This window comes from Acinetobacter sp. YH01005 (assembly GCF_013420465.1).
Taxonomy (GTDB): domain Bacteria; phylum Pseudomonadota; class Gammaproteobacteria; order Pseudomonadales; family Moraxellaceae; genus Acinetobacter; species Acinetobacter amyesii.
Genome location: NZ_VOYA01000015.1, coordinates 1 through 57,671, shown reverse-complemented (window position 1 = coordinate 57,671; position 57,671 = coordinate 1). Strand labels below are relative to the sequence as shown.

Annotated in this window: 49 protein-coding genes, 3 tRNA genes and 5 pseudogenes; 25 read left to right on the top strand and 32 right to left on the bottom strand. The window is 40.6% G+C overall.

Annotated features, from left to right (window positions below; genetic code table 11):
- Positions 1–34: 34 nt before the first annotated feature.
- Positions 35–874: a metal ABC transporter solute-binding protein, Zn/Mn family gene (locus tag FTT72_RS11525; RefSeq protein ID WP_180035138.1), complete on the bottom strand. Its 840-nt coding sequence runs from the start codon at positions 872–874 to the stop codon at positions 35–37.
- A 139-nt stretch (positions 875–1,013) separates the two neighbouring features.
- Here FTT72_RS11525 and FTT72_RS11520 point away from each other — a divergent pair, with 139 nt between their 5' ends.
- Genes FTT72_RS11520 through znuB form a run of 3 tightly spaced genes read left to right on the top strand, consistent with a single transcriptional unit; the run spans position 1,014 to position 3,079 of the window.
- Positions 1,014–1,511, top strand: a complete 498-nt coding sequence (locus FTT72_RS11520; protein WP_078191481.1) for a transcriptional repressor — start codon at positions 1,014–1,016, stop codon at positions 1,509–1,511.
- A 2-nt stretch (positions 1,512–1,513) separates the two neighbouring features.
- Positions 1,514–2,275 (top strand): zinc ABC transporter ATP-binding protein ZnuC, encoded by a 762-nt coding sequence (gene znuC, locus FTT72_RS11515; RefSeq protein ID WP_373683469.1) that lies wholly within the window; start codon positions 1,514–1,516, stop codon positions 2,273–2,275.
- 3 nt (positions 2,276–2,278) lie between these two features.
- Positions 2,279–3,079: a zinc ABC transporter permease subunit ZnuB gene (znuB, locus tag FTT72_RS11510; RefSeq protein WP_078191483.1), complete on the top strand. Its 801-nt coding sequence runs from the start codon at positions 2,279–2,281 to the stop codon at positions 3,077–3,079.
- A gap of 106 nt (positions 3,080–3,185) precedes the next feature.
- On the opposite strand, the gene FTT72_RS11505 is transcribed toward znuB, so the two are convergent.
- A complete protein-coding gene (locus tag FTT72_RS11505; RefSeq protein ID WP_180178408.1) occupies positions 3,186–3,806 on the bottom strand; it encodes a LysE family transporter in 621 nt (206 codons plus the stop codon).
- A 159-nt stretch (positions 3,807–3,965) separates the two neighbouring features.
- Here FTT72_RS11505 and FTT72_RS11500 point away from each other — a divergent pair, with 159 nt between their 5' ends.
- Positions 3,966–4,886 carry a Dyp-type peroxidase gene (locus tag FTT72_RS11500; RefSeq protein ID WP_180178407.1) on the top strand — a complete coding sequence of 307 codons (921 nt, stop codon included), beginning with the start codon at positions 3,966–3,968 and terminating at the stop codon, positions 4,884–4,886.
- Between the two features lie 42 nt (positions 4,887–4,928).
- Here the strand turns inward: FTT72_RS11500 and FTT72_RS11495 are convergent, their stop codons facing one another.
- The 4 genes from FTT72_RS11495 to FTT72_RS11480 are packed head-to-tail and all read right to left on the bottom strand — an operon-like array spanning position 4,929 to position 11,779.
- Positions 4,929–5,579, bottom strand: coding sequence for a hypothetical protein (locus FTT72_RS11495; RefSeq protein ID WP_180005344.1), 651 nt, complete (start codon positions 5,577–5,579; stop codon positions 4,929–4,931).
- Complete coding sequence (locus tag FTT72_RS11490) at positions 5,576–7,888, bottom strand: hypothetical protein (protein WP_180178406.1); 2,313 nt, start codon at positions 7,886–7,888, stop codon at positions 5,576–5,578. The genes FTT72_RS11495 and FTT72_RS11490 overlap by 4 nt, the downstream gene beginning before the upstream one ends.
- Entirely contained in the window at positions 7,872–8,453 is a 582-nt protein-coding gene (locus FTT72_RS11485) for a hypothetical protein (RefSeq protein ID WP_180178405.1), read from the bottom strand. Before FTT72_RS11485 ends, FTT72_RS11490 begins: the two co-directional genes overlap by 17 nt.
- 11 nt (positions 8,454–8,464) lie before the next feature.
- Positions 8,465–11,779 carry a type VI secretion system Vgr family protein gene (locus FTT72_RS11480; protein WP_180178404.1) on the bottom strand — a complete coding sequence of 1,105 codons (3,315 nt, stop codon included), beginning with the start codon at positions 11,777–11,779 and terminating at the stop codon, positions 8,465–8,467.
- A 231-nt stretch (positions 11,780–12,010) separates the two neighbouring features.
- Here FTT72_RS11480 and FTT72_RS11475 point away from each other — a divergent pair, with 231 nt between their 5' ends.
- From FTT72_RS11475 to FTT72_RS11465, 3 genes are all read left to right on the top strand, one after another.
- Positions 12,011–13,165, top strand: a complete 1,155-nt coding sequence (locus tag FTT72_RS11475; protein WP_180178403.1) for a methionine aminotransferase — start codon at positions 12,011–12,013, stop codon at positions 13,163–13,165.
- Between the two features lie 147 nt (positions 13,166–13,312).
- The gene (locus FTT72_RS11470) at positions 13,313–14,680 is read left to right on the top strand and encodes an MATE family efflux transporter (protein WP_078191490.1); all 1,368 of its coding nucleotides are present in this window, start codon (positions 13,313–13,315) and stop codon (positions 14,678–14,680) included.
- A gap of 252 nt (positions 14,681–14,932) precedes the next feature.
- Complete coding sequence (locus tag FTT72_RS11465) at positions 14,933–16,300, top strand: LLM class flavin-dependent oxidoreductase (RefSeq protein WP_180178402.1); 1,368 nt, start codon at positions 14,933–14,935, stop codon at positions 16,298–16,300.
- A gap of 163 nt (positions 16,301–16,463) precedes the next feature.
- On the opposite strand, the gene FTT72_RS11460 is transcribed toward FTT72_RS11465, so the two are convergent.
- Together FTT72_RS11460 and FTT72_RS11455 are read right to left on the bottom strand one after the other, a co-directional pair.
- Positions 16,464–17,288: an ABC transporter ATP-binding protein gene (locus FTT72_RS11460; RefSeq protein ID WP_078191493.1), complete on the bottom strand. Its 825-nt coding sequence runs from the start codon at positions 17,286–17,288 to the stop codon at positions 16,464–16,466.
- Positions 17,289–17,333: 45 nt separating this feature from the next.
- Complete coding sequence (locus FTT72_RS11455) at positions 17,334–17,549, bottom strand: molybdopterin-binding protein (RefSeq protein WP_067765474.1); 216 nt, start codon at positions 17,547–17,549, stop codon at positions 17,334–17,336.
- A gap of 230 nt (positions 17,550–17,779) precedes the next feature.
- Between FTT72_RS11455 and FTT72_RS11450 the strand changes: the two genes are divergently transcribed.
- A complete protein-coding gene (locus tag FTT72_RS11450) occupies positions 17,780–18,874 on the top strand; it encodes a sigma-54-dependent Fis family transcriptional regulator (protein WP_180178401.1) in 1,095 nt (364 codons plus the stop codon).
- A 171-nt stretch (positions 18,875–19,045) separates the two neighbouring features.
- Here FTT72_RS11450 and FTT72_RS11445 read toward each other — a convergent pair whose 3' ends face one another.
- The 9 genes from FTT72_RS11445 to FTT72_RS11405 form a co-directional block, all read right to left on the bottom strand.
- Positions 19,046–19,876: an ABC transporter permease gene (locus FTT72_RS11445; protein WP_078194039.1), complete on the bottom strand. Its 831-nt coding sequence runs from the start codon at positions 19,874–19,876 to the stop codon at positions 19,046–19,048.
- Between the two features lie 21 nt (positions 19,877–19,897).
- Positions 19,898–20,731, bottom strand: a complete 834-nt coding sequence (locus tag FTT72_RS11440; RefSeq protein ID WP_078191496.1) for an ABC transporter ATP-binding protein — start codon at positions 20,729–20,731, stop codon at positions 19,898–19,900.
- A 2-nt stretch (positions 20,732–20,733) separates the two neighbouring features.
- Entirely contained in the window at positions 20,734–21,789 is a 1,056-nt protein-coding gene (locus FTT72_RS11435) for an ABC transporter substrate-binding protein (RefSeq protein WP_257233422.1), read from the bottom strand.
- A 12-nt stretch (positions 21,790–21,801) separates the two neighbouring features.
- Positions 21,802–22,596, bottom strand: coding sequence for an ABC transporter permease (locus FTT72_RS11430; protein ID WP_180178400.1), 795 nt, complete (start codon positions 22,594–22,596; stop codon positions 21,802–21,804).
- Positions 22,593–23,441: an ABC transporter permease gene (locus FTT72_RS11425; protein WP_111885793.1), complete on the bottom strand. Its 849-nt coding sequence runs from the start codon at positions 23,439–23,441 to the stop codon at positions 22,593–22,595. Before FTT72_RS11425 ends, FTT72_RS11430 begins: the two co-directional genes overlap by 4 nt.
- Positions 23,438–24,691, bottom strand: coding sequence for an MFS transporter (locus FTT72_RS11420; protein WP_180039784.1), 1,254 nt, complete (start codon positions 24,689–24,691; stop codon positions 23,438–23,440). The genes FTT72_RS11425 and FTT72_RS11420 overlap by 4 nt, the downstream gene beginning before the upstream one ends.
- Positions 24,692–24,700: 9 nt before the next feature.
- Positions 24,701–25,756, bottom strand: coding sequence for an ABC transporter substrate-binding protein (locus FTT72_RS11415; protein ID WP_180178399.1), 1,056 nt, complete (start codon positions 25,754–25,756; stop codon positions 24,701–24,703).
- A gap of 33 nt (positions 25,757–25,789) precedes the next feature.
- Positions 25,790–27,271: a carbohydrate porin gene (locus FTT72_RS11410; protein WP_180178398.1), complete on the bottom strand. Its 1,482-nt coding sequence runs from the start codon at positions 27,269–27,271 to the stop codon at positions 25,790–25,792.
- A gap of 880 nt (positions 27,272–28,151) precedes the next feature.
- Complete coding sequence (locus FTT72_RS11405) at positions 28,152–28,982, bottom strand: SDR family oxidoreductase (RefSeq protein WP_078194047.1); 831 nt, start codon at positions 28,980–28,982, stop codon at positions 28,152–28,154.
- A gap of 224 nt (positions 28,983–29,206) precedes the next feature.
- Here FTT72_RS11405 and FTT72_RS11400 point away from each other — a divergent pair, with 224 nt between their 5' ends.
- The 3 genes from FTT72_RS11400 to phoR all read left to right on the top strand — a co-directional run bounded on the left by FTT72_RS11400 (position 29,207) and on the right by phoR (position 32,214).
- Positions 29,207–29,890 (top strand): TetR/AcrR family transcriptional regulator, encoded by a 684-nt coding sequence (locus FTT72_RS11400; RefSeq protein ID WP_180055687.1) that lies wholly within the window; start codon positions 29,207–29,209, stop codon positions 29,888–29,890.
- Positions 29,891–30,121: 231 nt separating this feature from the next.
- A complete protein-coding gene (phoB, locus tag FTT72_RS11395) occupies positions 30,122–30,832 on the top strand; it encodes a phosphate regulon transcriptional regulator PhoB (RefSeq protein ID WP_078191504.1) in 711 nt (236 codons plus the stop codon).
- A gap of 23 nt (positions 30,833–30,855) precedes the next feature.
- Positions 30,856–32,214 (top strand): phosphate regulon sensor histidine kinase PhoR, encoded by a 1,359-nt coding sequence (gene phoR / locus FTT72_RS11390; RefSeq protein ID WP_180107659.1) that lies wholly within the window; start codon positions 30,856–30,858, stop codon positions 32,212–32,214.
- On the opposite strand, the gene FTT72_RS11385 is transcribed toward phoR, so the two are convergent.
- The 3 genes from FTT72_RS11385 to FTT72_RS11375 all read right to left on the bottom strand — a co-directional run bounded on the left by FTT72_RS11385 (position 32,211) and on the right by FTT72_RS11375 (position 34,454).
- Positions 32,211–32,888: a glutathione S-transferase family protein gene (locus tag FTT72_RS11385; protein WP_180024720.1), complete on the bottom strand. Its 678-nt coding sequence runs from the start codon at positions 32,886–32,888 to the stop codon at positions 32,211–32,213. The two genes, phoR and FTT72_RS11385, sit on opposite strands and share 4 nt — an antisense overlap.
- A 151-nt stretch (positions 32,889–33,039) precedes the next feature.
- A complete protein-coding gene (locus FTT72_RS11380; RefSeq protein WP_078191507.1) occupies positions 33,040–33,438 on the bottom strand; it encodes an OsmC family protein in 399 nt (132 codons plus the stop codon).
- Between the two features lie 68 nt (positions 33,439–33,506).
- Entirely contained in the window at positions 33,507–34,454 is a 948-nt protein-coding gene (locus tag FTT72_RS11375) for a pirin family protein (RefSeq protein WP_180135614.1), read from the bottom strand.
- Positions 34,455–34,846: 392 nt separating this feature from the next.
- Here FTT72_RS11375 and FTT72_RS11370 point away from each other — a divergent pair, with 392 nt between their 5' ends.
- From FTT72_RS11370 to FTT72_RS11360, 3 genes are all read left to right on the top strand, one after another.
- Positions 34,847–35,506 carry a hypothetical protein gene (locus FTT72_RS11370; RefSeq protein WP_180178397.1) on the top strand — a complete coding sequence of 220 codons (660 nt, stop codon included), beginning with the start codon at positions 34,847–34,849 and terminating at the stop codon, positions 35,504–35,506.
- Positions 35,476–36,033, top strand: a complete 558-nt coding sequence (locus tag FTT72_RS11365; RefSeq protein ID WP_180178396.1) for a GGDEF domain-containing protein — start codon at positions 35,476–35,478, stop codon at positions 36,031–36,033. The genes FTT72_RS11370 and FTT72_RS11365 overlap by 31 nt, the downstream gene beginning before the upstream one ends.
- Before the next feature lie 144 nt (positions 36,034–36,177).
- Positions 36,178–37,512 (top strand): GGDEF domain-containing protein, encoded by a 1,335-nt coding sequence (locus FTT72_RS11360; protein ID WP_180178420.1) that lies wholly within the window; start codon positions 36,178–36,180, stop codon positions 37,510–37,512.
- A gap of 45 nt (positions 37,513–37,557) precedes the next feature.
- Here the strand turns inward: FTT72_RS11360 and FTT72_RS11355 are convergent, their stop codons facing one another.
- From FTT72_RS11355 to FTT72_RS11345, 3 genes are all read right to left on the bottom strand, one after another.
- Positions 37,558–38,493, bottom strand: coding sequence for a restriction endonuclease (locus FTT72_RS11355; RefSeq protein ID WP_168378829.1), 936 nt, complete (start codon positions 38,491–38,493; stop codon positions 37,558–37,560).
- Positions 38,494–38,652: 159 nt separating this feature from the next.
- Positions 38,653–40,221, bottom strand: coding sequence for a glutamine-hydrolyzing GMP synthase (gene guaA / locus FTT72_RS11350; RefSeq protein WP_078194056.1), 1,569 nt, complete (start codon positions 40,219–40,221; stop codon positions 38,653–38,655).
- Positions 40,222–40,433: 212 nt separating this feature from the next.
- Positions 40,434–40,856, bottom strand: a complete 423-nt coding sequence (locus FTT72_RS11345) for a DoxX family protein (RefSeq protein ID WP_180178395.1) — start codon at positions 40,854–40,856, stop codon at positions 40,434–40,436.
- A 194-nt stretch (positions 40,857–41,050) separates the two neighbouring features.
- Between FTT72_RS11345 and FTT72_RS11340 the strand changes: the two genes are divergently transcribed.
- A complete protein-coding gene (locus FTT72_RS11340; protein ID WP_078191514.1) occupies positions 41,051–41,677 on the top strand; it encodes a DedA family protein in 627 nt (208 codons plus the stop codon).
- A gap of 19 nt (positions 41,678–41,696) precedes the next feature.
- Here FTT72_RS11340 and FTT72_RS11335 read toward each other — a convergent pair whose 3' ends face one another.
- The 5 genes from FTT72_RS11335 to FTT72_RS11315 form a co-directional block, all read right to left on the bottom strand.
- Positions 41,697–42,290, bottom strand: a complete 594-nt coding sequence (locus FTT72_RS11335) for a LysE family translocator (protein WP_168378830.1) — start codon at positions 42,288–42,290, stop codon at positions 41,697–41,699.
- 307 nt (positions 42,291–42,597) lie between these two features.
- Positions 42,598–43,002, bottom strand: coding sequence for a hypothetical protein (locus tag FTT72_RS11330; RefSeq protein WP_078191516.1), 405 nt, complete (start codon positions 43,000–43,002; stop codon positions 42,598–42,600).
- A gap of 13 nt (positions 43,003–43,015) precedes the next feature.
- Positions 43,016–43,852: a ParA family protein gene (locus FTT72_RS11325; protein WP_180178394.1), complete on the bottom strand. Its 837-nt coding sequence runs from the start codon at positions 43,850–43,852 to the stop codon at positions 43,016–43,018.
- 63 nt (positions 43,853–43,915) lie between these two features.
- On the bottom strand, positions 43,916–44,308 hold the full coding sequence (locus tag FTT72_RS11320; protein ID WP_168378832.1) for a SirB2 family protein: 393 nt from the start codon (positions 44,306–44,308) through the stop codon (positions 43,916–43,918).
- An 8-nt stretch (positions 44,309–44,316) separates the two neighbouring features.
- Positions 44,317–44,628: a BolA family transcriptional regulator gene (locus FTT72_RS11315; RefSeq protein ID WP_078191519.1), complete on the bottom strand. Its 312-nt coding sequence runs from the start codon at positions 44,626–44,628 to the stop codon at positions 44,317–44,319.
- 242 nt (positions 44,629–44,870) lie between these two features.
- Between FTT72_RS11315 and FTT72_RS11310 the strand changes: the two genes are divergently transcribed.
- The 5 genes from FTT72_RS11310 (at position 44,871) to FTT72_RS11290 (ending at position 47,141) form a co-directional block, all read left to right on the top strand.
- Positions 44,871–44,943, top strand: a tRNA-Gly gene (locus tag FTT72_RS11310).
- Positions 44,944–44,990: 47 nt separating this feature from the next.
- Positions 44,991–45,066, top strand: a tRNA-Gly gene (locus tag FTT72_RS11305).
- Positions 45,067–45,112: 46 nt separating this feature from the next.
- Positions 45,113–45,188: transfer RNA gene (locus FTT72_RS11300), tRNA-Gly, on the top strand.
- Positions 45,189–45,537: 349 nt separating this feature from the next.
- On the top strand, positions 45,538–45,855 hold the full coding sequence (locus tag FTT72_RS11295; RefSeq protein WP_180002657.1) for a helix-turn-helix domain-containing protein: 318 nt from the start codon (positions 45,538–45,540) through the stop codon (positions 45,853–45,855).
- Positions 45,852–47,141 (top strand): type II toxin-antitoxin system HipA family toxin, encoded by a 1,290-nt coding sequence (locus tag FTT72_RS11290; RefSeq protein ID WP_180178393.1) that lies wholly within the window; start codon positions 45,852–45,854, stop codon positions 47,139–47,141. Before FTT72_RS11295 ends, FTT72_RS11290 begins: the two co-directional genes overlap by 4 nt.
- Positions 47,142–47,158: 17 nt before the next feature.
- On the opposite strand, the gene FTT72_RS11285 is transcribed toward FTT72_RS11290, so the two are convergent.
- Positions 47,159–50,506, bottom strand: a complete 3,348-nt coding sequence (locus tag FTT72_RS11285; protein ID WP_180178392.1) for a DEAD/DEAH box helicase — start codon at positions 50,504–50,506, stop codon at positions 47,159–47,161.
- A gap of 247 nt (positions 50,507–50,753) precedes the next feature.
- Here FTT72_RS11285 and FTT72_RS11280 point away from each other — a divergent pair.
- Positions 50,754–50,990 (top strand): annotated as a pseudogene (locus FTT72_RS11280) (hypothetical protein); the annotation flags it as partial.
- Between the two features lie 29 nt (positions 50,991–51,019).
- Here FTT72_RS11280 and FTT72_RS11275 read toward each other — a convergent pair.
- Positions 51,020–52,369 (bottom strand): annotated as a pseudogene (locus FTT72_RS11275) (fructose-specific PTS transporter subunit EIIC); the annotation flags it as partial.
- A gap of 12 nt (positions 52,370–52,381) precedes the next feature.
- On the opposite strand from FTT72_RS11275, the pseudogene FTT72_RS11270 reads away from it, so the two are divergent.
- Positions 52,382–52,525 (top strand): annotated as a pseudogene (locus FTT72_RS11270) (IS4 family transposase); the annotation flags it as partial.
- 420 nt (positions 52,526–52,945) lie between these two features.
- Here FTT72_RS11270 and FTT72_RS11265 read toward each other — a convergent pair.
- Positions 52,946–54,565 carry an oleate hydratase gene (locus tag FTT72_RS11265; protein WP_180164537.1) on the bottom strand — a complete coding sequence of 540 codons (1,620 nt, stop codon included), beginning with the start codon at positions 54,563–54,565 and terminating at the stop codon, positions 52,946–52,948.
- 383 nt (positions 54,566–54,948) lie between these two features.
- Here FTT72_RS11265 and FTT72_RS11260 point away from each other — a divergent pair.
- Together FTT72_RS11260 and FTT72_RS11255 are read left to right on the top strand one after the other, a co-directional pair.
- A pseudogene (locus FTT72_RS11260) lies at positions 54,949–56,039 on the top strand (IS4-like element ISAba33 family transposase).
- A 119-nt stretch (positions 56,040–56,158) separates the two neighbouring features.
- Positions 56,159–56,293 (top strand): annotated as a pseudogene (locus FTT72_RS11255) (IS3 family transposase); the annotation flags it as partial.
- 108 nt (positions 56,294–56,401) lie between these two features.
- Here the strand turns inward: FTT72_RS11255 and FTT72_RS11250 are convergent.
- Entirely contained in the window at positions 56,402–56,938 is a 537-nt protein-coding gene (locus FTT72_RS11250) for a hypothetical protein (RefSeq protein ID WP_180166167.1), read from the bottom strand.
- Positions 56,939–57,081: 143 nt separating this feature from the next.
- Between FTT72_RS11250 and FTT72_RS11245 the strand changes: the two genes are divergently transcribed.
- Positions 57,082–57,339 carry a helix-turn-helix domain-containing protein gene (locus FTT72_RS11245; protein ID WP_120368469.1) on the top strand — a complete coding sequence of 86 codons (258 nt, stop codon included), beginning with the start codon at positions 57,082–57,084 and terminating at the stop codon, positions 57,337–57,339.
- The last annotated feature ends 332 nt before the right edge of the window (positions 57,340–57,671 follow it).

Genomic DNA, 57,671 nt, shown 5'->3' with positions numbered 1-57,671 from the left:
TTTCAAACTAATCAATAGTTGTTTATTTTTTACTTTACTTTCGTGCATTTAGTGTGCATTTCAGTGTTTCATCAGCCAACATCTTCCATGCTGTTACAAAATCCCCTGCCCCACTCATCGTTTCGTCAACCGGTTGAAAGACGATGCCACCGAGCTTTTGATACTGATTTTGACTGGCATGTGCTTCTGCAAGTAAGCATACTTTTGGCTGCGCGCGATGGTCTTTCAGGTACTTGATTTGTGCCAATGTCGGTGCGACATGTGGATCATCTGTCAACGCACCGGTAAATTTCAAATTCAGTGAGCGCTCAAGATATTGATAGGCATCGTGGTAAGACCAGTAAGGTTGAGCACGGCTCGACACATCGGTTTTTTGTGCAGTAACCAAGAGTTTCTGCGCAAATGCACGTGCATTGGCCCAATATTTTTCACGATGTTCTGGAAACTGTTGTGAACGTAACGCGGCTATAAAAAAGCCGATTCGAACTGCATTGTTTGGTTCAAGCCAGACATGCGTATCGATTGTGCCTTTTAATGCATTGCCACGGACATCACGTAATGGCAAAGCACTGATAATACCTGAGTCTAAAATAGCGATACTTTTGCCACTTTCACCCAACATTTTTGCCAATGGTGCTTCGTGCGCGTGACCTAACCATAAAACGAGATTGGCATCTTGCACGGTTTTACGGTGTGCAGGCGTCAAGCTCACATCATGTCCAGATTGATGGTCAAGCAGTAATTTCGGTTGCTCTACACCCTTGAGTACATCCTTTGCGATTAGATAAATCGGTTGTGTAGAAACAACGAGACCTTGCGCCCAGCTCATCACACTGAATAAAGCCAAACTACAAAAAAGAATTACACGGGACATGGGGAGAGAGCACCATAAAATGAATAGTGTTATAATATAACAAAATCGTAAAAAAACCTACGTCTGTTCGTAAGTCCTTACGCTTCATGTTAAGATTTAAAGTCTTTTTCTTTATACAGTTTCGTACTCGAGGTTGGCTATGAGCGCATGTTCACACGAACATCATAATGCTTTGCATGGTGTACACGATCATCATAATGTCGAACAGCGCCTTGCTGAAGCTGAGAGTCTCTGTAGCGCGACGGGTGCTCGACTTACGCCCTTGCGTAAAGAAGTATTGGAACTGATCTTGAACGCAACGGGACCAATGGGTGCTTATGACCTTTTGGCTAAAATCAAAAGTGAGTCTGACCGACCTGCAGCGCCACCGACGGTATACCGTACGCTGGATTTTCTGCTTGAAAAAGGTTTGATTCACCGTCTAACGTCGATTAATGCTTACATCCCGTGTTGTCATCCGCGCGAAGGACATCAAGCCGCATTCCTGATTTGCACCGATTGTAAAATAGTCAAAGAAGCATCTGCTCAAGGCTTGATGGCGCAACTCGATGAATTGTCTGCATCCGATGGCTTTACTGCACATCACAGTATTATTGAAATTTCAGGGATCTGTCAGCAGTGCCGCAGCAAACACTAAATATGAAGCCCATTGTGGCTTTAGAGCATGTTCATGTCCGAATCGATGAACGTGACATTTTAAAAAATGTAGATTTCGCCTTACACGAAAAAGAAATTGTCACCTTGATTGGTCCTAACGGTGCAGGCAAATCCACGCTCATCAAAGTGTTATTGGGTATTGTAAAACCTGTATCTGGTAAAGTGATCAGCATACAAAAATTAAAATTCTCATATGTGCCACAAAAATTTAATCCATCACACAGCTTACCGCTACGTGTGTGTGATTTATTGGCATTAGAAAAATGTGATGCCAGCATTAAGCAAGAAATTATTCGTGATACAGGCATTGCCAAGTTACAACAATCTAAAGTTCAGCAACTATCGGGCGGCGAACGTCAACGTGTATTGATTGCACGGGCATTATTGCGTCAACCGAATGTATTGGTTCTGGATGAACCTATGCAAGGTCTGGATATCCAGTCTGAAGCGGAACTGTATGACTACGTGCGTAGCTTGCCAGAAAAATATGGCTGTGCAGTTTTGATGGTTTCTCATGATTTACAATGGGTCATGCAAGGCACGCACCGTGTGGTTTGCCTGAACAAGCATATTTGTTGTAGTGGCTTGCCTGAAAATGTCCAGCAACATCCTGAATATCAAGCGATCTTTGGAACAAATCGTGTGTTCTATCAACACCATCATGATCACTGTGCACATGGCGATAGTGCAACGCCTTGCCAGCATGACTCTCGTCCTCATATTCACCCTGAACCGGAAGCATAATCCATGATGGAATGGCTACAACTCCTTTTGCCAGCATGGATCATGGGCACTTTGCTGGTGTTCCTGACTGCACCGCTTGGCTGTTTAATGTTATGGCGTCGCATGTCATTTTTTGCGGACACCATGGCACATGGCACTTTACTCGGTGTCGCCATTGCCGGTGCGATGAGTCTACCGCTTTGGACAGGCGTTACATTGATTGCGCTCTTATTGGTTGCAATCTTATGGGTGTTACACGATCCACGCTTGCCCAATGACGCCTTGCTCGCGCTTTGTTCGGCTACACTCCTGTGCTCAGGCTTACTCTTCATACAACATTTGCCAAGCTTAAGACCTGAATTACTCAGCTATTTATTTGGTGATTTACTCACCATTTCTTGGTCAGATTTGCCTGTCTTTGCAGTGGTGATCATTGTGGCACTGACCGTGCTGTATAAAAGTTGGCAATCTCAGATTCAGATTGCCATTGACCCCGATATTGCGGTCAGTGAAGGTGTCAGCGCTAAATGGCAACGTCTGATTTTTATGTTATTACTGGCATTATTTACTGTATTGGCTTTACGTGCTGTCGGATCATTGCTGATGGGTGCATTGTTAGTGATTCCTGCATTAACCGCTCGTTTATTGGCAAATTCCCCGAAGCAAATGGTACTGTGGTCTTTCATCATTGCCCAAGTCGGTGTAACTGTAGGTTTATGGTCAAGTGCTGGTTTAAACACCTCTACAGGACTGACCATTGTATTAACCATGGCGCTGCTCTTTGCCCTAATTTTTATTATGCAAAAATTTAAGAAAGTGGCTTAAGTAGCAACGTTCATTGTTCAATTCGCGACATATCAAAAAAAAAGCCATGCAGTTGCATGGCTTTTTTTGCACGTCAAATACGATACTCAGAATCATCTAACTGGATTTATTGATGCACCAAACTCAATAAACTCGCCGCACAAGCAAATAATACCGCAAAAGCTCGATTCAAATATTTTTGTTGTTTGGGTGATTTTAATAACCGCAGCACTTTTGCAGCGAGACCGGTATACCCCGCCATGACAATCAGATCGATGCTAATCATCGTTGCAGCCATGATGACATATTGAATCCATTGGGGTTTAGATAAATCTAAAAACTGCGGCAAAACTGCCAACAAAAATACAATCGCTTTAGGGTTGCTCATATTGACCAAAAAGCCATGTAAAACTAATTTTGACGGTGATTTATTGGGCAAATCTTGTTGAATTTCAATAGACTCTATTGGCGCTGTCCACTGTAAATAAGCCAAATATAATAAATAGCCCACACCAAACCATTTCACGATCAGAAAAGCCCATGGTGTCGTCGCAAATAAGACCCCTGCCCCAGCTGCAACAATGGCGATCTGAACCAAAAGTGCCAATTGCAGGCCGATTGCATTCCAATACCCATGCTTAAACCCATAATTCAAACCACTCGACATAGACGCAATTGCACCTGCACCTGGGGAAACACTAATTACCCAACATGCCAACATGTATGCAATCCAGATTTGATAGGACATCATTAGCTCAAGTTTGAAATGGGTCTGTATTATATGACATTTACTCTATTTTCATGACAATAATGCACGCTAAAAGGCCAAATGAAGGCTACACTCTCAGCGCTGCTTAAGGCACAATACACACAGCCACTCAGAAATTATAATTTTTAGGAGCCATGAATGTCTGCTCAATCTGTAATTTTGCCATTACCCTCAGATCATGCTCGTTTTATTGTTTTACGTTTAAAAGATTTAACGATTAGCGAATTAAAAGAACAACTTGAAGACTTACTTAATACTCGTGATCGTCTGATTACCCAACATCCAAATGCACAGATTAAAACGGCTGTGGCTTTTGGACCAGAACTTTGGGCACAACTTTACAGTCAATCTCCGGCAGGCTTTAAGCAACTTGATCCAATTCAAGGTTCATTTAACATGCCTGTGGCCCCAGCGGATGTGCTGATTCACATTGCAGCACAGCGTACAGATATTTGCTTTGCTTTAAGCCAAGCTTTCTTTGATGGCATTCAAGATAAAGTGGAGGTTTTAGATGAGCGTGTTTGCTTCCGCAATTTCGATGGCCGTGACTTAACTGGCTTTATTGATGGTACTGAAAACCCTCAATTTCCAGATGACCGCGCTGAAACAGCTTTACTTTCTGAAGAAGCAGGCATTTTTGCAGATGGTTCTTTTGTGTTTGCGCAGCGTTATGCACACAACTTAGATAAATGGAAAAAGTTAAAGGTAGATGCTCAAGAACATGTCATTGGGCGCACCAAACTTGAATCGATTGAGTTAGATGAAAACGAACAACCTGAAAACTCACATGTATCACGTACCGTTGTTGAAGATGATGAAGGTGAAGAACTCGCAATTTTGCGTCATTCATTGCCTTATGGCGATGGCCGCGGTGACCAAGGTTTGTTCTTTATTGCCTATACCAAAGATCTCAGCATTATCGACAGCATGCTGGTTCGCATGTTCGGTACGAGCGGTGACGGCATTCATGACCGCTTACTTCACTTTGTTACGCCAATGGACGGAGCGTATTACTTTGCACCGAGTGAAGAGTTGCTGGAAGAAGTTTTGGAAGGTTAAATAAATAAAGCCGACGAGAGTCGGCTTTTTATTCTTAGAAAATCAAATTATTTTAAAATAAATTTTCTCTCCCTCAGAACACACTCTATAAAAAATTCCGGAAAAATTGTTTTTTGGATCTAAATCACTCATATAAGAATTACAATCCAATAAGTAAGTATTGTCTTTTTGTTTTTCCAAAATAATTTTTTGCGGTTGCTTAAATGAATATTCATCATAATATTCATTAAGGTAATAAATACTTTCTTTTGATTTAGATGATTCAACATCTTTAAAAGAATCACCTCCTCCTATTGGGTTCATCTTTCCATAGGATTGAAATATTTTATCGACATTAAAAATCAGATTTTCATTATTGTTTAACCGAGTTAACTTGGCCCATCCCATCTCAATATTTTCTATCATAAAAATTTTGTAAAAAATTTCGTAATTTTCACCATTTTTTTTGATAAAAAACTCATCGTTATTTGGTTTGTAAGCATTTAGAAAATAACTTTCATCTAGCACACTAGGCTTAAGAATTCTGCAATTCCGTTTGACATTGCATTGTTTAAACGCATAATAAAAATCAACTCTTTCATATATTTTCTCATTTTTATTACTAACTGCATTTAAATCAATATTTTGTTCGCGATCCGATGAATTACATCCTACTAACAAACTACAAGCTATTATTATATGATAAAAATTCATTGCATAATCTCAATATGCATAGCGCCCTCACCTTTTGCATCACCTGGAATAAATCCAGAAATTTTTCCTTCAGACTTAGCTTTAATACAGACATTTTTAAATTTTTGCCCTAAATTACTTAAGTTTGTATTCGAACCAAATCCATTACTATTTAATCCAATGTCTACTACATTCATCTTTTCATACTGAGTTTGAGATACACAATGCAGCGAAACTCTTAGTCCTTTACCTTGAAACTCAATAATTTTTTCAACCATTTTTTTTATGGTAGCATCTTTAGATAAGCCTTTTTTCTTACAATCATCACGTACTCTTTTTACTGCCTCACCAGGTGCACTGTAACTAATAGTTGTGTTGTACATTGCTCTTGCTTGTGATTCTGGAGTTCTTATAGTACTTGTGATCAGAATTTCTTTCATTCCCGCTTCCTTCGCAAGATACGCTAGTACATTTTTTGTTTTTTGACTAACAATATCTTTCCTCCACTGTTCAGCTACACCATTAAATCCAACATTAACTCCTTGTACTGCCAATGGTATTGAAGGTTTATCTATTTTTAAATCTATATCTTTCATTCCATTTCTGATTACATCATTAAAATGGACTATCTCCTTTTCAGATTCAAGTGTGATAACTTTTATATTCTGACCAACATTAGCTTTATGTATTTTTTTTCCTAATCCATGAGTACCACTTGAATGATTTCTTTTGTTACCTCTATATTCTATTAAATAATTACCACCACTAAATAGCTGATCAGTTTTTTTATCATATGTAAGAACACTGAACTCTGCTTCTTCATTATTGTCATTAACTGTAGTTTTTGGGTGTCCATCTTGACTTGTTGCTTGTGTTTGATCTCTTTTGGGAGTTTCATCTCGAGTTTGTTGCTCTTGGCTAGTATTTTTGGTTTTTGATGATTTTTTTTCAGCATTTATCGAATCTAAATCTTTACTTGCTTGTTCCAACACCTGAGAGTCAACATCTATGAATCTAATAGTTTTATTTTTATCGACTTTTATTGTTAATAAATTTTGACCATTTCTTAATTTATAATTTAAATCAAAACCTGGCATAGCATTTACAATTATCTTACCTTCATCATTAGTTTTTTTAGGGTATTCTTTACCTCTGTACCATTGTACTAAATTTAAATTTTTTATAGATTTTCCACTTTTTTTATGCCTAAAAATTATTTCAAATTTATGTAACTTAATTTGTATATCATATATTTTTTTATCATTTAATACAGTGAAAATTCCAACTTCTTGTTTGGAATCTCTTCCACTAACTAAAACTGCGATTTTTTCTCCACTTTCTGCCTGAATACCTTTTTCAACACCATCATTTTCAGTTGAGTGTTTTTTCTCTTTTCCCTTATATTTTAAAAAATAAGAAATTCTTGAAATCGGTTTTCCATCACTATCTAAAACTCTAAGATCAAATTTTACATCTAATTTATTAGAATTATTTTCTTGATTATTACTATTTTCAGTATTTTCTCTTCCGTCTTTATTATTTTGTGGTAGCTCCTGGTTATGTTTATCTGTTCGTGTTTTTATACCACCCATTCCATTATCTACAACAATTATGACATGATGGTTTTTTCCATCAGCAATCAACATTAATTCTTTATTATTTTCATCTTTCACAGATGAGCCATCAACAGAAAATCTTGCTCCCCATCCACCCTTTACTAAAATAGATCTAATAAAGCCCTCTTCATCTATTAACAAATTACTCATTGTTGGAATATATTTTGTCTTCTTATAACTTACATTGACTCTTGATCCCATTAATTTTTTAGCAGATTGATCGATGAATTTAATAAAAAATCGTGAAGTTCCTTTATACCTTATCCAGCACATATCATCATTTTCAGTACCATTTATTTTCACTTCTTCTGTTAATTCGTTGACAAAATTTGGTGGATATTTATAATTTTTTGGGTCCTTATTATTCAAAAATTTTTGAGCTTTTGGGCTATAATATAATACCACTCCATTTGTGAAATCTTCTTCTTCCCTCATGTAAATAGGGTACACAGCATCTATAATATCTTGAGTATCCTTTGAAACCTTATTAGAATTCATTTCAGCTTTAACCTTTTTTACAGCAGCCGTTTGTTCAGTTAAAGCATCAAAATCATCATATAAATATTGTATAATGCTTGGATGACCTACCCACTCACCAAACCCTAATCGATTCATAATACAATGTGCAACTGCTTTTTTTGAAGTAATGCTACAAACACCTGCTTCTCCAGAGATTGTTGCAACAAATGCTATAAATTCATCTGAATACTTCATTATTTTCTCCGCATGGTTTTATTATTATTTTTTTAATTAATAAACTTGAATAATCATCTGCCAACAATATTAAATTACCATTTTCTAAAAATTTACTTTTCTTTTTAAAATAATTATAATAATCAAATCTTTGATTTAACCCCAAGTATTCCTTATCATTTAAATCAGCAATAATTTTTTTCCTACCAGTGAAAATTATCCTTGCATATATTTTCTTCTTAACACTATCACTTTCTATCAAACAATGATTATTTTCATTAAAAGCAATAAATTCATTAGTAGAATCTTCACTAGTTTCTCCATAAAAAAAGTTTACTTGGCATGGAGATCCACACGAAACTCTAACCCTAAATATATCACTATTAATCTTTGTGATAATTGGAGACTTAACATCTTCTAGCAATAATTTATTGTCCCCATCAACTACTCTGTAAATATTGCAACTTGATTCATATTCGTCTGTGCATTTTGAAACTATTTCAAAATCAGGCCCTTTGGCGTATATTATATTGTTGATAGAAAAGAAATTTATCAAAAACAATCCAATTAAAATATATTTATTCAAGATAATACCTTCTATATTTCTAAATTAATTTCATCACAAAGATGCATTTCGTCATCACATCCGCAACCTTGAATTTCTTCATCTAAAGACTCTGCATCCATTGCTGCATTTTTTTGATATAGAGTTATATAAGCACCTGGTACTAATGCCAGTTCTACATTTTCAATAGCATCACTATAAATACGTGCACTACTTTGTTGCTCAAACTGGTACTCAGCTTCAATTTTTTTAGAATGGTTAATAAGTTTATATTTCATATTTTTTAATATATTAGTATCAAATATTTGACTTAAGTCAAATCTCATACTATACAGCCCACTTTCAGGCAGCTTAGGCAATTGTGCATTTACAGTCGCTCCTCCCACAAAACTATGCTGCCCCGCCTTACTCTCAAACTTGCCGCCTGTCGTGGTAAATATTCCGCTGCCATTAATTTTCAGTTGCGAGCCCCCTGCGGTCAGCACTATTTCTTTAGGACTTGTAATTTCAATTTTATCTTCCGTTGAAATGAGCTTAATCACCTTTCGTGCAATTGCTTCAATAGCATCATCTTGGGCTTGTAATTCAACTTTCCCTTTTGCGGCATAAGCACTCAGGCCCTTTTGAGCCGCAAACAAACTGATTTTGTCTTGTGCATGACTGACAATATTCTTTTGAGCACTGAAATTAATCGAACCTTGCGCACTTTCTGCAATATCCTGCGAGGCTTGTAAAACAATATCTTCCGGTGTAGTGAGTGCAATACCATTAGGTGATGCAAGCAACATCAACGCTTGGCGGAATAATTTGCCTTGTTCTTGTTTTGCCGCTGTATTGGATTTTTCTAAACCTTGCGCATAGCCTTCCATAAAGCCTTGTACTTTTTCTAATGCTTTTATGGGTGTCATCGCTGGTGGCAAACCAAAACCACCATTATTCAATAAATCATCAGGGTTAAATTTGATGTCTTCGATCAATTTACCCACATCTTTTAATACTTTTAATGGATCTTCTTTTAGGTTACTTTTCAGACTTGCAACCCGCCCTTGAATCACATCCTTACCATTTTCTTCAATATGATCTATGACAGACTTTAAGTTATCAAAGGCATCTTCGGCATCATTAAAAAATGCTTTAAATTCTTTTACTGTACTTTTGACATCATGTGCGATTGAGCCCATTTCTTTGACAAAACTTTTGCAGTTTTTTAACGCTGCCAATGGGTCTCGACTTAGCTCCTCCTTGAACAAATTTAAAGTCGCTTTGACACCTTCAGTAGTACTTTTGATTTCTAAAGAGTTTATTAACTTCGGCAAACGATTAATCACATTTAATGCATCGGTCTGTTGCTTTACGGCTAAACCGCTCAGCATATTCATGCTCTGATGCCCTTGATTTAAAAGAGACTGAGCTTCAGCAGCAGCAAGATGATCGGCAACTGCTTTATCCTGCGCATAGGTACTAATGAGTAAACCTTTACCTGCACGCATTGCTCCCCAAGCATCCGTTCGCAGCTCAAAACCCTCACCACGGCCATGGCTACTGTCTTGTTCTTTAGGATGGCTGAGATTACCTAAATTCAGCTGTGTCGCTGCATGACTACTTTGTAATTGGGTACTGATCTGCCCCGTCGTGTCATCAAAGCGCAGTTGGTTAAAGCCTGCTCCCGCAACTTCTTGTGAGCGGATACCACTGAGTTTTTTGGTTTCAGGAAGCTGACCTTTGAGGTCAAACATGGTCTGAGATCGCTCAGCCTCATGTATTCGTCCTACTACAAAGGGACGATCCACATCACCCTCAAAAAAGTCGATGACCACGATCTCACCAATACGAGGATGGAAACGTGCCCCATAACCTTCACCCGCCCATGGAGTCAGTACATCGACCCAAGCCGAGTCACTGTCATTATCATTACTCCCTGCTCCACCATCATGACTGTGGTCATCGCTGCGGGTGAACGTAAACCGAACTTTGATACGCCCCCAAGCATCGACATAAATACTTTCACCTTCTGGACCGACCACTTTAGCCCGCTGTGGAAACGCAGGTGGCCGGTGTAATAAAGGATCATATTCAGGCACCACAGAAATTTGCCGACGGACCACATATAGGTCATTGGCCTGCCGTTCATCCCCTAAAGATAGCCAACGGCTCGCCGCAAGTAACTTTTCTAATTGAACCAAAATATCTTTGGGTAAATTGTTCTGGTTATAAAATGCTTTCCCCAGTATGAGAAATTCACGATCTGTCGTTTGATGTTGATCGATTTCAGGATGATTTTCTAATTCAAACCAATACCCAACTTGCGCATCCCGCACGCTACTGCTGGCGGTAAAATATTTGGCTTGTAATTCCTGATATTGATTGAGTTGCCGATTCAACTGATCCAATTGCTGTGTATTTGAAGTGGTCGCCTGATCTGTACCTTTAAGGTCGGTTGTCCAGGCCGAACTCATGGTCCACGCCTGCTCTAAACTTAAGGTTTCATTGTGCTGTTGCTCACTCTGTGCATGGGCGCTTAAGAGCGGATTACTTTGGTCTTGTGCCAAATGTTGAGCTTGCCAACGCTGCGTTTGAATCGTGGTCGATTGTAAAAAGCGTTCTGCCACAAAACTGGTGATTGTGTCCAAACGTTCCGTGGCATGACTACGATGAAAGCGAATCTTTTTCCGTTCCAAAGCACTATAAGCCTGATTCGTATCAATTAAACGCAGCTGCTGTGCTTGCATCGGTGCAGCCGAAAATGCGACAAATAACTCCGCTTCATCAATTAACCAATTGATCCCTTCACTGCGCCAAAGGCGGGTCAAAAATGCATAATCACTTTCATTCGCCTGCATGGTGAATGGACGCACATCATAGGTACGTGCCAGTCCCTCTAAGTTCAAGCTTAAACTGGCAGCAAACAGCGCACTTTTTTTCTGCCATTCACTAAAAATAATCTCGGTCATCTCCCCTACCGATTTATTCATAAAGACACGGCTGTTACGACGCTTATGCCAGAGTGCTGTGGCATCCTCAATCACCAGCTTATAAACGGTCAATGCACCATCACTTTGACCTTGGCTTGCACCTGTAATCACACCAGTCAGGCGACTGAGTTGTCCCAAATCTGTCACTTGATCGACAGCCACTCGGCCGCCTATAAACTGCTTTAAAGCCAAATGAGCATTGGTCGAGAGACAAATAATTTCCGCACGAAAGCCTTGATTAATACGGTGTTGACCTTCAATCCGTTGAATAAAAACTTCAGAATTTAGATGTTCATTTGAGAAATGAATGTGTAGCGCACGTTTCTGTACGCTAAAGCCAAAGTTTTCCACCATGGCGTGAATATTTTTAAGCATTGTTATTATGTATTTAATTTTTTTTAATGACGGCATTTTAGGAAATGTTTATTTTTTCGTCTACCCTATTTTGCAAATAATTTGTTGAATTCTTCTTTTTGGCTTTTATATCACTTTAGGATTCAAGTGAATAGGAACGTCAATACTGGATCAATTTTGCTGATCTAACTTTTCGCAGCCGCTGAGATGCTGCTACACTCAAAATGCAACCTATTAAAAATTTTAAGCTCCATGATCACAATTGAATCCAAACTGCCTGCACAAGGTGTGACTATTTTTAGCGTCATGAGCGCAATGGCGCAGCGTCTAAATGCACTGAATTTATCTCAAGGTTTTCCTGATTTCCCTGCACCTCCAGCGCTGTTAAATGCGCTAAGTGATGCGACGCAACAGGGTTTTAACCAATATGCACCCGGCGATGGACTGATGCATTTGCGTGAGCAATTGGTTCAACTGTTTGCCCATCGCGACCAATTAAATATTGACCCTCACACCGAAGTCACCATTACCCCGGGTGCAACCATTGGTATTTTTAGTGCCATTCAAGCCGTGGTTCATGCGGATGATGAAGTGATTATTTTTGATCCGAGCTATGACAGTTATGCGCCCAGTGTAAAATTGGTTGGGGCTCAACCCATTCATATTGCCTTAGAGACGCCCCATTTTACTGTGGATTGGAATCGTGTTGCCGCTGCAATTAACCATAAAACCCGAATGATTATTGTCAATACACCGCATAATCCAACAGGTGCTGTTTGGGGGCGTGAGGACTGGCTCAACTTGATCGAACTGATTCGAGATAAAAATATTATTGTGCTGTCGGATGAGGTCTATGAGCATTTAATTTTTGATGGTCGTCAGCATCTATCTGCTTTGTCATTTCCTGAGCTGCGTGAACGTAGTTTTGTCGTGGGTTCATTTGGTAAAACTTTTCACGTCACAGGTTGGAAAACCGGTTATTGCATTGCAGCGCCAGCCTTGATGCAAGTGTTTCGCCAAATCTATCAATTTGCCAATTTCTGCGGTGTTACGCCCGTACAAATGGCACTGGCTAACTTTATGGCAGAACATCCTGAGCACATTGCTGAATTGGCCGATTTTTACCAAGCTAAACGTGACCGTTTCAATGCGGGCTTAAGCCACTCTAGATTTGAGTTGATTCCATCGGCAGGTACCTATTTCCAAAACCTTGATTACAGTGCCATACGCCCAAATTTAAGCGATGTGGAAATGTGTCAGTTGTTGGCAGAACAACATAAAATCGTGGCGATTCCTGTCTCAGTGTTCTATCAAAAACCGCCTGAAAATTTACGATTATTACGTTTCTGTTTTGCCAAACAAGATGCCACCTTAGATCGAGCTGCAGAGATTCTCTCCACAGTTTAAAGCAGTATCTGCCAAAACGTTTTTTTAAAACAGACATGTAGAAATAATGAAGCCTTGGTTACTCAAAAACTAAGGCTTTTTTGAATGCAAACATGATAGTGTTATCAGTAACTTAAAATCATAAAACGCCGCGTCTAGGACCTGAGCATGTCAAAACAACAGTCCCTCGTTACTCAGCAAAATTTATGGAAAACGTTTTTAGTTTTTCTGGTGCCTTTGATCGCCACCAATATTTTGCAGAATTTATCTGGGACCATTAACACCGTTTTTGTCGGTCAGATGCTTGGGGTACATGCCATTGCAGCCGTCGCGGTATTTTTCCCAATTTTGTTCTGTTTAATGGCTTTTGTGATTGGACTATCGGCAGGTGCAACCGTGTTGGTGGGTCAAGCTTGGGGCGCGCAAAACCTTGAAAAAGTTCGTACCGTCGTGGGTTCCACGCTGTTTATGACCTTGATTGGTGGCAGCATCATTGCCTTTTTAGGGGTGATATTTGCCAAGCCCATTTTATTGGCCTTAGGCACAGCCCCAGACGTGATGCATTTATCTTTGCCTTATGTGCAATGGATGCTTGCCGGTAGCCCACTGCTCTTTATTTATATTATTTATACCTCGATTTTGCGTGGGGTCGGTGACAGTACAACACCGCTGATTGCATCGGGTATGACCATTGGTTCAGGGCTGATCATTACACCCGTGCTGATTGCCGGAAAATTTGGATTTCCAAGTTTAGGTATTATTGCCCCTGCCATTGCCAGTCATATCGGCTTTTTAATTGCTTTGATATTTTTATATTTCTACTTAAAAAAGAAAGATCACCCGCTCAAACTCGACTTCGAGTTGATTCGTCATATTCGCCATCAACATGATCTCAGCAAAATTATCTTAAGACTGGGGATTCCAACGGGTATTCAGATGGTCACTACCTCTGTGGCCGGTCTCGTGATTGTCGGCTTAGTTAACCGCCATGGTGCTGATGCTACTGCAGCATATGGCGCGGTCAATCAGGTTTTGAACTATATCCAATTCCCAGCCTTGTCCATCGCGATTGCGGCCTCTATTTTTGCAGCACAAGCCATTGGTTCAGGTCATTCTGAATTAATTAATCGTGTGAAACGTACGGCCATCGGGATGAATTTCATTATTACTGGTATTTTGGTGGCATTGGGCTATTTGTTCTCTAAATATTTAATGGCGCTGTTTATTACAGATCCTGAAGTTGTGGTTCTCGGTCAAGAATTGCTGTTCATTGTGCTTTGGTCGATTTTATTTTTTGGTGCCAGTGCGATTTTTGCTTCCATTATGCGGGCCAGCGGAACAGTGACCGTGCCGATGATTATTAATATTATGGCCATTATTTGCATTGAAGTGCCGTGTGCCTACCTGTTCAGTGAATGGTGGGGCTTAAAAGGTATTTGGTATGCCTATGCCTTGGCCTTTGTCAGCTTATGTATTTTACAAGGGCTGTATTACCAACTGGTATGGAGACGAAAAGCCATCAAAGTATTGCTATAAAGTTTGCTAATAGCGTTCAATGCCAATACACGCTTTAAGTTTACATATGGAAAATCTTGTACTGATCCATGCATAAAGTTTGCCGTTAAACTGCTGTTTATTTTTCAACACATGGCTTTATATCCTGTTGATTTATCTACACTTAGAACCAATTAAAATTAAAACCCTCTTATTTTCAAATAATTACGGTTTGGCATAGATTTTGTTCTTATCCCTTTTATCTTTTAAGAATAATTGGGATGAGAAATTTTTATGTCTAAACGTCAAATTCGCTTAGGGGCATTCGTACCAGGGACTTCGCAACATGTGGCAGGTTGGCGCCATCCGCAGGCTCGCCCACAGGATAGTCACAATTTAAAATACTTTATTGAACTGGCAAAGACCGCAGAGCGTGGCTTATTTGATGCCTATTTCCTTGCGGATGTTCCCGTCACCGTCGATCCTGATACAACACCTGATTTGGGTCTCAATGGCACCTTCTCTGCCGGGCTCGAACCGGTATCCCTATTTTCTGCACTTGCAGCGGTAACCGAACATATAGGCTTTATTGCCACAGCGTCGACCACCTATGAAGCACCTTATAATTTAGCGCGAAAATTTGCCTCTTTAGATCATCTGTCTGAAGGTCGGGCGGCATGGAATGTGGTGACCACTTCTGGCAGTGTGGTTTCAAAAAACTATGGCATCAATGATGCGCTGCTCCCCAAAGAACGCTATGAACGTGCGGATGAGTTTATTGAAGTGGCACAAAAGCTTTGGGACTCTTGGGAAGATGATGCCTTTGAATACAATAAACAGACTGGGCAATTTTTTACGGGCGATAAACTGCATCCACCTCGCTTTAAGGGTAAACATCTTGCGGTACATGGTGCATTAAATATTGCTCGTCCACCACAGGGCTATCCCGTGATTGTACAAGCGGGACAGTCTGAAGATGGTCGTGAACTAGCCGGTAAATATGCCGAAGTGATTTTTACAGCACAGCAGAACTTAGCAGATGCGCAAGCCTTTTATCGTGATGTCAAAAACCGCTTAGTGAAATATGGCCGCCATGCGGATGACTTAAAAATCATGCCGGGTGTGTCGATCTTTGTTGCACAAACTGAAGCCGAAGCTCGGGCAAAATACGATGAATTAAATGCATATATTCATCCGACTTTGGGACTGAACTTACTCAAACAATTGGGTGGTTTTACTGAAGACCTGTCGCAATTTGACCTCGACCAAGCGCTGCCAGAACATTTAACACAGGCGCAAAATGGCGCAAGCCGTCAACAACTGATTTTAGAGATTGCCCGTAAAAATAATTTTACCATCCGACAACTTTACCAATGGGTTGCAAGCGCACGTGGGCATTGGACACTGATCGGAACACCCGAACAAATAGTCGATCAACTACAAGCGTGGTTTGAAAATGAAGCGGCAGATGGTTTCAATATTTTGCCACCAACCACACCTGCAAGCTTAGATGATTTTGTGGATTTGGTTGTCCCTGAACTGCAACGTCGTGGTCTATTCCGCACGGCTTATGAAGGCAAGACCTTACGTGAAAACTTAGGTTTAAAACGACCTGAAAACCAATATGTTTTAGAAAAAAGACATACCTCTCAAGCCTCATAAACCAACGCTTGATAAAACTGAAAAACAAATGCCCCAACTGGGGCATTTTTATGGACTGAAATTGATCTAGCTTAAACGATGATCATACTGACTATATTTGATAAGCCTAAAAAAGCCCTGAATTCGGGGCTTTTACATTGTCTATGAGATGGTCAATCCAGACTTACCATGCAAATTTATAATCAGCAAATCGGTGAGATAAAGGTTCAAGCAACTGATCTTTTACTGGATCACTAAAGTCAGTCAAAATGTCATTTTTAATATTGGTCAAACGGACATCTTCTCGTTTACGCGGATGGGCTAAATGAATATCTACAATACGTTTAATTCGTCCCGGATGTGGCTGCATGACCACAACCCGATCACCCAAAAATACCGCCTCTTCGACATCATGAGTGACAATAATCATGGTGATTTTTTCACTTTGCCAGATTCGCTGTAATTCATCCTGTAAATTTTGCCGCGTCAACGCATCGAGTGCGCCAAAGGGCTCATCGAGCAGTAAAATCTGTGGTCGATTCACCAAACTCCGGGCAATCGCCACACGTTGATTCATCCCACCAGACAACTGCGAAGGATAAGCATCTTTAAATTGGGTTAATTTGACCAACTCTAAATGTTCATCAATCAATACATCTTCTTCTGCACGGCTAAACTGACTTTTATGCAAGGCAATCCGTACATTTTCCCGTACCGTCAACCATGGAAACAGGCGATGATCTTGAAACACGATGCCGCGTTCCAAACTCGTGCCCTGTATAGGCTGACCATCAACCAAAATTTGGCCCTGAAACTGACGCTCTAGACCAACCAACAACCGTAATAATGTGGATTTTCCGCAGCCACTACTTCCCACAATACTGATGAACTCACCCGGCTGAATATTCAGGTTAATGTCCTCAAGTACGGTTAAGTCTTCTTGCTTTTGTGTGGGATAATGTTTCGTTAGCTGCTGAATAGAAACCGAACCAGCTTGTTCTACGCTCATATCATTATTCTCTATTTGTGCTGACAAACTTTGCTGGACTAAACCTTAGAGTTTAGCCAGTGACACTTCCGTCGATTTAATTAACACCACTACCTCTGAACCTACTTTTAAGTCTAAATCCTTCACCGAACGCGTCGTGATCACGGACGTAAAAAAGCCCGCTTTGGTTTCCACATCAATTTCTGAAACCACAGGACCCTCTACGATTTCATTAATCACGCCTTTGAATTGGTTTCGCACATTTACTGAAGTAATCGCCATTTTAATTATGCCTTTTGTTATTAAGAGAGCTTTACTATAAAACAGTTCAATCACTTGCTATATCTTGATTTATCCTTTAGTTATCCCGATTTTATTTATCTTAAAATCAGATAAATAATCCACGCATGAATTTATCGGTGAAACTGATATTTAAATATCGAATTATTATTTATCTTTTATTTTTAAATCTTTCATCATGATCTGCATTTTCAACAACTATAAGAAAAGATATGTCTATTTTGACCCACCCTGCAGTGCCCTCTGCACTGAAACATAAACGGGCAACAGCAACGGTCTTTGTAGATCCGTTATCGCAAGCGTTGTTGTCTCGAATTGAACAAATTGCACCAAGTGAGGCCAATGCACTCATCATTGGTGATACAGGCACAGGTAAAGAATTGGTTGCACGCCAAATCCACCAATTGAGCCATCGTGCCAAAGGTCCATTTATCGCAGTGAACTGTGGTGCCTTTACCGAATCCTTGGTCGAAAGCGAATTATTTGGACATGAAAAAGGAGCCTTTACAGGGGCAATTAATAGCCGTGTCGGTTGGTTTGAAGCAGCCCATAATGGCACCTTATTTTTAGATGAAATTGGTGACCTGTCCTTGCCTATGCAAGTCAAATTACTCCGTGTTTTACAAGAAAGAGAGATCGTTCGAGTCGGCTCACTCAAATCCATTCCAATTAATGTCCGAATCATAGCCGCAACCAATGTCGATTTAGAGCATGCCGTACAGGACGGGCGTTTCAGGGAAGATTTATTCTACCGCTTACATGTGGCGTTGCTACGCATTCCACGTCTCTCAGAGCGTCGTGGTGACATTTTGCCTTTGGTTAAACACTTCATTCAGGTCTATCAAACCAACCCACATGACACACCATTACGCCTCAGCCCATTGGCGCTCAAGAAACTCCATTTACATAGCTGGCCGGGAAATATTCGCGAATTAGAAAATACCATTCAACATGCGATTTTAGTCAGTGAAAAAGGTGTGATTGAACCAGAAGATATTAGTTTTTCGAGTATTCAAAGTGCATCGTCGTTTTCGCGTGCAGAACCTTTTAACTTACAAAATGCCACCTCTGCTGTAACCAACATCAAAGATATTCAAGATGCTGGACAATTACTTGAGCAGACCTTTTTACAAATTTTTCAAGCCGCAAATCAACTTAAGCATGACAATATTAATGAGCTGATTGAAGAAAAATTTATCCGAAGTGCGTATCAGCACTGTCAATACAATCAAGTGCATACGGCTCGTTTGCTTGGAGTGACAAGGAATGTAATTCGCACTCGCCTAATTAAATATGGCTTATTATAAATAAGTCATATTTTTATTTACTCCACATTAAAATAATAATCCCAAAAACTGATACATAAATATTCATCTACATTATTCTTTATTCATTGCATTATTTTAAGTATAAAAAATCAGTAATAAAAAACCTCGGTATATCCCGAGGTTTTTATTTATTTTTCCATTTTGTCTAGATTATTCCACGGGGTTTCGTTTCCACGCTGTAAAGTATTTTTCTAGTCCAATCAAGAAATAGTTAAAGGATAAACCCACGAGGGTAATGACTAATATGCCTACAAACATTTGTGGAATTTCAAAGCTAAATTGCGAATAAATAATCAGATATCCCAGACCTGCTTTGGCACCAAACATTTCTACTGCAACTAGGGCCAAAATCGAAATCGCCCCTGCAAGACGGATACCGACAAAAATCGTGGGTACGGATGCAGGTAGAATCACTTTTCTGAACAATTGATAGGGTTTTAGGCCCATGGTTCGTGCCGATTTAATCAGTAAGGGATCGACCGTTTGTACGCCTGTAATAGTGTTCAATAAAATCGGCCATGTGCACGCGTAGACCAACAGACTGATTTTTGAGGTTTCACCAATGCCTAAAAATAAGATAAACAGCGGCATCAACGCCAATGCTGTGGTATTTCGAAACAATTCTAACAATGGATTTAAGGTTTCAGCCACGAGCTTGTACCAACCAATGATGAGACCTAAAGGAATTGCGATCGCTAGGGCCAAAATGAAACCAATAATGGAACGCTTTATACTGGCCAAGAAATGGATGCCTAATTGACCGCTTTGATATAGCTGCCATGTGGTTTCCAACACCACAGATAGCGGCGGTAAAAAGGCTGGATTGACCACACCACTCCGCGGCAGAATCTCCCACAGCAAGAAAAAAGCCACAATGGCAATGGTGCGTTTAAAGACCGTGTTTAACCAAGTGAATTGTAGTCTGGGTTTAATGTCGTTATACGATTGCGTATAACTGATGGCTTGTTTAGTCGATGACATAAATAAATCCTCTGGAATATTTTAGTTATGTGCAAGCTGTTTATGTTTTTCGAGGGCTTGCGCTTTAATCACTTCTTCACTGAGCAATGACCAAATTTTATGGCGAATTCGGCCATATTCAGGCAATGAACGGACATCTTCACTGGAGCTGCGCAGGCTTTGCGGAATTTCAATCACTTCCTTAATTCGCCCCGGTCTTGAGGTCATAATCGCCACGCGCTGACTCAGATAAATCGCTTCATCAATACTGTGAGTAATAAAAACAATGGTTTTTTTCGAGCTTTTCCAGATATTGATCAGCTCGGCCTGTAAGGTTTCTCTGGTTTGCGCATCCAAGGCAGCAAAGGGCTCATCCATCAATAAAATTTCTGGTTCATAAGCCAAACTTCGGGCAATCGCAACCCGCTGCTTCATCCCGCCCGAGAGTTCATTTGGATAATGCTTTTCAAAGCCACTTAAGCCCACAAGCTGCAAATAGTATTCGGCTTTTTCACGGCGTTCTTTTTTTGCTACGCCTTTGGCTTCTAGACCAAATTCAATATTTTCCAGTGCGGTTAACCATGGATAGAGCGCATATTGCTGAAACACAATGCCACGGTCTAAACCCGGTTGAGTAATCTGCTTGCCACTCAGTAAAATCTGCCCTGCAGACGGTTTGGTTAAACCCGCAATTAAGTCTAATAATGTAGATTTTCCACAGCCACTTGGCCCCACGATTGAAACAAATTCACCCGGCTGAATATCCAAAGTGACATTTTCTACGGCAACAAATTCAGGCTTATAGTTTTTACTGCCGACATGGTTTTGTGCAGGAAATACCTTACGCACGTGATCTAAATGTAATGCACTGGTCATTGTTATATTCCTTTTGATTTTTGGTCTTTCGCATAGGGATTAAATTCATTGCTATAGATGCGACTGACCTCAATTTGATTCGGTTTTAATTTGTGTTCTTTTTCTAAGGCACTCACCCATGGGGCAAAATCCTGATCTTTTTGCACACCACCCACTTCGTGGACACCTGTGCCTGTGTAATATGGAATAAGTGCTGTATTTTCATTGCGTTGACGTTTTTCAATAATGCTTTCCATACGGGCAATGATTTGCTCTTTCGGCGTGTTGTGTAACCATTCCTGTGCTTTGGCTACGCCACTGACAAAGGTGCGAGCCAACTCAGGATGCGCTTGAATAAACTCTCCGCGCATCGAAAAACTGCCTGCAGTGAAAGGACCGTATAAATCAATATCTTTAAAGATGCTGCGTACACCACCATGTTTTAAGGCCCGTTTTTCCAAAATGCCTGAGAACACCGCAATATCAATTTGACCATTCCGTAGAGCTTGTTCTGAGCTCACTGGTGGCAACATAATCAGCTCAACTTGACGGATTTCATCATCGGTTAATCCATGGCGAGCCAAATAATCTTTCACCACAAAATCATAATGCGCCCCATAGGCATTCACTGCGACTTTCTTGCCAATAAAGTCTCGTGGGCCACGAATAGGACTATTTTCTAGCACGTAGAAACCCACGTTTTGCTCAGCATCGCTGCCATAAGATGCCACGACTGGGACAACATCTAGACCCGCGGCAATAACTTTCACCACAGCGCCATTAAAGGCTCCGGCGAAATCAACATCTCCGGCCACCAAAGTGAGTAAATCTTGTGGCCCACCTTGTACCGTGCCAACATAACTGAGTTTAATGTCGCCTAAATAGCCCAAGTCTTGTGCCAATTCAGGTAAGGACACCAGTCCCGGATAGCTTTGATAGCGTAGTTCTTTTAAAGCCACTTGCTGAGGTTCATCCACTCGCTGCGTGCTGCAACCCACCAAGGCTGTGCCACCGACCAATGCTGCAAGGAACATATTGCGCCAGAGTTGAGGAATGTTATGGATTGTCATTTTTTTCATTGTTATGTTCTCCTATCCAACCTGCTGCCAAGCTAAAACTTTACGCTCAACCCAAGTCAGTACCGTATTGAGCAACACGCCCACAATTCCTATCAGCAACATGCCAAAAATAATCAGTTCGACATCAAAAGCCTGACGCCCTTGAATCACGATATTGCCCAGACCATTGCCATAGTTCGCCAATAAAAATTCAGAGCCGATGGTGGCAAGCCATGCGAAAATCAGCCCAAGTTGTAAACCGACAAAAATCTGCGCCGAAGCACCGGGTAATATCAATTTACGAAACGCGTATGTCTTGGGAAATTGATAGACTTCGGCCACTTCACGATATTTATGCGAAATACTGCTCACACCTTCAAAGGTGTGTAGCGCCACGGGATAAAACACCGATAAGGTAATAAACAGCACTTTGGCGCCGTGTCCCTCACCTAAAAAGGTCGAAATGAGTGGCAACCATGCAAACAGCGAAATTTGACGCAATACATGAAAGCTCGGTGCAAATAACCAATTCGAAAGGCGTGAACTCGCGATCAAGATCCCAAACAACACACCTGCTATCGCACCTATGCCATAGCCGATAAAATTACGTGCCAAACTTTCGGCAAAGCCTGTCAAAAAGCTCGGTTGTTGGAGCACGGTCACAGCTTTTTGCAGCACGAGCCATGGACTAGGAATCAACTTTGGATCGACCCAGTTTTGCTGTGAAGCCACTGCCCACAGTGCGATAAATGCCACAGGTAGAACGAGTGCTTTTGCTGTTTTAACTAAGACTTGGTGCGCTACCCCGTGTAATGAAAGAATGCTCATGAGTTGCCTCCTACTCGGGTTGCATGAAAGCGTGCCGTTTTTTCTAACCAAGCCAGCAAGGTATCTAAGACATAGCCCGTAATACCAATCAGGATGATCGCCATGAAGATTAAGTCCATCTGCATTAGCTGACGTCCCCACACCATGAGATAACCAATTCCTTCACTACTTGCTAATAACTCGACAAAAACCAATGCCAACCACGCCTGCATAATGCCTTGACGTAAACCACTGATCACACTGGGTAGTGCAGCTGGGAAAATCACTTCTTTGAGTTTCTGCCAATTGCTGTATTGGTAAACCTCTGCCACTTCCATCAAACTATTCGGCACATGAGTAATGCCCTTATAGGTTGCAATCAACACCGGTGGTAAAACAGCCAATGAAATAGCGGCAATCTTCAAAGCCTCATCGATGCCTAAGAAAATCATCAATAATGGAATCCAGCCAACTATGGGAAATTGCGCAACAAGATTCACCGTCGGAAAAATAAAGTCCCGACTACGTTTGGCCAATCCCAACACAGTACCAAGCAAAATCCCGACACTGGCACCAAGCAAGACACTCCATAAAATACGTTTGGCACTGATAGCAAAATGAAAACTCAATTCACCGCTTTGCCATAATTCGACTGTGCTTTGCCACACCAGACTCGGTGCAGGTAAAATCTGCTCCGGCAACCACTGTTTCAGTGTTGCCACATACCATAGACCGAACAACAAAACTGGCATCAGGAGTCCACACGCCACTTGCAAAGTTAGTTTTAAATAGGTCTTAAAAAAATCCAACGCACTTCGGTCACTTTGCAAGGGAACCGAATGTGCAGATACATCCGTAAGGCTCATAATTCTTGTCCTTTTACGCTCTGTTCTGAGACATCAGGTTTTAAAAATTGAATAAATTCCTGATCTTTGCTGATCAAAATAATCAGACCAATAAACACCAGCCCGATCGGTAAAAATAAATTTTGTAGTCCAACCTGTGCGCCAAATACGGCGCCTATCAAGCCACCCAACAGTCCACCCGAAGGTCCGACGAGGGCTAAAATTGGAGAAATCTTAGCCATCGCGGTTTGCTCACCCACTCGGGCGAAAGACATAAAATTGGCGATATGCAACATACCGAGTCCAAGTCCAAACATGACCGAAGCAGGCCACATCAACAGCGTGATTTTGGTTAAGGCTAAAATCAGTAATGCCGTTGCCATCAGGCTTAGGCCAATCAAATAAAACTTTTGATAACCCATCAGCTCAGCCAAACCGCCCATGCTAAATAGCGATCCCACAAAGACAATGCCTTGTACGGTCAGCAGCATCACTGCCATTGGCTCCGAAAGTGCAAAACTTTGGATAGCAATCACCACAATGAAAAAGCCAAAGTAGTTATTTGCCACGCTGCTCAAAAATTCCAATATGCAGACAATCCGTAGCGAGGCATGGGTTTTGATGAGTGCCAAAGGCGCCACAATATCTCGCCATTGAAAATGCGGGCGATTCGTCGCTTGCGGAGTACTACGTTGAAAGCACCACGGAGCCAACAGCAAGGTGCCTAAAAAAAGCAAAGACACCACATAAAAACTTCCGCCATAGCCGAAATGCTCGACCAACAACACGCTCAATGCAGGCGCAATCAGGAAATATCCCATCATGTGCGAACCGCGAAACCAACCCGCACGGACTGGACCTAAACGCTTTAAATTGCTCAAAAAAACGGTATTGATCGAAACAAAACGCATGGGTAAGACAAAACTCACCAAGGCAGTCACCGCAAAGAGATACCATGCACCAGCTTTGAGTGGCGTTAAGCTATACACCACGGCGCCCAACACACTGCCGATGCAAAATATTTTCAAAGATCCAAAGCGCTGTACCAACACGCCAATCGGCAATGCCATGATCAAAATGCCAAAATTTTGCGCTGCAGAAATTAACCCCAATTGCAATTCGGTGGCTTCTAAATGCACGGCATACAAGGAAATTAATACCCGTGCTACACCCACACCCAGTCCAGCCAAAATCGTAAGCAGCACAAAACTGCTCATAAATTTGGTGGTTAATGGACTGGCAATCACATTGCTTTCAATCGGACGACTCATGGCTGCGACTTACTTCGGTTGACCTTGAGCATTAAATTGGCGCCAGTAACCCTCTAACTTCAGCTCTTTCAAGGCATTATTCAGATACTTCGGCTCATACCATGTTTTGGTATCCACATCACGACGGATTAAACGAGCGTCTTTGGCAATTTTTAAAGCACTGTCAATTTGTGAACGGTGGAACTCGTCTAATAGCGGTGTAGTACGGTCTTTTAAATTCCAGCCATCCCACGTTTTTTGATAATCCACCAACGGAATGCCACTTTGTGCCCAAAGTTTATATTGCGCACTACGATTAGCTTCTTGAGAACTCCACTGCGCTTGTTTAATCAGTGTCGTCACGACACGTTGCACCACCTCTGGATATTGTTTTTCAAAACTTTCTGTCACCCAAAAGTGCGCAATCGGTGCAACTTTAGGATCTTTAATTTCTAGTAATGTTTTCGCCACACCACGCGCTTGCAAACTAAACGGTGAAGTAATCGTGGCATCAATATCACCTGTCGCTAACGCCGTACGTGCCGAATAGGCATCTTGCGAAATCACTCGTAAATCACGCTCTGCTAAATTGTATTTCGCTAACACACGGTTAAAGACGATCTGACCATTGGTCCCTTTAAAGACGGAGAATTTTTTGCCTTTTAGATCTGCAAAGGATTTGGCATTTGATCCGGCAGGCACCACCACATAGGTAGGACCAAAACGCCCTGTCGAGAACAACACTTTGGTTTTTAATCCCGTCGAACGTCCAACCAATGAGGGCAAATCGCCATGCAATGCAAAGTCCACTTTGCCATTGGCTAAAGCTTCATTGGTTGCAGGGCCTGCTCCTGGGAAAAAGAGCCAATTCACCTTAATGCCATCATTTTTAAATTCTTGTTCGAGCACACCTCGTAAATGTGCTGTAGCTACAAAACTACCGCCCACTTTGGGTTTACCCCCCTCACCCGCAGCTGATACTGAAATGCGAATTTCTTTGGGATTGGCAGCATGCAATTGAATGCTTAAACCAAGTGCTGAAAGTGCCAAGAATGTAGCTGCGATTTTTTTAGAGATAATTTTCATTTTAAATGTTCCTTAATGGTTTAAATTTTTGAATTAAAAGGTGTACTGAACCTGAGCTTGTAGCTCATTGGTGTCTTTTTGATTTGCCGTTTCGACATCAAACAGGTAGTGATTCAGCTGTAATTGGAATTTTGTGGTTTGCGCAAAAAATAGGTTTAAACCCAAAGAGTGAATGTCATATTCACCAATACGACCGCTCGCGGTATCGAGATAGCTTGCGTTGTTTCTATTCGGGTTATAGCGGTCAAAACGGTAATAGCCTTGGACTGACTTCGGCCAGAAACCATCAAATTTGGCATTGGATTTAATACTGTTGTAGAACTGATCACCCAAGGTGTAGAAAGCGGTAAAAGTATGCCCTTCCGCTTTGGCTTCTTTGATGTCTTGGGCTACGGTGTCAACATAATCGGTCTTGCCTTGCAGATATTCATAGGTCACGCCAAATGGGGCATGGTTATAATAAATATCGAAACCCAAACGATCACGTTTCGCAGCATCATCAGTGATTCCGCCGGCTGAAATTTTCGATTCGCCTTTGATATAAGAGGCACCGAACTTCAACTCACGGAAAATGCTGGCGTAGTCCACTGGCAAGGTAAAAGCCACACGACCGATATAATCTTTGCCGTTGTTGTCATCTGCCTTATTACTGGCATTCCCATTGGTTACCCCTAAGGCATACTCAAACAGCGGCGCACGGTAGTTCGATGCAAAGTCGACAAAAGGTTTGGCATCACCACGGACGATAAATCCATTTTGACGGTTAAACAGTCCTAAAAAGGTCGAAGCTGCAGCGGTACTAATGGTTGGACGCAAATCTTCAGGAGACTGCACATCTAAACCAAAGGGTAATAACTGCTGACCGAGCGTAAAGTTGAGTTTGGCAGTTTCAGGGCCCGCATTGGTGGCAAAAGCGTTATAGCGAACAAAGGCATCTAGTAAGTTAAAGTTACTGTTATTGGTGCCATCATTGCGTTTGCCATAACCAAAGGACAATTGATAATCGAGGTTTTTGCCTTCATTATAATCACGGAATAAATTCCCGCGCACACCAATCAGCGCAGTCCCAATATCAAATGTCGATTTGGTTGCACCCAACACACCCGTTTCATCGAGCGCACTGGCACGTAGTTGAACTGTGCCATACAGGGTTGTATCACGAGTCGATTTGGTGATTTGACGTTCATATTGACGTGACTGATCGTACTTATAGTTTTCAATATCTGCACGTAAGCCGTCGATATCTTCGGATGTTGCTGTGGTTACTTCTGAAACCTGCGTTTCACCTTCAACATCAGCGGCGTTGGTCGTATCTTCTGTCGTCAACGCGGCCGTTTCTACGACTTTACTTTTGGTCGTCCCAGATTCCACTGCATTTAAGCGTTTTTGCAAACTCTCAATTTGTTGTTTTAAGCTGCTCAGTTCTTGCTGAAGTGCTTCATCCGATGCAAAACTCAGCGGACTGGTTGCGGATAAAATCAGTCCGACCGCAACGGTTAATGTGGTTTTTTTCATGATTTGGTTTCACTAACATTTTTCCCAAAGCGCAAAATCCCCCAACCCCATGCAAGGTGCATGAAGTGAATGTACTGCGTGGGTTTTTTAAAAATTAATCTGAGTGGTCATAGGTTTTATTCAACTTATGCACGACCGAAACTCGAAGACAGCTTTTAGAATTTAAGCGCGCATCATCGCGAGTGTCATAGCACAACAACATGCCTGTTGTAGGACACGAAAAGCAGAAAGATATCGATGCGTAAAAGTACTCATAAATGTTCCATACAGTGGTGAGTTTTGTTCACTCTAATATGGCAACAACTGTGCCAACATTTTAAGTATTTATTTTTTAAAGTTTTATTATTTAAACCTGATAAATTCTGTTGGTTTTAACGCCAAATAACTGTTGGTTATTCAACAGTTGCTTATTTCAAATCATCAGTTATTTCCATTTTTATATCTCATTTTATGAAATAAGAAATACGCTTTGCGCTTTTAATAACTGATGTTACGCCTGTAAAAGTAATTTCGGATTTTTAAAATGATTTTTAAATCTATTCGATGGAGTCTTACATCTAGGGATTGAATAACGGGATTAGCCTTCGGCTGGAGGTACTCTTACGAAACGTTGTTTCTCATTCGACAAAATGAGAAGCGTGCTTCGCAAGGAAACCATCTTGCGGTGCAATACACCTCACCGACAAAACTCGTTTAATACCATCAAATGATTCAAAGGATCGCAAAAACATTTTTGATTAAAAGTCGTCTTGTCTCAAACAATTGCGGATGACACTACCGCGTATCGTTCTTTTATTTGGATCAAATTGCGCTTCTGATATTACTAGAGCATAAAAAAACCCACTGACGTGGGCTCTTTTCAATTGATTTTAATTACCGCTTATTGACCAAATTTAGTCGCCATGGCAGTTAATTTTTGATAACCCGTCGGAAGCAAACGTTGAATTAAATCAATCGCTTTTGCATCATTACCAATCAATAAACGACGCTTATCTTTTTGTACTGCTTCAATGATTTGACGAGCCGCTTCTTCAGGTGGACAACGCAAGAATTTATTAAAGGACTGTGCCGATTTTTGCGGGTTCATGCCTAAACTTTTCAGGCTATCATTCATTTTTGCGGCATTGGCAATATTGGTACGAATCCCGCCCGGATGTACACATAGCGCACTCACGCCACAGTTTTCAATATCCAATTCTTGGCGTAAAGATTCGGTAAAGCCACGTACTGCAAATTTAGTGGCATTATATGCCGACTGTGTTGGCTGTGCCGTTAAGCCAAACAAGCTGGAAATATTGATGATATGACCTTCACCACTTTGCTTAATATACGGTAAAAACTCCTTGGTGCCATAAACCACACCCCAGAAGTTAATATTAACAATCCACTCCAGCTCTTCGTAGCTTGCCCCTTCAACGGTCGTACCCAATGCCACACCCGCATTGTTAAAAATCATATTCACGGAACCATGATCTTTAACGGTCTGTGCTGCCCATGCTTTCATTGCCGCAAGGTCTGACACATCGAGTTTTTGCGTGGTTACACGTACATTGCTGGCTTTCACCAATTCAACGGTTGCCGCTAGACCCTGTTCATTCACATCGCTTAAAGACAAATGACAGCCTTGTTTCGCCAAAAGCACAGCCAATTGCTGACCAATACCTGAACCTGCACCTGTAATGGCAGCCACTTTATTTTTGAAGTTTTTCATTGTGATTCCTTATTCCTTTATGCTGCCGCTTGGCTTTATCACAGCGTGATCTCATTTGCCAATGTGTGCAGTTCGTCGACTTAATATAGTTTTGACAATACATATTGTCAATGTCATCTTAGGACGTGCTAAGCTGTTGAAATCGCCAATGCTTAAACATAGGTTTAAACTGAAATTATTGCTAAAATAAGACAAAATTCTGCTTTAGTTCAGCGTATATTTTCATGACAGATGCAACAAATCACACAGAACAACAACAGGCAAAAAATGTGAAGGAACGTCAATTTAAAGGGCTTTCTCTCAGTGAACGTAAGCAAGCGCGACGTGAAAAACTGATTGAAGCCGGTATAGAAGCCTATGGTACACATGGCTTTTTTTCAGTGACTGTGAAAGATATTTGTTTGGAAGCCAAGCTGACCGAACGCTATTTTTATGAATCATTTAAGAAAAGTGAGCAACTGTTCCAGACCATCTTTTTAAAATTAATCGATGAACTGCAACGAAACGTGATGCAAGCCATCATGCAAGCATCAACCGATTCTAAAAAAATGATTGAAGCGGGTTTAACTGCCCTACTGTTAACCTTAAAAAATAATCCCCGTATGGCGCGCATCATTTACATCGATGCTATGTTGGTACAAGAGCTACATAACCAAGCCACAATTCATGAAACCATGATGCGCTTTGACCGTATGATTCATGCCTTTGTCATGCTCATGATGCCGAATATTGATCGTTCAGAACGTGAAATTTCAATGGTCGCAACTGGTCTCAATGGTTATGTCACCCAAATCGCGATTCGTTGGGTCATGAGTGGTTATAAACAGCCGATTGATGAGGTTTTATCGTCATGTAGCGTGGTCTTTTTGGCCTTGTTAGATGCTTTCTCTGAAAAACCCAGTAAATAAATTTTGGCCTCAACACTGATCTTTACAATTTTTTTTGAATGATTTTTTTGTGACAACAGCATGATGCAAAGCCCATGTTGTTGAATATTTCAGGATTTAAATTGTCACAATTTCTTTCTAAACCCCAATGAAAGATCATTTTTGCAATGATACTGTCATAATTAATCTTTGTAATAAGCCTGTCATAAATATAAAACGGTCTACCGTTTACATAAAATAGGGTATTGCGCTGTGAAAGATGACTATATTTTAATCGTCGACGACGAACTCCCGATTCGGGAAATGATCCATACTTCACTGGATATGGCTGGTTTTCAATGTCAGCAAGCTGAAGATGCCAAACAAGCGCACCAAATGATTGTAGATCAGCGTCCTGCACTGGTTTTATTGGATTGGATGATGCCTGGTGGCGTGAGTGGTGTAGACCTATGTCGTCGTTTAAAACGCGATGAAAATTTGTCAGAAATTCCAGTCATCATGCTCACTGCACGTGGTGAAGAAGACCATAAAGTCCAAGGTCTAGACGCGGGCGCAGATGACTACATGACCAAACCCTTTTCCACCCGTGAGTTGGTGTCACGGATTAAAGCGGTGCTGCGTCGCTCAAATGCATTGGGTGGTGAAAAAACCATTGATGCCAATGGTTTAATCCTCGATCCAGTCAGCCAACGTGTCAGCTTTGGCAACACCATTTTAGATATGGGACCGACTGAATATCGTCTATTGGCCTTTTTCATGACTCATCCTGAACGTGCCTATACCCGTGCTCAATTATTAGATCAGGTTTGGGGTGGAAACGTGTATATTGAGGACCGCACCATTGACGTTCATATTCGTCGTTTGCGTAAAGTTCTTGAACCTTTCCAAGCCGATCGTTATGTCCAAACTGTTCGTGGTACAGGTTACCGTTTCTCTACCCGTGCAGACGCTGTGATGGGTTAGTCATTTTAGGTCTTTAATTTTCTATGTACGAACCGTATCCCGTCCCAGAACTTGCCAGTGAACATAAAAAATTCCGTTACAGCAGTTTATGGACTTTTGCCAAGCAGGATTTAAGACTGCTGGCATTTTTCCTGCTCATTGCTGCACTCATCGGCTTTGGTACCGGGTACTTATGGATCTGCATCTTAATTGCCTTTGCAGTGTTTTTTGCATTGCAAATGCGTTCGCTGTACTTGGTTAACGAATGGATTTCAAATCGTCCCTATGATGTTCCGCCGAATTTAGACGGTATTTGGGGGGCTTTGCTCTTTAATGTATACCGTGCGCAGCGCCAAGAACGCATCGTACAAGCTGAAATGGTCGGCCTAATTGACCGCGCTCAATCTTCCTTGGTGGCGCTTGCTGAAGCGGTGGTATTGATTGATGAATTACACCAAATCGAATGGTGGAACCCTGCCGCAGAAAAGCTTTTGGGGATTCAACAGCTCGATCAAGGGCGCAATATTTTAAGTATTTTAAGACAGCCCAGTTTTATCGAATACTTTACCAATATCGATTTAGCACCCGATGGTTTGAAAATGAAATCATCGGTACTTGAAGACCATTATGTGCAAGTGAAATTGACCCGTTTTGGTCGCGAAAGTCGATTACTGGTGGCCTATGACGTCACACGTATGCATAACCTTGAGCAGATGCGTAAAGACTTTGTCGATAATATTTCACATGAGCTACGCACACCGCTCACGGTTTTAAGTGGTTATATCGAAACCTTTACCGATCAGGAAGATTTAAATCCACGCTGGAAACGCGCATTCGATCAAATGCAGTCTCAAACCCGCCGTATGAATGCTTTGGTTAATGACTTGTTATTATTATCTCGTCTGGAAAATGATAAAAAAGTTGCTAAAAATCAAATCATTGAAATGCCCAGCCTAATGAACCAACTATATGACGATGCACATGCTTACAATGTGGATTATGGACATACACTGAATCTCGAGATTGATAGTCACTGTGACCTAATCGGATCAGATATGGAATTGGCGAGTGCCTTTAGTAACCTCATCACCAATGCAATTAAATACACCCCCAAAGGCGGTACTGTGACCATTGGATGGCATGATGATGGTACGCATGGTTATTTTACCGTTGAAGATACGGGTATCGGGATTGACCCGAAACACTTACCCCGTTTAACGGAACGGTTTTACCGTGTGGACAGCGCACGTAGTCGCCAAACGGGAGGAACAGGTTTAGGTCTTGCCATCGTGAAACACGTTTTGATGCAACATCAGGCACACCTTGAAATTGAGTCCAAAGAAAACCGTGGTTCGCTGTTTAAAGTCGTCTTCCCTAAAGAACGCTTGTATCATGTGAGCTAAGCAGAATCATCCCGCCGGTCTTGCTGTGCTTCCAACTGTTGTTCTTGTTGTTTGGCACGGCGATATGCAGGACGCTGTTGCATCCGTTGTAAGAAAGCCTGAATTTGTGGATATCGCCCTTGCGTTCGGGTCATGACGGCTTCTAATGGAAACGTCATCTGAATATCCGCAAAGCTAAACGGTCCCGCAAAATATTCATTTTCCGCTAAATGGTTTTCTAAAAACTCGATATGTTCTTTTAAGCGAGGTCGTACAAAACCTTTTTTGACCCCATCACAAATGCGATTAGCTACGGGTTTGATGACCCAAGGTACATGGCGTGGCACATTGCTCATGACCAACTGCATCACCAATAACGGCATCAGAGAACCTTCGGCATAATGCATCCAAAAGCGATATTGTTGTTTTGAATGTTCCGCCTTGGCTGCAAAAAAATCATGCCGATCGTACTTCTCTTGTAAATACTCCAAGATCGCTGCAGATTCTACCAAGACCAGTCCATCATCCTGCAATATGGGCGACTTCCCTAAAGGATGGATGGCTTTAAGCTCAGGGGGAGCAGACAAATTTGGCTGGCGCAGATAAAACTGAACCTGATAATCCAGTCCTAATTCCTGCATTGCCCATAAAATACGAAATGAACGAGATTTTTCTAGATGATGTAGCACCCGCATGGGTTCATCTCCTATATGAAGTCTAAAATTTTCTTATTTCTGGCAAGCCATTATTATTTTGAAGTACTTAAATCATAAAAAGTGTCAGATCACTGCTTAGGGCTATATCAAAACTAAATTTTGCACAGTACAGCAGCGACCTGCTTTTAAATTAAACTAGAGTGGTTTTAATGTCTACACTGCGCAATAAAGTTTTTGTCACTGGGGTTTTTTCACAAATGGACAAGATTTTTTGCTCTAATTCTGCATCCAAGGGCGTTTGAAAATGTAGACGTCGCTCAACCCATTCAGCACCTTCACGGTTCGCACAAAAGTCTGCCTCGACACGAAACTCACCCAATTGAATTTGTTTATGTGCTGCATACATGCGCAAAGTAATCATGGTGCATGAAATTAAGGAGGCACACAGTAAATCATACGGTGCTAAACCTAAATCCCCGCCACCAAATGATTCGGGCTTATCGGTAATAAGTTGATGTTTTCCACTCTGAACTTCACCTGACCACGGTGCTTCTAAGGTGTTTACTGTTGCCGTTGCGACGATACCCATAATGACTCCCTCATGGTTATGCCGCACCATTTTTACCACAGGTACGGCTGTTCATTTTTATTTTTAAGTTAACGTGATGGACGCATTTTATCAGGGAAAGCCGGTGCTTCTAGTCGTGGACCATCATAGTCAGGAATAGAGCCAAAGCGTTCGTCCTGATTAATCCACTGCTCACGGGCAATATTCAATTCTTCTTGTGTGCGCCCCACAAAATTCCACCACAGTAGAATCGGTGATTCAAAAGGTTCGCCTCCTAATAATAAAACACGGCCACCTGCATGTAGGTCAATTTTGACTTGGGTCAAGCCCGGCTCAAGTACCACCATATTGTCTTCATTGAGCTCGTGACCATTGATACTGGCAGTCCCTTCGAGGGCCATAAAGCCATATTCAAATTTTGGATTGAGCGGCAGGACGGTACTTTGACTTTCCGAACTACGCAGATCGACCCCCAATAATTCACTATGTACTTTTACCGGCGATTTAGTCTGTAAAAATTCACCCACCAATACCGTCAATTCAATCCCGTCTTGTGTCACCACAGGCAACTCTGGGTAATGGTCAAACCGGGGCGCCATATTGATTTTGTCATCTGGCAATGCAATCCAAAGCTGCGCAGCATGCATTTGTGTTTCAGACTCTGGAGCAACCTCAGTATGCGAAATACCATAACCCGCTGTCATGAGATTGACTTGTTTGGGCTGAATTAACTGATGTGTGCCCAAACTGTCGGTATGCATCATGGTACCATCAATCATCCAGGTAAAGGTTTGCAAACCAATATGTGGATGTGGACCGACATCTAAGCCATCACCTTGCGGAAAATGCACTGGACCGGCATGATCAAGGAAACACCATGCACCAATCATCCGTTTATGACGACTTGGTAAAGCACGTTTAATCACTGTGCCTTGACCAATTTCAGCACGGCGCAGTGGAAATTCTTGAATGAACTGATTGACGTATTTTTCACAATCGTCGGAATGAGATATTTCTGTGTAATTGGTATTGGTCATATTCTTACCCTAAATTTGGCTAAGCCGATGCAAGGACTATCGGCTAGAGCTATGCATTTTTTCCATTATATCTGCATTAACTCAATCTTCTTCAGCTGTCATTAATACGCTGAATCACAGAGATAGGACAATCGTTTTTTTGTTGCCTAATATGACATACAGCATAACAGTTATTGATGCTTATTTAGACAATACCCAATGCAAAATTACTTGCTCAGATCACGTGAAATGTAAATTTAAGTAACATAAATTAACACTCACTTTTGACCAAACAACACCAAATAATTCACAAATCCTTGAAATAACGTGTTTAATTTTAAATAAAAATGATATAGATTATTTGAGTTACATAAAATTACATACAAGCCATGCTCACCCGTCGGTAATCTTGCATGATCAATGAGTATAAGAAAGAATCACGTGCACTGATCCAAAAAGCCTTGAAAGGAACCGTTGTTCGCGTTCCTGCTCAATTTCGTCAAGAATTTTTCCACTACCATCGTCGTCAACTTTTTAAATTCTTTTTCCAAGTCAACATCGTTGCACAATTGGCCTATCTCTCTTATGCCATAGCGGATTGGTTTATGTTGCCCGATGTGGGCTTGCTCGCGATAGGCTTAAAAATGGCCTATACCTTACTGATGATGGGCATCACATGGGGCATTTATACATATAGCAAGAGCATTTTACTCTTTGACTTGATGCTTCCCCTATCGATCGTTGGTGCTTCTGCGCTGTGGTTTAGCCTACTCAATTTATCCAATAGCCCCGATGTGCCGATCTATTTATATGCATCTTTGGTTTTTATTGTGTTAGCCAATTTATGTGTGCAAATCCGCTTTAAGGCTGCTGTGCTCATTTCTCTATGTATCAGTCTAATTTTACTGATTGGGGTGTATTTCGCCATTTCTGGCAATATCCATCAACTGCAACTGTTTATATTGATCTATTCGCCCGTATTGTTATTTAGTTTGTATATCAGTTGGAATTCAGTTGGAATTCAACGCAAAAATCCAGAATTGTGTTTTTACACAGTAAACTCGATCAGTTGAACCGCGAAGCGCTCAATATTATGGCGCATACCGATGTGCTGACTGGCTTAAACAATCGACGTCAATTTATTCAACTTGCCAATTATCATATTCATCATCAGTCCAAACCGTTACAGCCACTTTCATTACTGATTTTTGATGTCGACAAATTTAAAAATATTAATGATCAGTTTGGGCACTATATTGGTGATCATGTTTTACAACAAATTGCCGAAACGTGCCGACATACTTTACGTAGCCAAGACATCATTGCCCGCTTCGGCGGTGAAGAGTTTATAATTCTTTTACCGCAGACACACCTGCGTCAGGCTCAAGACATTGCCGAACGTCTGCGACGGGCAATAGCCGATGATTATTTAGAACTTGATACACTACAAAAACTTAAATTTACCGTTTCAATTGGTGTTGCCGAATTTGGTCAAAAAAACCGAGATTTACAAAGTGTAATTCGCATGGCCGATCAGGCACTTTATCAAGCAAAATTTGCAGGACGCAATCAAATTTCAACTTATAAAACAGCAAGTTAATAATATATTTTGTAACAATCATCAGACGATTTTTTATCATTCATTCGAAAAATCCCTAGTTTCAGGTAGATATTTTTGTGTGTTTTTTGTTCATAATTTGTCCTAAGCCATTTATGGAGAAGGGACATGTCTGTTGATGTACGAATGAGTTCTCGGACTAATTCGTCTGCTCAGGAAGTTCGTAAAAATCATACTCATACTTTGAAACTTTCTGAGTGTGATCTTGCCAATCGTGCCGAGATTGAACAAGCCATTGCAGATCCTTTTGCACGTATTCCTACGCAGTTTAGAAACTATTTTCTACAACATCAGTATGCCCATCAGTTACCTTATTTGCGTCAAGTGAACTACATGGCGCAGATTACGTTTCTTCTTTATTTTTTTGCTGACATTTTTATTATTCCAGACATGTTCTTTTGGTCAGGCCTTTCTCGAGTTGCCCTGATTATTGTGGCTTTATTGGTTAGCTTTTATTTATTTAAATACAAAAAAGACATTCGTGTACTCGACATGATCTTACCGATCGGGACGGTCTGTAGCACCGCGATTTGGATTGGCTTATTACTGGCTTCAAATAGCCCAATGGTCTCGTCCTATATCTATGGTGCGGCGATCTTTATTTTAATTGCCAACGTCTGCGTACAAACACAATTTAAGCCAGCCTTGTATTGTTCGGGCCTCATTTCGCTATTGGTATATTTTGCGGTGAGTCAGCTTTTATCATGGCAAGAAGCACTGATTTTTGTGGTGGTGTCTATTCCTGTTTGGATGATCAGCATTCATATGAGCTGGAACAATACGCTCAATGCACGACGTCATTTTTTACGCACCCTGCTTGACGATTGGAATATGCATACGCTGAAAAATCTAGCGCATACAGATGAGCTCACCCAGTTATATAACCGTCGTCAGTTTGTTCAACTGGCTGAACATCGCATCCATGAATGGCCAACGCCTGCAAGCACTTGCTTATTGATGTTTGATGTCGATCATTTTAAACATATTAATGATAATTACGGGCATGATGTTGGTGATCAGGTACTGCAATGTATCGCTGAAACCACCCGCAAAGAAATGCGCCAAAAAGATGTCTTGGCTCGTTTTGGTGGCGAAGAATTTATTGTGCTTCTGTCGGAAACGCAAATACAGGATGCAATGTTGATCGCGGAACGTATTCGTTTAACGCTTCAAAATCAATCTTTGCTGAATGTCGCAAATCACCCGATCCAATTTACCGTTTCCATTGGTGTTTCACAGCTTAAATCACATAAGCAAAATCTAACTGAACTGATTAAGCAAGCGGATATTGCGCTGTATCAAGCAAAAGAAAATGGCCGTAACCGTGTAGAGCGCTATGATTCAAGCATGAAACCCGAACGTAAATCGACGAAATCTTGGCAGAGCTTTACCCATAAAGCGAAGCCTAAAGCTGAACCGAATAATGAAAGCGATAGTAGTTGGTCAATTGTTTATAAATAGAATGTTGAGATATAAAAAAGGACGCCGAGGCGTCCTTTAAGTTTTTTAAAAACTATCTTCATCAAAACGATCTTGATCTATTTTATAAATATGGAAACTTCTTTCAATTTGAATACCCAAACCAAATTCAATCATGAGAGATGTAAGCTTGTCACCATCAACTAAAACAATGCCTGATTTCTTTGCTGACTCAATTGCTTCTTTACTAAAACTAGAAGTAGTAATAAATACGCCCTTTTTCGCCACTTGATCAGCCAAAGCTCCCTTAAACTGTTGAATGTCAGGGCGCCCCACCGTATTTTCCCAACGTTTAGCTTGAATATATATTTTATCTAAACCTAAACGATCTTCACTGATAATACCGTCAATGCCGCCATCACTGGTTTTACCTATTGCTTGGGCTGCGTCTTGATGTGAACCGCCATAACCCATTATTACCAACAAATCGACAACTAATTGCTCAAAGAATTTTGGAGAATTACTTTTAATTTTATTTAATAGCTCATCTTTAATTGTTTGATTAAGCTCCTTTGATGATTGTTCGATTATTTCTGCAGGCGTCAAATGTTCTGTTTGAATAGATGTAGCATGCTCTTCTATTAGAACTAGATTTTGAATATTTTTATTATGGTTAGAACCAATTTTATAATCAGAAAACCCTTCAAACTGCATCAAATACTGATTAGTTATATTGGATAAGCTGGACAAATCAATAGACCAACCTAACGTACTTAATTCGCAAAGACCACGTGATGGTTGTTGTATCAAACCTGCTTTAACCAAATATGTTTTCGCCCAGCCAACACGATCATAAAATACTGTTTTTGTACCACTAGATAGCCTTAAATTTAAATCAGCTTCAGATAACCCAGATCTTTCAGCTAAAATTTTTGTGGCAGAACTTAATTTTATTGCCTCTTTTTGTTCTGCTAAAAGTTTCATTAATGGAAGCATCAACTGATCGTATGTAGGCAATGACATTTAACTTGCTCTTTTTAAAATAGTATTTTTCATAATTATAAACAAAAAAGGACGCCGAGACGTCCTTTTTATTAGAATTATCTAGGTTTCCCTAAATAGCCTCAAGCATAGCTTTCGGCGTAATTTAGGCAAGAAGCTTCGCTTCTTGAAATCCCTAAATTACTCCCACTCAATCGTAGCAGGTGGTTTAGACGATACGTCATAAACAACACGAGAAACTTCTGCAATTTCGTTCATAATACGTGTAGAAATCTTGTCTACAAGATCATAAGGAAGGTGTGCAAAACGTGCAGTCATAAAGTCCACAGTTTCTACAGCACGAAGCGCGATTACCCATGCATAACGACGGCCATCACCCACCACACCAACAGATTTCACAGGTTGGAATACAGCAAATGCTTGTGCAGTTTTGTCATACCAACCGCTTGCACGAAGTTCTTGCATGAAGATGTCATCTGCTAGACGAAGGATGTCAGCATATTCTTTTTTCACTTCACCAAGGATACGCACACCTAGACCTGGGCCTGGGAATGGATGACGGTAAAGCATTTCAAATGGAAGACCAAGAGTTGTACCTAAACGGCGTACTTCGTCTTTGAACAAATCACGGATTGGCTCAACCAATTCGAATGCTAAATCTTCAGGTAAACCACCCACGTTGTGATGTGATTTAATCACGTGTGCTTTACCTTGTTTGCTTGCCGCAGATTCAATTACGTCTGGGTAAATAGTACCTTGAGCAAGGAAGTTCACACCGTCAAGCTTACGTGCTTCTTCAGCAAAAACTTCAATGAATTCACGACCGATGATTTTACGTTTTTTCTCTGGATCAACTTCACCAGCAAGCGCTGTTAAGAAGCGATTTTCAGCGTCGGCACGAATCACGCGAATACCCATGTTTTTCGCAAACATGTCCATCACTTGCTCGCCTTCGTTCAAACGAAGTAAACCGTTATCTACGAATACACAAGTCAATTGGTCGCCAATCGCACGGTGTAAAAGTGCAGCTACAACAGATGAATCTACGCCACCTGAAAGACCCAATAGAACTTTTTGATCACCAATTTGCTCACGCAGTTGTTCTACGCGAAGATCGATAATGTTTTCTGAGTTCCACAAGTTACGGCAACCACATACACCATGTACGAAGTTAGACAATAACTCAGCACCTTTCGCAGTGTGTGTCACTTCTGGGTGGAATTGGATACCGTAGAAACGACGTTTTTCATCAGAAACCATCGCCACTGGGCAGCTTGGTGTGCTTGCAGTAATTTGGAAACCTTCAGGAATTTGAGTCACTTTATCGCCATGACTCATCCACACTTTTAATTGGTCTTTGGTATCTTCAAGATCACCAATTAAAGCATCACGGACTTTAATATCAACTTCTGCATAACCAAATTCATGCACAGTACCTGGCTCAACTTTACCGCCAAGTTGTTCTGACATGGTTTGTAGACCATAGCAAATACCTAAAACAGGTACACCAAGTTCAAATACAACTTGTGGTGCGCGCGGACTACCTTCTTCATGAACACTTTCTGGACCACCTGAAAGAATGATCCCGTTTGGGTTAAATGCACGAATGTCTTCTTCAGACATATCAAATGCGTACATTTCTGAATAAACACCAGCTTCACGTACACGACGTGCAATAAGCTGACTATATTGAGAACCGAAATCCAAAATCAGGATACGGTCTTCAGTAATTTGGGTATTGGTAGTCATGGCAAACAACTATGCAGGCAACGAATATAAGCGCCGTATTCTAACATTTTTCTTGGACTTTCGCACACTATTCGGACAGGGACAAAAACCACAAGCGAAACGATGTTTTTTACAACACATTTCAGGGCTTTATTGATTTGCTTTAAATCAGCGATAGACATGAAAAAAGCGGCAGAACGCCGCTTTGATGGATGCTCAGAGTCGTGATCATTTTATTTTGATTTTTCAATCCAATGATCAAAACTGAATTTACCAGCACCATGCAGCATGAGAAATAATAAGCCGCCAGACATCGCCAAGTTTTTCATAAAGTTAATGCCATCTTCAGCACCACCATGGAATAAAAATGCAGTGATTAAACTAAATACGGTTAGACCTAGCGCCGCAAAACGCGCTTGAAAACCAAACAATAAAGCTAAGCCGCCACCTAGCTCGACTAAGATAGTAATCGGAAGAAGCCCAGCTGGCACACCCATTGACTCCATATAACCTGCGGTTGCAGTGTAAGAGGTAATTTTACCCCAACCTGCCACAATAAAAATATAAGCCATCAAAATACGTGCAACGAGACTGATTACCGCATTGATTTGCGGCTGTTGACTCAGATTTTTCACCACTAGATTTGGATTAAACATACTGAAACCTATTTTTAATACTGTTCAAAAGATGTGCTTAGATTAGGTCGTTTCTTATTCTCTTTAAATATGCTTTTATAATACTCATCATTCCATATATAGAACGATTTTACTGATAATTAATTACGTTTTAATACTGACTTTGCTGCCCCAGACTGATAGCATCAGACCACTATTTTACACATATAAGCCCCATGGAACTGATTGATTTTATACTACATGTTGATGACCATTTACTCGAGTTCATTACCAATTATGGCGTATGGATTTATGCAATTCTGTTCCTGATCATTTTTGTTGAAACCGGTTTAGTGGTCATGCCCTTTTTACCGGGTGACAGTCTTCTGTTTGCAGCAGGCGCGCTCGCTGCGTCAACAGGTGCCATGGATCCATGGGTTTTGGTGATTTTGCTGTTTATCGCTGCGGTCTTGGGCGACACGCTGAATTACCATATTGGTAAATATATTGGCCCACGTGTCTTTGAAATTGAATCACGCTTTATTAACCGTCAACATTTGGTCAATACGCAAAAATTCTTTGAAAAACACGGTGGTAAAACCATTATTTTTGCCCGCTTTATTCCTTTTGCACGAACCTTCGCACCTTTTGTCGCAGGTGCAGGCAGCATGAACTACAAGTACTTCCTGACTTTTAACATGATTGGTGCGATTTGTTGGGTCGGCTCATTTATCACTTTAGGCTATTTATTTGGCAATATGCCCATCGTGAAAGATAACTTCACCCATCTGATCTTTGGCATCATTATTATTAGTGTTTTACCGGGTGTGATTGGTTTTATTCGAGCAAAATTAAAGAAATAAACCGATATGGTGAACGCCTTTAAGCAAAAAAGCGCAAAACCACGGGAAACATACATAAAATCAGCATCAGGGCCGATCCTTTATACAGAAGATCGGCCTTAATTTTTTGGGTCTTACCCGCCAAAATCGTCCGTCCAAATGACATCCAAAACAACGCAACTGGTAGCAAAACCACGCTAAATACAGCGAAAACCAAAATAAAATTTAATGGGCTAGCCCAAGTTTCAATTGGGAAAATACCTGCAGCAAAAAGCAACGCTTTAGGATTTTTTAACGAGGAAATAAATAATTCACGTGGTTGAATTGAAGGATGTTTTTGATTGTACTGATGTAAATGCGTCGATTTCCACAAATGAAAAGCCAACCATAAAACATAGGCAATACTGAGAAAATGTAGCAAGTGAATTAAATTCGGCCACACTGGAGCGCTTAAATGAATAATCAACGCCCACAAATTAATGGCATAGAAATAGCCCAATAATTCTGCAGGAATCAGCATGCACGTCTTTGCAATGCCTTGTTGATGTGCAGAGCTTGCCATTAGTGCATTGCTAGGTCCCGGCGTCATCATCACCGCAATCATTGCCAATACAAAAAGCCAACTCTCAATCATGAATACCCAGACAATGTTTCAAAGCGCACACCTTAGCCGAAATGAATTTAAAAAAACAAGTACGCGCTAGGTCAGTTTTATCCTTGTACAAGTCAATGCACTCACGCTGAATGTTCAAGACCAGAAGGAAGTATTGAAATACACCAATAATATTTAATTTAATTTTTTCATAGATTTAAATATTTTATTGGCTCTAAACAGTGCAGTTTATTTGGCTCAAAAAAAATGCCAGTAGACGCCTCACCTACTGACAAATTTTATTACACTTTTCTCATAGCACAGGCCTAAGCCTCAGCTCATGATCCGCTTATGATTTTGCTGCGGTAGCCGAATTTGCGCGAACGATAATCGGACAACCTTTAAATTTTGCTGCCTGTACAATCGCTTCTTGCTCACCTAGAACGCGTGAAAGTTCGGTACGTTTGGTATTTGAAGATTGTCCCATATTGACCGAAATACTCGGACCAATTCCCCAACCTCCACGGCTGCCCCAGCCACCACCAAGGCCTACACCCACACCAACGCCTGTACGCTTCGGTGTTTCTACACCATTTTGAATATAGTCGTGGATTCGGTTGTATTCGCTTTGCAATTGTTGGCAACTCAAAGACTGATACTGTGTAGGTGAAACATAGCTTGGTTTTGGCGTACTTGCACATGCACCCAATACAACAGCAGTGAAAGCAACTAGACCACATTTAAGTGCATTCATACTTTTCTCGATACTACTTTTGCTCAATTTCATTGAACAATGATTGATAGGCTTGCGTCAATTTATGATCTGCAGCCAAATGGATTAAAGGTTGATTTTTATGATGAGATTCTTTCATCAGCACCGAAGGCGGTAACATGCTGTCCAATACAGGAAGTCCTTCATCTTTGAGTTGTTGTACAACTTCGCGCGGCAACTTCGCCTGTGCCTGAAATTGATTGACCACAATGCCTTCAATTTCTAAATGATCATTATGATCATCCTGCGTTTCTAACACATTTTCGATCAGGGTCTGTAAGGCACGTTTTGAAAACACATCGCAGTCAAATGGAATCAGCACGCGATCTGCCGCAATCAACGCAGATAAGGTAAAAAAGTTAAAGGCCGGCGGTGTATCAATAAACACTCGATCATATTGACCGCTCATCTGCTGCAAAGCATCGCGGAGTTTGTAAATTTTATGCTTAGATTCTAAGGCATGTGCCAACGCGCCTAAATTTGGACTGGCAGGAATCACATCTAAACGTGGATACGGCGATGCATGCACATAGCTTTCCAAACCTTTGGCACGACCTTTCAAAATCGAACCGATGGCATTTCCCAACAAACCTTTACTTTGTTGTGTCCCCAAGACTTCTTCAAAATAATTTTCAATATTGGGTTCAAGTGCAGGCTTATCTGCCGAATACGTCGCATCATCCCCCAACAAATATTGACTTGAATTGGCTTGTGGATCGAGGTCAATTAACAAAGTCTTTAAACCTTGTGCTGCACTAATCGCAGCCAAATTGACAGTAATACTCGATTTTCCTACTCCACCTTTTTGGTTAAAGACCACACGCGTACGCATTCAAAACCCTCTAATCTTTGTTTTTCTACTCAAGCCTTGAAATCGGCCATGTGGATAAGCCATTTATCCAAAAACTGGTTTGATTATAACCAATGTAATGATGAAAATAAGTGCAATAGCTGCAATAAATAAGCCCGCACGGCGCTGAACCAATAAAATACTGTCATCTTTTTTATACGCTTTAGATAAAGAAGACAGCAGCACCAAAAACAGCACAACTTTGGCATAGAACCATGGCTGCACATCAAAGTTCTTCATAAACAATAAGATAATTCCAGTCACGGCAATTAATGTCATTGAGCCATGTTGCAAAGCAACAAAAAACTTCCGCCCTGCCGGATTGGGTAAATTGCCCTGCGTCCCTTTAAACAACGTAAAAGCACGAATGAAAATGGCAGCACAGCCTAAAGCCACACCACACATATGAATGATTTTAATGATTAATTGCGTTTCCATGGCTCACCTTAAGATGACTTAGGTGCATGCGCACATTCAGGGCTAGTGGTGTCTTGACCTTTCCATTCTTCGGGTAAAAACGCATGAATGGCCAAGGCATGAATTTGCCCCGGACTAAGTAAATCACCGGCTGCGGCATAGACTTTTTGATGACGTTGCACCAAACGCAAACCTGCAAATGCCTCACTCACGATCACTGCTTTAAAATGCGACTCTTTACCTGGGAAATAACCTCCATGACCTGCGGACTCATTCACCACTTCAAGATGTGTAGGCGCTAATGTCTGTAGACGCTCAATTAATTGCTGTTCTAAACTCAAAACGGCTCTCCCAAATTCAAAAAAAGGTTTAACTGATCTTAGTATAGCCTGTATTTGTTCAAGTTCTTGTGTCGCAAACTTGCTGAAACCATCTGAATTGCATGATTTCATCAAAATGGAAGCCTTTGACCTGCAAAAATCTTCCGAATTTCAAACAAATTGTTTTTATTTTATGCAAACGATGCACAGATTTTCATAAAGTTATTGACCTGAAAAATCCTTAATGTATTATACGTGGCTATGCGGGAATAGCTCAGTTGGTAGAGCATAACCTTGCCAAGGTTGGGGTCGGGAGTTCGAGTCTCCTTTCCCGCTCAAAATTTTTTCATTCGGTTTTTTATTTAAAAAATTGGATAGACTCCGCGGGAATAGCTCAGTTGGTAGAGCATAACCTTGCCAAGGTTGGGGTCGGGAGTTCGAGTCTCCTTTCCCGCTCCAAATTTTTTTCGATTCAGTTTTTTAGTAAAAAAACAGGATAGACTCCGCGGGAATAGCTCAGTTGGTAGAGCATAACCTTGCCAAGGTTGGGGTCGGGAGTTCGAGTCTCCTTTCCCGCTCCAGATTCTAAAAGCCTCAGTTGAATGACTGGGGCTTTTTTATTATTGTTTTATTCAATATTTTACTTCATAAGAAATTTTTATACTTAAAAAAGTAAGTTTACAAAAGTGCTCTTTCAAAACTGTGAACAAAAAACCGTGTAGATGATGCTCCAGAGTATCAATCATACAAGATAAAAAAAACTCCAAAACAAAAGATAGTATTAGCTACTACTAAGTGGCTTATGTTAGACAAGATCAGCTTGCCTAGATCCTAAATATTGATGCCGCGGAGCCTGTTAATAATTTCTGTCATTGCTTCTTAATAAAAAAGCAACTAATATGATTCTTATACCACCAAAAAGCAATAAATATGTCTACACTAAATAAGTCTTTACTACAGCAAATCAAAAAAAGACGAACCCAATTGGGCTTAAAGCAAGTTGATATGCAATCCCGTACAGGCATTTCAAGACAGCAGTACCAAAAACTGGAAAGTCAGGGCAACCCTCGATTAGAGACCTTAGAAATTATAGCGGCAGGATTAAATGCTCAACTGATGCTCATCCCTGATGATAAGGTTCATTTGATCAGACAATTATTGAATGATGAAATTAAAGTCACTATTGAAGATCAGGATGACTTAATGACTAACCCATGGAAGGGTCTTCTCGGAGGAGAGGAACCATGAATACTGTTGCCGTCCTGAAATTAACATTACATCACGGTATCGTTGGATACTTGGCAGGATTTCAGAGCGGAAAAAATATTCTGGTTTTTACAGATTCTTTCCGCTCTGATCAGCAACGCCCGACCTTGAGCCTGTTGACTTCCCCCTTGTATCCTCAAGTGGATAAGATTTTAGAAAAGACCTATGTTACACATCAGCGTTTACATCCCTTGCTATCAAACTTACTACCAGAAGGTGCATTACGCGAACTGATTGCACAAAGCCTCAAAGTACATATAGACAATGAATTTCAGTTATTGGCAGCTTTAGGTCATGATTTACCTGGAGCACTCATTGCGACTCCATTAGATCCAGAAGAAATTCCAGATGAAATAAAATTCAAATTGCAGATCTCTAATCCAGATCAGATCTTAAAGCAAGAGATCCGAACAGATAATAAGTTTTCCTTGGCCGGCGTCCAAATGAAGTTTTCCATGAAAGCCAAAGATGGGCGTTTTACACTAGTCCAGGCAACGGAATCGTCTCTACTCGGGGACTGGATTGTCAAAACTCCTTCTTCCAGACATGCTTTTGTTCCGCTAAATGAATATTCTATGATGAGCCTTGCCAAAATGGTCGGAATAGATGTCCCTGAGATTCGCTTGGTGGATATGGCACTCTTACAAGACCTTCCACCATTAAATTTACCCCAAGAGCAATATGCTTTTGCAATCAAAAGATTTGATAGACAGAATACTGCTGATACTACAGAGCTTATTCACATCGAAGACTTTGCTCAGATCTTCGGTGCATATCCACAGCAGAAATACAGCACCACAAATTATGAGCAGATCGGTAAGATCATTTATCAATTTTCAGATAACAAAATTATTGATATTCAGCAATTTGCCAGCCGCTTACTTGTCAATATTTTACTCGCCAATGGAGATGCGCACTTAAAAAACTGGAGTATGATTTATCATGATAAAAGTGCACCCAGATTATCTCCCGCATACGATATATTAATGACCAGTGTATATATTGAAAATGAGCGTCATTTCGCATTAAATCTTGCCAAAAATAAAGATTGGTATTTAGCTGAGATGAAACACTTTGAAGAATGGGCTGAAAAAGTCGGTGTTCCATGGCGTGTTATTGAAAAACAACTTCACGCAATCATGGACAAAGCACGGTCAGTATGGCCAGTGCTATTACTAGACTTACCTATGATTTCTATTCATAAAGAAAAATTAAGAGAACATTGGAAAAAATTGCATCCAGACTTTCAGATACTTACAGATGATTAGGGTAATCTGAAACCAAACTAAAATTTCTCAAACAAGTTCATCACGTCATTTTCCGTCAGTTTCGCTTCTCCCTCATGATCTGTGCTTAGAATAGACTGTGCCAGTTCTGCTTTATTCTGCTGCAAGGCAATAATTTTTTCTTCTATGCTTTTATTGGTAATCAGCTTATACACAAATACCGGCTTGTCCTGTCCAATCCGCCATGCACGATCTGAAGCTTGATCTTCAGCAGCAGGGTTCCACCATGGATCATAGTGAATGACCGTATCTGCGGCAGTTAGATTCAGACCGACCCCTCCTGCTTTCAGACTGATTAAAAATACCGGCACTTGTCCAGACTGAAATGCTGTAATGACTTCATCTCGCTTTTTGGTCTTTCCAGTCAGCTTCACATAGCCAATTTTTGCGTGATAGAGCTGTTGTTCAATCAGTTCCAACATTGAGGTAAACTGAGAGAAAATAAGAATTTTTCGTCCCTCTTCCACCATTGGAACAACCATATCCATCAACTGTTCAAGTTTGGCAGAATACGCCTGCCCGGTTTTAACTGAATCCAGTTTCAGCAAGCTAGGATGACAACAGACCTGACGCAGCTTCAGCAAGGCATCTAAAATTTGGATTTGACTACGCTTAAAGCCTTTTTCTGCCACAATTTTCTGAATATTTGCCTGCATCGTGGCGCGAACAGCCTCGTATAGCTTGGATTGCTGCTCATTCATGTCAATATTGACTTCAATCGTGGTTTTTTCAGGCAATTCCTTGGCAACGTCAGTTTTCAAGCGACGTAAAATAAAGGGTTTAATGCGGTTTACCAACTTTTGCCTTAACTGCTGATCACCGCGTTTTTCAATAGGATAGCGGTACTTTTTATTAAAGATTTCTTGTGAATATAAAAATCCTGGCATTAGAAAATAAAATAGTGCCCACAGCTCACCCAAATGATTTTCCATAGGTGTACCGGTTAGACATAGACGATGTCGCGCTGTTAATTGCCGTACTACCTGTGCAGCTTTGGCACGCGGATTTTTAATATTCTGCGCTTCATCCAGAATGAGTTGATGATATTCATATTGCTTTAGTTGCTCTTCATCTCTCGCCAAGAGCGGGTAGGTGGTTAACACAATGTCATAGTGTGAAATCTGCTCAAAATACTGATGGCGGTCGGGGCCTTGTAGCAGCAGTACCTTGAGCTCAGGGGTAAATTTTTCCGCTTCTTTGAACCAGTTATGCATCAGCGATGTGGGTGCAACAATTAAGGCGGGTCTGTCCTGCAAATGACCAGCCTGCTTTTCCATGAGTAAGTGGGCTAAAGTTTGTGCTGTTTTACCCAAACCCATATCATCTGCCAGAATCCCGCCATGCTGGGTTTCCCTTAAAAACTGTAACCAGCCTAAGCCCTGCTGCTGGTATAGACGCAACTCCCCCTGAAAACCTTGTGGTGTTGGCAGTTGTTGCTGATAGCCTTGTTTGAATTTATGTACAAATTTCTGCAGGCGATCACTGACCTGCCATGTCATCCCAAGATTATGCTGCAATTCTAATAATTGACTCGCATCATAGCGATCAATACTGCGCTCTTCTTGCTGTAAAATGCTCTGCAGATGCAATAATACCGGCTTAATATCCCTAGCGGATAGCGCCAAATCAGGTTGATCAACTGCAGTTTTCACGGTGAAAATTTGACTGTCATTCAGATGACCAAAAATCCGTGGATCAAGTAAATCAGGCTGTTCTTTCACCAAAGCCACAAGTGCATCGAGTAAATCATAGCTATTGCCTGCACTGTCCTGAACGGTCGCCCCGATATTGAACCAGTCTTGTTGGCTTTCAGATTCAGTGATGGAAATATTTAAATTTTCAACATATTGCAGCTTAAATGGGCTGTGTTCCAGATGCTCTATCTGCCATCCAATCAATTCAATTTGATTGATGGGCATCAGCTGTTTGATCCAGTCTCCATAGAACGCAAAAACCATAGAATCAAGACGTTGTTTATCCAGTTTTAATTGCTGGTAATAATTAAGATCTTTTACCCACTTCAGTGATTCGACCAATAGCTGTAAACGCTGGATTGACTGTTGTTCCTGAACTAAGTCCCGAAGCTGTCGCACCATTTTGCCATGCTGCTCACCAATAAAACTGTCACCTGATGTACCTGCTTTTATTCGCCCGCCTGCATAGGAGAATTCAATTTCGGCACAAACAGACTCTTCCCATTTCCAATGAAGTTTATCTACAACACCAAAGCGTAAAATGGGCTGGGGACTACCCTCAAGAACCTCAATATGCTGAATAGACTCGGGCTGAGGCAGATTTTTCACGTCTGAATATTGATGGCTAAGCTGCTCAAACTCTGGCAAGAGCGTAGATGGAAGATCAGGCATCTGTAAAAAATGGTACAGAAGATTTGCCGTATATTCACCATATAACTGGCCCACCGTATTCTGTTGAATATCCACATAACATGGTGGATGGCTTGCGAGAATCTGAATATGAGGATTTGATTTTAAATCGAGTCGAATATCACCATTGACCAATTCAATATTTAAATGCTCTGTCTGTTTGTTTAGACCTTGTTGCCAGATCAGTTCGATGTGATAGCCTTGTTCTGACCATTGAAGTGCAGCATGGCTCTTTTTTTGCCAGTACACATCGCCACTTTGAATAAAAGATTTGAAATGCTCCGATAAAATGCTGGAGATATCAAGATTGCTTTGATAAAAGCGTTCGTCGCTGTTTATTTTGGCGTAATAATAAATCTGGTTAAATAATTGTCGTTTTTGTTCAGGTAAAGTCAGATGCTTTCTGGTGATATTTTCATATTGGGTATAATAACTTTCCCCTGCAATTGAGCCGTTTTTATTGCGTCTGGCTTTCTGCACATCAACTGTCAATTTCTTTAAGCTGACCGACTGATCTAGCAGGTAAATTAAATAATTGTTTGTTTTGACAGATTGCTCTGGTTCAGTCTGTTGTAAATACCGTTTAAAATCATTCAACCAGCGCTGCGCCTGATCATCCCCCCATCGGCGTTTTGCGATTCCCTGCGGAGATTGAGATTCAGCATAACGCTGTTGAAATTCCTGACGATATTCTTGAAAGAATAACCGCGCTAAAGCAGCAGCATGTTTACAGTTATATCCAACTGGACAAGTGCAGTCATCATCGATTAAACGGTCTTTTTTAAGATTATAGGTAATCGCGGTATCGTAATAATCTGTCCCTTCAATTTGGGCATACATCGTAACCCCGTCTTTTTCCTCAAAGAACTCAATCGTTTCCCTATCAATGTGTTTAGCATAGCTCAGACTGCGCTGAAGAGTTGCTGTACTAAAGCGAGATAGAAAATTGATCAATGAGGACATAATTACCAGAAACCAAAAATGTTTATACAATTATAACGGACAAAGCTGTCATTTCAGAACAGTACTGCTCGCCAACGTATCAAAAGGAAATAAATCCATGCTCAAAAACTTAATGTTTACTACAATGGATGGGGTGAATATTGGCTTTGGGGTACATTGGTCTCCTCAACCGCAATCACAGGTCGGCCATTAATCGCCTTTGAATACAGTGCAGAAGCGATCAGTAAAGGTTTAGAACTTTCCTCCACATCAAATGGATATCATGGGTGAGGCACTGAATATTCCTCGACAAGCTCTTGTGAAACTTGGTACTCAGGAAGCGGAACTTTGTGTCCAAGAAGTTGATGAAATTATTGGCTCGATTTGTAAGGTTACAATCTGATTCAGCAATATCGCTCATGACCTATTACCTGGACAAATTCAAGCAGAGACTCTCCAACTGATCCAAAATAGGATTGAGCATAATATTCATTTATTGCACTAAATAGCTTTCACAAAGCTTCTATGAAGGGCTTATTCTAACCGTTGTTTTATTACGGCATAAGCTACACCAGTCACCACACTTCCAATCGCAATCGCCAATAAATATTTTAATGGATAATTCATCGCATTCGGAATGATCAGTACCATTACACCGCCATGAGGAGTGACTAGTTCACATTTAAATAATGCAACCAAAGCCCCAGTTACAGCACCACCTGCGATCGCACATGGAAGCACTCGAATCGGGTCTTTGGCAGCAAACGGAATAGCCCCTTCCGAAATGAAACATAGGCCCAGAACTACAGCAGCCTTCCCTGCATCTTGCTCAGGTTTGGCAAATTTATGCTTTGCTAGAAAAGTTGCAATTGCCATACCCAATGGCGGTACCATACCCGCAGCCATGGTAATCGCCATCGGTCCGTATGTTTGTGACGTAAGTAAGCCCACCGTAAAGGCATAAGCCGCTTTGTTTATTGGGCCCCCAACATCAATACACATCATACTCCCAAGGATAACCCCCATGATCATGGCATTGGTCGTCCCCATATTGGCAAGGAAGTGTGTGAGTAATTCAAACAATTGTGCAACAGGCTGTCCAACCACATAAATCATGATTAAACCAACAGCTAAACTGGCCAATAGTGGAATAATCAATATTGGTTTTAATGCTTCTAGGCTACTCGGGAGTTTAAGCTGTTTCGATAAAAATAACGCAATATAACCTGCAATAAAACCTGCAACTAATCCACCGAGAAAGCCTGCCTCTAATTGTGTGGCAAGTAAACCGCCAATCAAACCTGGAGTTAAACCCGGACGATCCGCAATAGAATAAGCAATGTAACCTGCCAGCATAGGTACCATAAGAGTAAATGCTGCAGCACCTATTTGCTTTAAGGATGCGGCAAAGCTTCCTTCAACAGGATTGAGGCCAAACATAAACGAGATGGCAATGATCAAACCGCCCGCCACCACCATCGGCAGCATGAAAGACACCCCTGTTAAAAGGTGTTTATAAATTCCTGTTTTTTCTTTGTTTTCATTTCCTGTCTTAGTGGCTATTTGCTTACCCGTTTCAAGCACTTTGGCCTCAGCAATTGCATTTGCAAAAGTCTTATCCGTTTGCTTAAGGGCAAATCCTGTACTGCAGCGATATACACGTTTGCCTACAAAGCGATCTGTATTGACCTCAATATCCGTTGCTAAGATCACCACATCTGCTTTGGCAATACTTTCTGCCGATAAAATATTTTTAGCCCCAACCGATCCTTGGGTTTCAACATCAATCTGATAACCGTGCTTTACTGCACCTTGTTGTAAGGCTTCGGCCGCCATAAACGTATGCGCAACACCAGTTGGACATGCTGTAATGGCGACAAACCGTGTAACCCCTACATTTCAGTAAGTTTATTTCGCTACGGTTTGGACTATGTTCAAATGGCTATTCTACGTTTGATTGGTTTTGGAAAAAAAGAAGAATTTAAGAAAGTGCTAGCAATTTTAAGAAAGAAAAAGCCTGATAGGACAAGGATCCTATGAAATTTGTCGTGTACAGAGGTAATTTTTATGAAATCTAAAATCATGAGAAAAAGATAGAAAAGCACTTAGTCAGTTTCGGAGTATTATTTAAAACGTGGAGATGTTTTTCCTATGTTGATTAGTCAATTTATTTACGAATGAGGTATAAAGTTTTATCTAATTTTTCTTTTTATCCAATTTAAAATTAGGTGCGTACACGGCCTCAACTTTCAATAAAGTATAAAAGGTGTTTGTGTAGGCAATACCCTTACTTTTGATAAGCCAAAAGAAAGCAAAAGCCTTTGTTACCCATACATAACATCCCTATTATGATGGATAACGTGTGGCATCCCTGCCACACTCGTGTATCCAAACGTTGCTTAAATTAAACTATGTAATAGTGGCGACATAAAGGTGCTCTTATCGCTATATATTAAAAACTTAGTGGAACACTGTTTCTAAAGCTTTTAAACCCACTTTGGGATCAAGTAGACCGTTGTAAATTTCAGGGATTTCACGTTCCACCCCAAAAAATTCATAAATGGCAAGCATCGCCCCACGAACTGAATATTCCACAGTAAAGACCACGTCATCTTCAATTTCCACAAACTGTCCAAGGAAAGCAAAGTTTTGTGAGCCTTGTGGAATTACCTGTGGACGATCCCCCGGTTTACGGCAGGCGAATAGGGCAGAGGCGTATGGCATCATGGCGGTAGTAACATCAGTCGTTGCCAAAACATGATCTAAAATGTCGTCAAAACCGAGCTGTTTAATCAGTTCTGTTAGGATTTCTTGCCCCGTGGCTTCGGACATTGGTTTTTTGATGTAATCGCCTATATGGTCAATTTGGAAACCGTAGCCCCATAAGGTATATAAACCTTCAGGTAAGTCGGCAAAGTGTGGCTGTGCAGGAACCACGATGGATAAATGCCAACCCGACTCATACCAAGTCATGAGTGCGCCTGTGCCTGGTTCATTGTCTGTATAGTCAATAATACGTTTAAGTAGCACGTCATCTTTCATGGTCAGAGTGAAAGACTCCCACTTATGTTCATCGACATTGCCATAAAAAGTCATTGGACGGCCAAAGTCTGGGGCTTTTTGTGCCAGCGTTTCCCAAAGCGTCCAGCCATGATCTTCTCGATGACGAATAAGAGCAGGCACGTCATGATTACCGCCATAACGTGAGTCTGCTGTAATAGAGCCTAAAGTGAAAATAGCTAAATCATTGGCTTTCAGATTAATTTGCTCTGAGCCTTCAGGCAATTGTACATATAGGCGTGAAGCGTAGCGTTCTTGAGTTTCAGCATTGGTAATGAAGTCTGCATCTGTGACATAGTGTCCAAAACGCACATCGACGCCTTGTGCGACTAACCAACGCTGTAGGGGCAGAATCATCGAGTCATATTGGTTGTACTTGGTACGTTTCACACCCGCTAAGGTATGAATGCGTGGCAATTCTTGAATAAAACGCAAGAAATAGCGTCTTAACTCTGCTGCACTGTGCCATTTTTGAAAAGCGAAAGTCGTGCGCCACATGCGCCAGAAATTGGTTTCAAAAAAGGTTTCATCAAAAAACTCATCAATGCGGCGACTGCCAATTTTTTCTTCTTTTGAAGCTAATAGGCGCAGCATCTGTGCACGATGTAGCGTATTCAGACCAAGCTTTGCTGCATCCGCAATGACATGTTCGGCATCAATCAACCGTGCATTGGCGTGGGTTTTCACTTTTTCATTAAACTCACGACATTCTTCACGCACCGAAATGTCTGGATTTTCCAAAGATGGAATACTGGAAAATAAGTCCCATAGGCACAAATAAGTTTCATCGGTCAGCATTCGCCCACCACGTGTTACCCAAGCTTGCGCGGCATGCGGTGTATGTCCACCATCCATCGAACCACCTGAAATATCGAGTTCTTCTAAAATATGGATATTTTTGGCAGGGACTTTGGCATCACGGATTGCAAATGCAGCAGCAGCCATACCTGCGATACCACCACCAATAATCCAAAGATGGGACTGTTGCGCGTCTAATGGGGTGCGCTTCTTATTTTGCATGGTTCACCTTTAATTATGATGTTAAAAATTATGAAGTAAAAAAATTGGTTTAGAAAAACCTTAAAAATAGTATGTCTTTTTATATATGAAAAATGTATGAAATGGGAAGCAATCCCCTCATTATATTTTGTAATCAAAAATAGACGTATGATGGCTATTTTTAATACACATTTGTCTTTTTATTAAAATTGAATATGATCTAAATAATTGATGTTAATGTTTATTGTTGAGTAATTGCTCTATTGTTGTTTTCACTATGCCGTATGCTAAATTTCTTTAAAAATAGGCTTTTTATTTATCATTAAAAAATATCTTTGTACACGACAAAAAAAGATAACTCATTGAAATAATGGCATAATACTTGTTTTCTGACGACGAATATGATGACACATTTCAATGAGTTACATCTCATCTTAAACAAATATCTAAAGTGGAACAAGTCACATGCAAAATGTTTTACACTGATTATGCTTGCATTAATTGTAAAACAGACATGTAATCTTTCTTCTGCATCTAAAGCCTTACCCATCAAGTGATTACCACAATCATTTTATCGACGTATACAACGCTTCTTTGCAGATCAGTATTTCGATTATCGTCAAATTTCTCAGTTAATTTTCAATATATTTTCATTCGATAAAGTCCAATTAACTTTGGATAGAACTAATTGGAAATGGGGAAAACGAGATATTAATATCTTGATGTTAGCCATCGTCTATCGTGGAATAGCGATACCTATTGTTTGGACATTGCTCAATAAACGTGGAAATTCAGATACAAAAGAGCGTATTGCTTTGATTCAACGCTTTATCTCCATTTTTGGTAAAGATCGTATTGTGAATGTGTTTGCAGACAGAGAATTTATCGGTGAGAAATGGTTTACATGGTTAATTGAAAATGACATTAACTTCTGTATACGTGTTAAAAAAACTTTATTGTGACCAATCACTTAGCCAAGAATCATAAAATTAGTGATTTATTTCGTCATCTTCAAGTTGGTCAAACTGAATGTCGTAAACGACGTATTTGGGTTGGTCGAGTGAAACTGTATATTAGTGCGCTACGATTAGAAGATGGAGAACTTTTACTTGTTGTTTCTCCTATGTTTAATGCTTCTGCTATTCGTGATTATGCATTACGCTGGGAAATCGAAACGTTATTTAGTTGTCTCAAAGGACGTGGATTCAATCTTGAAAATACTCGTTTAACAGACCCTAGACGAGTCAAGAAATTGATAGCAGTGCTAGCTATCGGTTTCTGTTGGTGCTATTTAACAGGTGAATGGCAACATGATCGGAAAAAAGCGATAAAAATAAAGAAGCATGGACGACTTTCAGTAAGTTTATTTCGCTACGGTTTGGACTATGTTCAAATGGCTATTCTACGTTTGATTGGTTTTGGAAAAAAAGAAGAATTTAAGAAAGTGCTAGCAATTTTAAGAAAGAAAAAGCCTGATAGGACAAGGATCCTATGAAATTTGTCGTGTACAGAGTCTGTGTTATAGCGTTTTAAAACATCAGACTGCCTATCAAAGAGATTATTTATTAGCCGAATAATCTCAAAACCTGATTGACTACCAAGACGGTATCTCAGGTCGCTGACTTCACATATATTAAAACTCATTCAGATTGGGTCTAAACCACATTTATTATTGATGTTTTTTCATGTGCAATTGTTGGCTGGAAAGTATCAACACGTAAGAATACAGATATGGTGCTTGATGCGCTGAGTTATGTATCGTCTTTTGAGCTTGAAGCAATGTACGATTATAAGATTAACCCGTTAGGTCAGGTGGCCTAACTTAAATAAAAAAGTCTCCGACAAACCCGGTACGGTTCATTCATTTCTTTCCTGAATATCTCCATATACACCATAACTACATTTTTTATTGCCAATCCCTCTGTCCGTTATAATTACAGTGAGTTCATTGATATTTGGAACAGCAAAAACTTGTGCTCTTATGTCCTTTTCGTTGGATACTGTTTCAAGTAAAACAGACCAACTATCATCATTATCTCCTGGCGGCTCAGTGATCTCAGCAGGAGATTCTATATCAAAGAAACGTCCATCAAATGGAGACGCTTTAAATGCCTTAATAACTCTATCCCTGAAAAACTGATCATGAGCATATAGTTCACTAAATGAAAAATTACATCCTGAAGGAAGACTCATATTTCCATCATCACTAATAATTAAATTATCTAAACATTTCTTAGAAACCATTTTTTTCAGACTACTTGTCTTGTTTTTACTAGGCTTTACTTCAGGTGCTATGCCTGCATAAGCATTACCACTTACATGAAGTGCCAAAGTCATACTAGATAGCAACAGTAAATTTTTAACGCCCTGTTTCCCTTTATTAAATTTCCCCATTTCAGCCCTCTTTTTTTGATATATGAATTTATTTCCTTAAATAAAATTATCTGTATTAAGGATAAAAATTACATATTATTAATGTATTAGTGAAGTTTGCACCCAAAACAGGTGCATCCTAACACGCACCTATTATAGGTGCAATGAATAATATTACTTTATCAATTCACTCAGATGAGTATGTTTGGCTGCGTAAGCTTTTCATTCAAAAGAGAAATGAACTCGGACTTTCCCAAAGGGCGCTGGCAGAGCGTTTAGGCATCATTTATTCATTTGTTGGGAAAGTGGAAACAGGTGATCGAAAATTAGATATTTTTGAATTTATTCATTATTGTGAAGCTTTAGAATTAGATGCGAATGAAATTGTCAGCCAACTCATTTTATTAAAAAATAAAAGCTAAAATTATTTCATTTTTTTATATGACCCCCTATAACTTGCCGTTAATCCTATAATTCTTAACACCCCCTGCACTCTCCCAACCTAATCATATATTCTTTTTAAACAAATTAAAAAATGGAGATTTGCAATTCAATTACAAATACCACGCTCAAAATTTTTCACTACCGTCAGTACGAATTATGTAGTAGAACCTAAAGAGCGCTTTGAGAGATGGATCCGGAAATTTGAACAACTCCTATAAGTGATACTCTGCTGCTCAAATGATGTTATAAACATTAATATATGGAGTATTTTATGGCACGTAGACCAAGAAGAAATCATTCAAACGACTTT

What these genes read in the sequence shown, in the direction of transcription:
- FTT72_RS11525 (WP_180035138.1), bottom strand. Translation starts at nt 874, where the DNA reads ATGTCCCGTGTAATTCTTTTTTGTAGTTTGGCTTTATTCAGTGTGATG.
- FTT72_RS11520 (WP_078191481.1), top strand. Translation starts at nt 1,014, where the DNA reads ATGAGCGCATGTTCACACGAACATCATAATGCTTTGCATGGTGTACAC.
- znuC (WP_373683469.1), top strand. Translation starts at nt 1,514, where the DNA reads ATGAAGCCCATTGTGGCTTTAGAGCATGTTCATGTCCGAATCGATGAA.
- znuB (WP_078191483.1), top strand. Translation starts at nt 2,279, where the DNA reads ATGATGGAATGGCTACAACTCCTTTTGCCAGCATGGATCATGGGCACT.
- FTT72_RS11505 (WP_180178408.1), bottom strand. Translation starts at nt 3,806, where the DNA reads ATGTCCTATCAAATCTGGATTGCATACATGTTGGCATGTTGGGTAATT.
- FTT72_RS11500 (WP_180178407.1), top strand. Translation starts at nt 3,966, where the DNA reads ATGTCTGCTCAATCTGTAATTTTGCCATTACCCTCAGATCATGCTCGT.
- FTT72_RS11495 (WP_180005344.1), bottom strand. Translation starts at nt 5,579, where the DNA reads ATGAATTTTTATCATATAATAATAGCTTGTAGTTTGTTAGTAGGATGT.
- FTT72_RS11490 (WP_180178406.1), bottom strand. Translation starts at nt 7,888, where the DNA reads ATGAAGTATTCAGATGAATTTATAGCATTTGTTGCAACAATCTCTGGA.
- FTT72_RS11480 (WP_180178404.1), bottom strand. Translation starts at nt 11,779, where the DNA reads ATGCTTAAAAATATTCACGCCATGGTGGAAAACTTTGGCTTTAGCGTA.
- FTT72_RS11475 (WP_180178403.1), top strand. Translation starts at nt 12,011, where the DNA reads ATGATCACAATTGAATCCAAACTGCCTGCACAAGGTGTGACTATTTTT.
- FTT72_RS11470 (WP_078191490.1), top strand. Translation starts at nt 13,313, where the DNA reads ATGTCAAAACAACAGTCCCTCGTTACTCAGCAAAATTTATGGAAAACG.
- FTT72_RS11465 (WP_180178402.1), top strand. Translation starts at nt 14,933, where the DNA reads ATGTCTAAACGTCAAATTCGCTTAGGGGCATTCGTACCAGGGACTTCG.
- FTT72_RS11460 (WP_078191493.1), bottom strand. Translation starts at nt 17,288, where the DNA reads ATGAGCGTAGAACAAGCTGGTTCGGTTTCTATTCAGCAGCTAACGAAA.
- FTT72_RS11455 (WP_067765474.1), bottom strand. Translation starts at nt 17,549, where the DNA reads ATGGCGATTACTTCAGTAAATGTGCGAAACCAATTCAAAGGCGTGATT.
- FTT72_RS11450 (WP_180178401.1), top strand. Translation starts at nt 17,780, where the DNA reads ATGTCTATTTTGACCCACCCTGCAGTGCCCTCTGCACTGAAACATAAA.
- FTT72_RS11445 (WP_078194039.1), bottom strand. Translation starts at nt 19,876, where the DNA reads ATGTCATCGACTAAACAAGCCATCAGTTATACGCAATCGTATAACGAC.
- FTT72_RS11440 (WP_078191496.1), bottom strand. Translation starts at nt 20,731, where the DNA reads ATGACCAGTGCATTACATTTAGATCACGTGCGTAAGGTATTTCCTGCA.
- FTT72_RS11435 (WP_257233422.1), bottom strand. Translation starts at nt 21,789, where the DNA reads ATGAAAAAAATGACAATCCATAACATTCCTCAACTCTGGCGCAATATG.
- FTT72_RS11430 (WP_180178400.1), bottom strand. Translation starts at nt 22,596, where the DNA reads ATGAGCATTCTTTCATTACACGGGGTAGCGCACCAAGTCTTAGTTAAA.
- FTT72_RS11425 (WP_111885793.1), bottom strand. Translation starts at nt 23,441, where the DNA reads ATGAGCCTTACGGATGTATCTGCACATTCGGTTCCCTTGCAAAGTGAC.
- FTT72_RS11420 (WP_180039784.1), bottom strand. Translation starts at nt 24,691, where the DNA reads ATGAGTCGTCCGATTGAAAGCAATGTGATTGCCAGTCCATTAACCACC.
- FTT72_RS11415 (WP_180178399.1), bottom strand. Translation starts at nt 25,756, where the DNA reads ATGAAAATTATCTCTAAAAAAATCGCAGCTACATTCTTGGCACTTTCA.
- FTT72_RS11410 (WP_180178398.1), bottom strand. Translation starts at nt 27,271, where the DNA reads ATGAAAAAAACCACATTAACCGTTGCGGTCGGACTGATTTTATCCGCA.
- FTT72_RS11405 (WP_078194047.1), bottom strand. Translation starts at nt 28,982, where the DNA reads ATGAAAAACTTCAAAAATAAAGTGGCTGCCATTACAGGTGCAGGTTCA.
- FTT72_RS11400 (WP_180055687.1), top strand. Translation starts at nt 29,207, where the DNA reads ATGACAGATGCAACAAATCACACAGAACAACAACAGGCAAAAAATGTG.
- phoR (WP_180107659.1), top strand. Translation starts at nt 30,856, where the DNA reads ATGTACGAACCGTATCCCGTCCCAGAACTTGCCAGTGAACATAAAAAA.
- FTT72_RS11385 (WP_180024720.1), bottom strand. Translation starts at nt 32,888, where the DNA reads ATGCGGGTGCTACATCATCTAGAAAAATCTCGTTCATTTCGTATTTTA.
- FTT72_RS11380 (WP_078191507.1), bottom strand. Translation starts at nt 33,438, where the DNA reads ATGGGTATCGTCGCAACGGCAACAGTAAACACCTTAGAAGCACCGTGG.
- FTT72_RS11375 (WP_180135614.1), bottom strand. Translation starts at nt 34,454, where the DNA reads ATGACCAATACCAATTACACAGAAATATCTCATTCCGACGATTGTGAA.
- FTT72_RS11370 (WP_180178397.1), top strand. Translation starts at nt 34,847, where the DNA reads ATGATCAATGAGTATAAGAAAGAATCACGTGCACTGATCCAAAAAGCC.
- FTT72_RS11360 (WP_180178420.1), top strand. Translation starts at nt 36,178, where the DNA reads ATGAGTTCTCGGACTAATTCGTCTGCTCAGGAAGTTCGTAAAAATCAT.
- FTT72_RS11355 (WP_168378829.1), bottom strand. Translation starts at nt 38,493, where the DNA reads ATGTCATTGCCTACATACGATCAGTTGATGCTTCCATTAATGAAACTT.
- guaA (WP_078194056.1), bottom strand. Translation starts at nt 40,221, where the DNA reads ATGACTACCAATACCCAAATTACTGAAGACCGTATCCTGATTTTGGAT.
- FTT72_RS11345 (WP_180178395.1), bottom strand. Translation starts at nt 40,856, where the DNA reads ATGTTTAATCCAAATCTAGTGGTGAAAAATCTGAGTCAACAGCCGCAA.
- FTT72_RS11340 (WP_078191514.1), top strand. Translation starts at nt 41,051, where the DNA reads ATGGAACTGATTGATTTTATACTACATGTTGATGACCATTTACTCGAG.
- FTT72_RS11335 (WP_168378830.1), bottom strand. Translation starts at nt 42,290, where the DNA reads ATGATTGAGAGTTGGCTTTTTGTATTGGCAATGATTGCGGTGATGATG.
- FTT72_RS11330 (WP_078191516.1), bottom strand. Translation starts at nt 43,002, where the DNA reads ATGAATGCACTTAAATGTGGTCTAGTTGCTTTCACTGCTGTTGTATTG.
- FTT72_RS11325 (WP_180178394.1), bottom strand. Translation starts at nt 43,852, where the DNA reads ATGCGTACGCGTGTGGTCTTTAACCAAAAAGGTGGAGTAGGAAAATCG.
- FTT72_RS11320 (WP_168378832.1), bottom strand. Translation starts at nt 44,308, where the DNA reads ATGGAAACGCAATTAATCATTAAAATCATTCATATGTGTGGTGTGGCT.
- FTT72_RS11295 (WP_180002657.1), top strand. Translation starts at nt 45,538, where the DNA reads ATGTCTACACTAAATAAGTCTTTACTACAGCAAATCAAAAAAAGACGA.
- FTT72_RS11290 (WP_180178393.1), top strand. Translation starts at nt 45,852, where the DNA reads ATGAATACTGTTGCCGTCCTGAAATTAACATTACATCACGGTATCGTT.
- FTT72_RS11285 (WP_180178392.1), bottom strand. Translation starts at nt 50,506, where the DNA reads ATGTCCTCATTGATCAATTTTCTATCTCGCTTTAGTACAGCAACTCTT.
- FTT72_RS11265 (WP_180164537.1), bottom strand. Translation starts at nt 54,565, where the DNA reads ATGCAAAATAAGAAGCGCACCCCATTAGACGCGCAACAGTCCCATCTT.
- FTT72_RS11250 (WP_180166167.1), bottom strand. Translation starts at nt 56,938, where the DNA reads ATGGGGAAATTTAATAAAGGGAAACAGGGCGTTAAAAATTTACTGTTG.
- FTT72_RS11245 (WP_120368469.1), top strand. Translation starts at nt 57,082, where the DNA reads ATGAATAATATTACTTTATCAATTCACTCAGATGAGTATGTTTGGCTG.